The 57,671-nt window shown below is 37.5% G+C and carries 49 protein-coding genes, 1 pseudogene and 1 other annotated feature; of the genes and pseudogenes, 9 read left to right on the forward strand and 41 right to left on the reverse strand.

All coding sequences use genetic code 11. The features are described from left to right. A partial coding sequence (locus FCJ93_RS21245; protein ID WP_170211377.1) for an IS3 family transposase occupies window positions 1–147 on the forward strand: 147 nt, incomplete at its 5' end. A 307-nt stretch (window positions 148–454) separates the two neighbouring features. Here the strand turns inward: FCJ93_RS21245 and FCJ93_RS21250 are convergent. The 6 genes from FCJ93_RS21250 to FCJ93_RS21275 form a co-directional block, all read right to left on the reverse strand. Next, entirely contained in the window at window positions 455–1,012 is a 558-nt protein-coding gene (locus FCJ93_RS21250) for a GNAT family N-acetyltransferase (protein WP_095311545.1), read from the reverse strand. 24 nt (window positions 1,013–1,036) lie between these two features. Next, on the reverse strand, window positions 1,037–2,041 hold the full coding sequence (locus FCJ93_RS21255) for a serine hydrolase domain-containing protein (protein WP_137744658.1): 1,005 nt from the start codon (window positions 2,039–2,041) through the stop codon (window positions 1,037–1,039). A 23-nt stretch (window positions 2,042–2,064) separates the two neighbouring features. Then, on the reverse strand, window positions 2,065–2,625 hold the full coding sequence (locus FCJ93_RS21260; RefSeq protein WP_137744659.1) for a nucleotidyltransferase family protein: 561 nt from the start codon (window positions 2,623–2,625) through the stop codon (window positions 2,065–2,067). A gap of 148 nt (window positions 2,626–2,773) precedes the next feature. Further along, window positions 2,774–4,459: an arginine--tRNA ligase gene (argS, locus tag FCJ93_RS21265; RefSeq protein WP_137744660.1), complete on the reverse strand. Its 1,686-nt coding sequence runs from the start codon at window positions 4,457–4,459 to the stop codon at window positions 2,774–2,776. Window positions 4,460–5,933: 1,474 nt separating this feature from the next. After that, window positions 5,934–6,156: a binding site (T-box leader), on the reverse strand. A gap of 350 nt (window positions 6,157–6,506) precedes the next feature. Next, the gene (locus tag FCJ93_RS21270) at window positions 6,507–7,070 is read right to left on the reverse strand and encodes a flavin reductase family protein (protein WP_095314563.1); all 564 of its coding nucleotides are present in this window, start codon (window positions 7,068–7,070) and stop codon (window positions 6,507–6,509) included. 310 nt (window positions 7,071–7,380) lie between these two features. Beyond that, the gene (locus FCJ93_RS21275) at window positions 7,381–8,232 is read right to left on the reverse strand and encodes a MerR family transcriptional regulator (protein WP_137744661.1); all 852 of its coding nucleotides are present in this window, start codon (window positions 8,230–8,232) and stop codon (window positions 7,381–7,383) included. A 401-nt stretch (window positions 8,233–8,633) separates the two neighbouring features. Here FCJ93_RS21275 and FCJ93_RS21280 point away from each other — a divergent pair, with 401 nt between their 5' ends. Next, entirely contained in the window at window positions 8,634–9,080 is a 447-nt protein-coding gene (locus FCJ93_RS21280; RefSeq protein WP_095314565.1) for an AraC family transcriptional regulator, read from the forward strand. A gap of 98 nt (window positions 9,081–9,178) precedes the next feature. Here FCJ93_RS21280 and FCJ93_RS21285 read toward each other — a convergent pair whose 3' ends face one another. Both FCJ93_RS21285 and norA read right to left on the reverse strand, forming a co-directional pair. Beyond that, window positions 9,179–9,796 (reverse strand): NUDIX hydrolase, encoded by a 618-nt coding sequence (locus FCJ93_RS21285; RefSeq protein WP_095314566.1) that lies wholly within the window; start codon window positions 9,794–9,796, stop codon window positions 9,179–9,181. 670 nt (window positions 9,797–10,466) lie between these two features. Then, complete coding sequence (gene norA / locus FCJ93_RS21290; protein ID WP_137744662.1) at window positions 10,467–11,663, reverse strand: multidrug efflux MFS transporter NorA; 1,197 nt, start codon at window positions 11,661–11,663, stop codon at window positions 10,467–10,469. 92 nt (window positions 11,664–11,755) lie between these two features. On the opposite strand from norA, the gene FCJ93_RS21295 reads away from it, so the two are divergent. Next, complete coding sequence (locus tag FCJ93_RS21295) at window positions 11,756–12,586, forward strand: MerR family transcriptional regulator (RefSeq protein ID WP_137744663.1); 831 nt, start codon at window positions 11,756–11,758, stop codon at window positions 12,584–12,586. A gap of 447 nt (window positions 12,587–13,033) precedes the next feature. On the opposite strand, the gene FCJ93_RS21300 is transcribed toward FCJ93_RS21295, so the two are convergent. From FCJ93_RS21300 to FCJ93_RS21325, 6 genes are all read right to left on the reverse strand, one after another. After that, window positions 13,034–14,281 (reverse strand): MFS transporter, encoded by a 1,248-nt coding sequence (locus tag FCJ93_RS21300; RefSeq protein ID WP_137744664.1) that lies wholly within the window; start codon window positions 14,279–14,281, stop codon window positions 13,034–13,036. A 398-nt stretch (window positions 14,282–14,679) separates the two neighbouring features. Next, window positions 14,680–15,285 (reverse strand): ABC-2 transporter permease, encoded by a 606-nt coding sequence (locus FCJ93_RS21305; RefSeq protein WP_095314570.1) that lies wholly within the window; start codon window positions 15,283–15,285, stop codon window positions 14,680–14,682. Next, on the reverse strand, window positions 15,278–16,144 hold the full coding sequence (locus FCJ93_RS21310; RefSeq protein WP_095314571.1) for an ABC transporter ATP-binding protein: 867 nt from the start codon (window positions 16,142–16,144) through the stop codon (window positions 15,278–15,280). The genes FCJ93_RS21305 and FCJ93_RS21310 overlap by 8 nt, the downstream gene beginning before the upstream one ends. A gap of 4 nt (window positions 16,145–16,148) precedes the next feature. Then, a complete protein-coding gene (locus FCJ93_RS21315) occupies window positions 16,149–16,520 on the reverse strand; it encodes a GntR family transcriptional regulator (RefSeq protein ID WP_095314572.1) in 372 nt (123 codons plus the stop codon). A 631-nt stretch (window positions 16,521–17,151) separates the two neighbouring features. Beyond that, entirely contained in the window at window positions 17,152–19,590 is a 2,439-nt protein-coding gene (locus FCJ93_RS21320; RefSeq protein ID WP_095314573.1) for an FtsX-like permease family protein, read from the reverse strand. Next, window positions 19,583–20,269: an ABC transporter ATP-binding protein gene (locus FCJ93_RS21325; RefSeq protein WP_095314574.1), complete on the reverse strand. Its 687-nt coding sequence runs from the start codon at window positions 20,267–20,269 to the stop codon at window positions 19,583–19,585. Before FCJ93_RS21325 ends, FCJ93_RS21320 begins: the two co-directional genes overlap by 8 nt. 209 nt (window positions 20,270–20,478) lie before the next feature. Here FCJ93_RS21325 and FCJ93_RS25990 point away from each other — a divergent pair. Next, a pseudogene (locus FCJ93_RS25990) lies at window positions 20,479–21,115 on the forward strand (transposase). A 140-nt stretch (window positions 21,116–21,255) separates the two neighbouring features. Here FCJ93_RS25990 and FCJ93_RS21340 read toward each other — a convergent pair. Together FCJ93_RS21340 and FCJ93_RS21345 are read right to left on the reverse strand one after the other, a co-directional pair. Then, the gene (locus FCJ93_RS21340) at window positions 21,256–22,338 is read right to left on the reverse strand and encodes a copper resistance D family protein (RefSeq protein WP_170211378.1); all 1,083 of its coding nucleotides are present in this window, start codon (window positions 22,336–22,338) and stop codon (window positions 21,256–21,258) included. Between the two features lie 12 nt (window positions 22,339–22,350). Next, a complete protein-coding gene (locus FCJ93_RS21345; RefSeq protein WP_137744668.1) occupies window positions 22,351–22,899 on the reverse strand; it encodes a copper resistance CopC family protein in 549 nt (182 codons plus the stop codon). A 325-nt stretch (window positions 22,900–23,224) separates the two neighbouring features. Here FCJ93_RS21345 and FCJ93_RS21350 point away from each other — a divergent pair, with 325 nt between their 5' ends. Beyond that, entirely contained in the window at window positions 23,225–24,052 is an 828-nt protein-coding gene (locus tag FCJ93_RS21350; RefSeq protein WP_137744669.1) for a sensor histidine kinase, read from the forward strand. Beyond that, window positions 24,053–24,694: a response regulator gene (locus tag FCJ93_RS21355; RefSeq protein WP_095314578.1), complete on the forward strand. Its 642-nt coding sequence runs from the start codon at window positions 24,053–24,055 to the stop codon at window positions 24,692–24,694. It abuts the gene before it with no gap. Window positions 24,695–24,873: 179 nt separating this feature from the next. Here FCJ93_RS21355 and FCJ93_RS21360 read toward each other — a convergent pair whose 3' ends face one another. The 7 genes from FCJ93_RS21360 to FCJ93_RS21395 form a co-directional block, all read right to left on the reverse strand. Then, window positions 24,874–25,908: a sensor histidine kinase gene (locus FCJ93_RS21360; RefSeq protein WP_137744670.1), complete on the reverse strand. Its 1,035-nt coding sequence runs from the start codon at window positions 25,906–25,908 to the stop codon at window positions 24,874–24,876. A gap of 8 nt (window positions 25,909–25,916) precedes the next feature. Further along, window positions 25,917–26,582: a response regulator transcription factor gene (locus FCJ93_RS21365; protein WP_095314583.1), complete on the reverse strand. Its 666-nt coding sequence runs from the start codon at window positions 26,580–26,582 to the stop codon at window positions 25,917–25,919. 39 nt (window positions 26,583–26,621) lie between these two features. Then, window positions 26,622–28,787: an ABC transporter permease gene (locus tag FCJ93_RS21370; protein WP_137744671.1), complete on the reverse strand. Its 2,166-nt coding sequence runs from the start codon at window positions 28,785–28,787 to the stop codon at window positions 26,622–26,624. Further along, the gene (locus FCJ93_RS21375; RefSeq protein WP_095314585.1) at window positions 28,777–29,556 is read right to left on the reverse strand and encodes an ABC transporter ATP-binding protein; all 780 of its coding nucleotides are present in this window, start codon (window positions 29,554–29,556) and stop codon (window positions 28,777–28,779) included. The genes FCJ93_RS21370 and FCJ93_RS21375 overlap by 11 nt, the downstream gene beginning before the upstream one ends. A 379-nt stretch (window positions 29,557–29,935) precedes the next feature. Next, on the reverse strand, window positions 29,936–30,796 hold the full coding sequence (locus FCJ93_RS21380) for an AraC family transcriptional regulator (protein ID WP_095314586.1): 861 nt from the start codon (window positions 30,794–30,796) through the stop codon (window positions 29,936–29,938). A gap of 260 nt (window positions 30,797–31,056) precedes the next feature. Further along, window positions 31,057–31,626 (reverse strand): cupin domain-containing protein, encoded by a 570-nt coding sequence (locus tag FCJ93_RS21385; protein ID WP_095314587.1) that lies wholly within the window; start codon window positions 31,624–31,626, stop codon window positions 31,057–31,059. A 111-nt stretch (window positions 31,627–31,737) separates the two neighbouring features. Further along, entirely contained in the window at window positions 31,738–32,223 is a 486-nt protein-coding gene (locus tag FCJ93_RS21395; RefSeq protein WP_340947701.1) for a PCYCGC motif-containing (lipo)protein, read from the reverse strand. A gap of 1,102 nt (window positions 32,224–33,325) precedes the next feature. Between FCJ93_RS21395 and FCJ93_RS21400 the strand changes: the two genes are divergently transcribed. Together FCJ93_RS21400 and FCJ93_RS21405 are read left to right on the forward strand one after the other, a co-directional pair. Next, window positions 33,326–34,000 (forward strand): ABC transporter ATP-binding protein, encoded by a 675-nt coding sequence (locus FCJ93_RS21400; RefSeq protein WP_137744673.1) that lies wholly within the window; start codon window positions 33,326–33,328, stop codon window positions 33,998–34,000. Then, window positions 33,997–36,648, forward strand: coding sequence for an FtsX-like permease family protein (locus FCJ93_RS21405; protein ID WP_137744674.1), 2,652 nt, complete (start codon window positions 33,997–33,999; stop codon window positions 36,646–36,648). Before FCJ93_RS21400 ends, FCJ93_RS21405 begins: the two co-directional genes overlap by 4 nt. 210 nt (window positions 36,649–36,858) lie before the next feature. Here FCJ93_RS21405 and FCJ93_RS21410 read toward each other — a convergent pair whose 3' ends face one another. The 12 genes from FCJ93_RS21410 to FCJ93_RS25295 all read right to left on the reverse strand — a co-directional run bounded on the left by FCJ93_RS21410 (window position 36,859) and on the right by FCJ93_RS25295 (window position 49,372). Continuing rightward, the gene (locus FCJ93_RS21410; RefSeq protein WP_137744675.1) at window positions 36,859–37,692 is read right to left on the reverse strand and encodes an aldo/keto reductase; all 834 of its coding nucleotides are present in this window, start codon (window positions 37,690–37,692) and stop codon (window positions 36,859–36,861) included. A 14-nt stretch (window positions 37,693–37,706) separates the two neighbouring features. Then, complete coding sequence (locus FCJ93_RS21415; RefSeq protein ID WP_137744676.1) at window positions 37,707–38,687, reverse strand: 2-hydroxyacid dehydrogenase; 981 nt, start codon at window positions 38,685–38,687, stop codon at window positions 37,707–37,709. Window positions 38,688–38,729: 42 nt separating this feature from the next. Then, window positions 38,730–39,878: a galactonate dehydratase gene (dgoD, locus tag FCJ93_RS21420; RefSeq protein ID WP_137744677.1), complete on the reverse strand. Its 1,149-nt coding sequence runs from the start codon at window positions 39,876–39,878 to the stop codon at window positions 38,730–38,732. Then, window positions 39,875–41,371, reverse strand: coding sequence for a tripartite tricarboxylate transporter permease (locus tag FCJ93_RS21425; RefSeq protein ID WP_137744689.1), 1,497 nt, complete (start codon window positions 41,369–41,371; stop codon window positions 39,875–39,877). The genes dgoD and FCJ93_RS21425 overlap by 4 nt, the downstream gene beginning before the upstream one ends. 21 nt (window positions 41,372–41,392) lie before the next feature. Continuing rightward, the gene (locus FCJ93_RS21430; RefSeq protein ID WP_137744678.1) at window positions 41,393–41,836 is read right to left on the reverse strand and encodes a tripartite tricarboxylate transporter TctB family protein; all 444 of its coding nucleotides are present in this window, start codon (window positions 41,834–41,836) and stop codon (window positions 41,393–41,395) included. A gap of 117 nt (window positions 41,837–41,953) precedes the next feature. Further along, a complete protein-coding gene (locus FCJ93_RS21435) occupies window positions 41,954–42,952 on the reverse strand; it encodes a tripartite tricarboxylate transporter substrate binding protein (RefSeq protein WP_235879561.1) in 999 nt (332 codons plus the stop codon). A gap of 55 nt (window positions 42,953–43,007) precedes the next feature. Further along, window positions 43,008–44,018 carry a 2-dehydro-3-deoxygalactonokinase gene (locus FCJ93_RS21440; RefSeq protein ID WP_137744679.1) on the reverse strand — a complete coding sequence of 337 codons (1,011 nt, stop codon included), beginning with the start codon at window positions 44,016–44,018 and terminating at the stop codon, window positions 43,008–43,010. A gap of 19 nt (window positions 44,019–44,037) precedes the next feature. After that, the gene (locus FCJ93_RS21445) at window positions 44,038–44,685 is read right to left on the reverse strand and encodes a bifunctional 4-hydroxy-2-oxoglutarate aldolase/2-dehydro-3-deoxy-phosphogluconate aldolase (RefSeq protein WP_137744680.1); all 648 of its coding nucleotides are present in this window, start codon (window positions 44,683–44,685) and stop codon (window positions 44,038–44,040) included. A gap of 162 nt (window positions 44,686–44,847) precedes the next feature. Next, window positions 44,848–45,612 (reverse strand): IclR family transcriptional regulator, encoded by a 765-nt coding sequence (locus tag FCJ93_RS21450; RefSeq protein WP_137744681.1) that lies wholly within the window; start codon window positions 45,610–45,612, stop codon window positions 44,848–44,850. A 641-nt stretch (window positions 45,613–46,253) separates the two neighbouring features. After that, a complete protein-coding gene (locus FCJ93_RS21455; protein WP_137744682.1) occupies window positions 46,254–46,772 on the reverse strand; it encodes a GrpB family protein in 519 nt (172 codons plus the stop codon). 399 nt (window positions 46,773–47,171) lie between these two features. After that, on the reverse strand, window positions 47,172–47,924 hold the full coding sequence (srtB, locus tag FCJ93_RS21460) for a class B sortase (RefSeq protein WP_137744683.1): 753 nt from the start codon (window positions 47,922–47,924) through the stop codon (window positions 47,172–47,174). A 26-nt stretch (window positions 47,925–47,950) separates the two neighbouring features. Further along, window positions 47,951–49,372, reverse strand: coding sequence for a carboxypeptidase-like regulatory domain-containing protein (locus FCJ93_RS25295; protein ID WP_137744684.1), 1,422 nt, complete (start codon window positions 49,370–49,372; stop codon window positions 47,951–47,953). Window positions 49,373–49,386: 14 nt separating this feature from the next. Here FCJ93_RS25295 and FCJ93_RS21470 point away from each other — a divergent pair, with 14 nt between their 5' ends. Further along, complete coding sequence (locus tag FCJ93_RS21470; protein WP_235879562.1) at window positions 49,387–49,776, forward strand: bacterial transcriptional activator domain-containing protein; 390 nt, start codon at window positions 49,387–49,389, stop codon at window positions 49,774–49,776. A 782-nt stretch (window positions 49,777–50,558) separates the two neighbouring features. On the opposite strand, the gene FCJ93_RS21475 is transcribed toward FCJ93_RS21470, so the two are convergent. From FCJ93_RS21475 to FCJ93_RS21500, 6 genes are all read right to left on the reverse strand, one after another. Further along, window positions 50,559–51,491 (reverse strand): iron-hydroxamate ABC transporter substrate-binding protein, encoded by a 933-nt coding sequence (locus FCJ93_RS21475; RefSeq protein WP_137744686.1) that lies wholly within the window; start codon window positions 51,489–51,491, stop codon window positions 50,559–50,561. A gap of 561 nt (window positions 51,492–52,052) precedes the next feature. Further along, window positions 52,053–53,939: a beta-glucoside-specific PTS transporter subunit IIABC gene (locus FCJ93_RS21480; RefSeq protein ID WP_095314589.1), complete on the reverse strand. Its 1,887-nt coding sequence runs from the start codon at window positions 53,937–53,939 to the stop codon at window positions 52,053–52,055. A gap of 92 nt (window positions 53,940–54,031) precedes the next feature. Beyond that, the gene (gene rpiB, locus FCJ93_RS21485) at window positions 54,032–54,481 is read right to left on the reverse strand and encodes a ribose 5-phosphate isomerase B (protein ID WP_095314590.1); all 450 of its coding nucleotides are present in this window, start codon (window positions 54,479–54,481) and stop codon (window positions 54,032–54,034) included. 3 nt (window positions 54,482–54,484) lie between these two features. Then, window positions 54,485–55,144, reverse strand: coding sequence for a ribulose-phosphate 3-epimerase (gene rpe, locus FCJ93_RS21490; RefSeq protein ID WP_095314591.1), 660 nt, complete (start codon window positions 55,142–55,144; stop codon window positions 54,485–54,487). 215 nt (window positions 55,145–55,359) lie between these two features. Then, window positions 55,360–56,376 (reverse strand): LacI family DNA-binding transcriptional regulator, encoded by a 1,017-nt coding sequence (locus FCJ93_RS21495; RefSeq protein ID WP_137744687.1) that lies wholly within the window; start codon window positions 56,374–56,376, stop codon window positions 55,360–55,362. A gap of 438 nt (window positions 56,377–56,814) precedes the next feature. Continuing rightward, the gene (locus FCJ93_RS21500) at window positions 56,815–57,234 is read right to left on the reverse strand and encodes a hypothetical protein (protein ID WP_095314593.1); all 420 of its coding nucleotides are present in this window, start codon (window positions 57,232–57,234) and stop codon (window positions 56,815–56,817) included. Between the last annotated feature and the right edge of the window lie 437 nt (window positions 57,235–57,671).

Here is a 57,671-nt window from a genome sequence, read left to right on the forward strand (position 1 = left end):
TATGGAGAAGAATTAGTATCTTATGAAGAGCTAAAAAAACAAATTGTTGAGTACATAGATTACTACAATAATAAGCGTATAAAAGTAAAATTAGCTGGTTTAAGTCCAATACAATACCGAATTCAAACCAGCCAATCAGCTGCTTAATAAAAACTCTAACTTTGTGGGGTCACCACCTTGATCAGCTTCTTTTTTACTAGGCTTTGTACGATGTCGGTGTTGATTTTTGGCTCATTTCCGCTCTCATTCCATGAAACTTTTAGGAGCAAACGAGATTTCTCCCACCGTTTCATGGAATGAACAAACCTTTCAGCTATACTAAGAAGGCGCCACACGAAATAAGCCTAAAATTGTTTGATTAACCATTCAATTTAACCAAACCTTTACTAAAACATTTTCTTTCATTGCTATCTCTTGTCCATTTCCTTAACACACCTGAGATAACCTAACGATATTAATTTTCTACATCCGTTTTCAGCAGCGAATATATAAACAGATTATCAAATTTACCCTTAGTAAACTCATAATCCCGCAATAACCCTTCTCGAGTAAATCCCAGCTTCTCAACCAGCCTTTGTGACGGAAGATTAGGTGGTTCAATTAAGGCTTCTATTCGATGTAGCGTCATATATTCCATCCCATATTGGATGATGGCTTCAATCGCTTCTCTTGCTAACCCTTGGCCCCAATATATTCTACTAAGTTCAAAGCCAATTTCCGTTCGATAATGCTGTGAAACTTTGTTATGAAATCCACAGCTCCCGATCACTTCTCCTTGTTCTTTCAAAGTAATTCCCCAGCGAATTCCTTTTTTTTGATTGAAAAGTGATTGATACCATGAAATTTCGTCTAATGCTTCATCAATCGTTTTAAACGGCTCTAGTCCATAATACTTCATGACTTCTTCATCCGAAAGATAGTCAAAAATTTGCTGAGCATCTTTATTCGTCACTTCCCTTAAAACTAATCTTTCCGTTTCCAACACTGGAAATAATTCAGTTGCTTTATCCATCCTTTATGCTCCTTGCTTCTCTATTTATGCTTGCAGGCACTTCGTGACAGTATCCCCAAAACCTCTAATATTTGATAAATACGCAAAACCAGGCGTTGAGCCGAAACGATTATACATACGAACTGCTACTGTTTCATTTTTAGGGATAACAAGAGCAGCGACATTTGTATAACCTAAAATTTGATAGGAACCTTTAGGTACACGCTCTCCCATTTCAGTTTTCTCCACATCTCTATCTTTCACAAACCACAAAAAGCCGTTTTGAGGGCAGTCGTCCTTTAAGGCAGGACTTTGAAGTGATGTCGCCAATTGGAATATTTCTTTGGCTATGACCTGCTCTCCGCCTATCACTCCTTGTTTTAAATGAACATATCCCCAATAGGCCAGTTCTCTAGTTGATACGTACATATTCATCAGAGAACCATCTGTTTCTTTTTCAGTTGACCAAAATCGGTCGTCCTCATCTCTTATCACTTCTACTAATTTCTCCGTCTGCTCAGCGTACCAGCCAGTTTCTTTAAAACCTAAGGGCTGAAAAACCTCATCTTCAAGAATTTGAGCCACTGTCCTTCCTGTTGTCTTCTTCACGATCTCAGTTAGTAAATAAATATTTATCCCGCGATAAGCCCAATTCTCACCAGGATTGAATTCCTTAATCACTTTTCCTTCTTTGACATTCAAACCATGAGAATGGGTAAGCAAATGGCGAATCGTCACTACATCATTATGGACGGACAAATATTTGGAGAGTGGGTCATCAATCGAGTCTATATAACGATAGTGGATCGCATAAGCAACGGCGAACCCAATATAGCTTTTTCGAACGGAAGCCACATGAAATTGTGAGTCTTTTTGAACCCTCCTTGCATTGTCTCTATTTGCATGCTTGCCCCAATACGCTTCAGAAACAATTTTATCTTTATGAATAATAAGCATACTCGAGCCTGAGCAATCAAGAGCTTGTGCTGTATCCTTCACATGGGTGACCACCTCAGCAAATTTCCCGTTAAGCCTTTTTTCTATGTTCATTTTCCGCTCCTCTACCTGATTCGTCATAGATAATTTACCTTAACCCTATGCCAAATAGATGGCCAATTTTTCGTTTTAACTCTTTTTTCATAGAGAAAGTATTTTTCTTTCATAAAATCCGGGGTTGGATTAACCTCCAACTCAATAACGTCACGAACTCCATGGGGAGCAATTAATACGACATTGCTTTGTTCATCCAGCCTCACCCCTAAAGCCGTCACTGTTTCAGGAAACCTTGAAATGGCATCAAACGTCGATAAATACGGATGATTACTATTTATCAAATGCATCCTTGCTTGATTTTTTACAGACCAAGGAACATCAGGCTTGATCATTTTCAACCTTTGTTCCAATTCTTTTTCATAAGACTCTTCAATATTAGCTCGATCGTAATAAACTACGTCCACGTCAGAAAGCGGCGTTCTTCGCTTAAATCCATGAAGAACATCCCATATTTTAGCACGGACAAAACCAGCACAGATCCACCAGTCTGGCAAATTCAATCCTTTGGCTATTTGTAAAACCTCGATCATCCATTGGTCCTTTTCAATCATTGCGATTATATCTTTTTCATTTTTTAGCATTCTTGAACCCCTTATCGTCTCTCTAGCTTCCATCGGAATACAGCCTCTCAAAGACTTTATCTTTTATACAAGCAAATTTAATGTCTTCTCCTACAGTACACTTCTTTAGTCAATCGTGAAAATCCTTCCAAACAAAGGGATGAATCAATTACATTTCCTCAGGTGCTGCCATTCCAAGTAATCTTAACCCTTCTTTGAGAACGATCTTGACTGAATATACGAGCGATAGTCTCGCCTGTTTTTGTTCAGAATCATCCAGTATACGAACGGAGGCATAGTATTTATTAAAAGCTTTTGAAAGATCAAGTAAAAATTTAGCTATTTGTGACGGGTCATACTGTTCATAAGAGCGTTTAATGACATCTGGTAATGACATTAATGCAGTTATGATCGGCCAAGCTTCTTTATCTCCGATCATTCGTTCCTTGTCTTCTTGATAATTTCCTTTTCTCAACAATGATGCTGCACGAGCATGCGTGTATTGTACATATGGCCCCGTCTCTCCTTCAAACCGAAGCATATCTTCTAAAGAGAATTCAATATCGTTAAGGCGGAAATTTTTCAGATCGTGAAAAATGATCGCCCCGACTCCAACTTGATGGGCCACTTCCTCTTTAGCCACTAAGTTCGGATTCTTTTTCAAAATATCCTCCCGAGCGAGTTGAATCGCTTCCTCAAGCACCTCTTCTAATAACACAACTTTCCCTTTTCGCGTCGACATTTTCTTACCGTCTTTCAAAATCATGCCAAACGGGACATGCGCCATTCCCTCATGCCACGGAAAGCCCATTTTCTTCAGCACCGCGAATAATTGCTTAAAATGGAGAGACTGCTCATGGCCAACAACATATAAGGACTCGGTGAAATGATAGTTTTCCTTGCGATAGAGAGCTGCTGCTAGGTCGCGGGTCGCATAAAGAGTCGTCCCATCCTTTTTCGTAATTAGACAAGGTGGCAACTCTTCCGCGCTTAGCTGAACAACCATCGCTCCTTGTGATTCTTCTAAAAGCCCCCTGTCCTCAATCATTTGCACGACTCGCTCCATCTTGTCATTGTAAAATGCCTCTCCATGATAGGAATCGAAGTGAATTCCTAGTAAATCATATATTTTTGTGAACTCCTTTAATGATTCATCTCTGAACCATTCCCATAAATGACGTGCTTCTTCATCTCCATTCTCTAACCTTTTGAACCACGCTCTTCCTTCATCATTTAGTTCAGGAGTTTTTTCGGCTTCTTCATGAAATTTTACATATAGCGTCAAAAGCTCTTTAATCGGGGCTTCCTTCAATTTCTTCTCATCGCCCCACATTTTATAGGCGACGATTAACTTGCCAAACTGTGTCCCCCAATCACCCAAATGATTAATTCGAATCGGAGAATAACCATATTTTTCAGCAATTAACGCTAATGAATGGCCAATAACGGTAGAGCGTAAATGCCCCATGGAAAACGGCTTGGCAATATTAGGCGAGGAAAAATCGATTGTAATCACTTCGTTCTTTCCTAAATTGAGATTCCCGTATTGCTCTTTCTGCAATAGAACTTCCTTCACAACTTTACTTGAAACATCCTTTCGATTTAAAAAGACATTTACATATCCGCCAACTGCTTCCACCTTTTCAAAAATAGGTGAATTTATCTTTTCTACGATAGCAAGTGCAATATCGTTCGGAGACTTACGATATATTTTTGCTAATTCAAAACAAGGAAAGGCCATATCGCCCTGCTGTTCAAACTTCGGTTTCTCAATCATTTTCACGATTTGCTTACGTTCCAATTGACCATTCAAAGCTGGATATAAACATTCAACTAAATCATGTTTAAAGTTCATTTTATTCCCTCCATAAAAAACCGTATTGTCAAAACTTTTATAAGAAATAGGTTATAAATGACCTAGTTAGAGGGCTTTGTAAGCAAAAAAATTGCCACCCCCTGAATTTTAAGGTTGGATGAGGTTACCACACGACATCAAAATCCCTAAAATAGGAAGTGACAAGTTGTACCCTCAACTTATAAACTATCTATTAACTTTTATAAACTGTTAAGAACAAATCATTCGAACATTGCTTCCTCTTCTTGTGGGGAAGAGTATGTTCGTAGAAACTCCCGTAAATAAACCTTTTCGAAAGCTTCAGGTGGACGAACCTCCCGTCATTGTCGTCCCTGAAAAACTTGACTTCTCGCGGAGCAAACCATTGAAACCCGTTCGAAGACATAGAAACGCAAAAATAAAAGTCTCAAAATATGAGGACAAGGTTGCTCTATTCTGGCTATTCTTTGTCCCCATGAACTCTTTATGAGGACACGCTTTGCTTTTTTTTGGCCTTCTTTGTCCTCATGAACCTCCTATGAGGACAAGGTTCGCTTTTTTTTCAGCTTTCTTTGTCCTCATGAACTCTCTATGAGGACACGCTTTGCTTTTTTTTTGGCTTTCTTTGTCCTCATGAACTCTCTATGAGGACAAGGTTTGCTTTTTTTCAGCCTTCTTTGTCCTCATGAACCCTCTATGAGGACACGCTTTGTTTATTTTCAGCTTTCTTTGTCTTCTTGAACCCTTTATGAGGACAAGGTTTGCTTTTTTTAACGTTCTTTGTCCTCATGAACCCTCTATGGGGACAAACTTTGCTTTTTTTCAGCCTTCTTTGTCCCCATGAACTCTCTATGAGGACAAACTTTGCTTTTTTTTGGCCTTCTTTGTCCTCATGAACCCTTTATGAGGACACGCTTTGCTTTTTTTTTTGGCTTTCTTTGTCCTCATGAACCCTCTATGAGGACACGCTTTGTTTATTTTCAGCTTTCTTTGTCTTCTTGAACCCTTTATGAGGACAAGGTTTGCTTTTTTTCAGCCTTCTTTGTCCTCATGAACCCCCTATGAGGACAAGGTTTGCTTTTTTCAGCCTTCTTTGTCCTCATGCATCCCTAGAAGGGAAATCATCCAGAATTATCAGCCTTGCCAACGATGCCAGCCCGATCGACTAAACTCATTGGGTTCGCTCAACAATGGATTACCCAACAGAGGCTGCTTCACTAGCAGAGCCCTTGAGTTTTTGAGCTGTTCAGCAATCGGCGTCAGCGAACTCTTGACAGACCGAGCTTGCCAATGGTTTAAAATGGAAATAACCAAGGGCGATTTTGTATGCCTTCTTTTTGCCCCCTTTGCCCTTGTTACCCCACACACAAACCATTGGCGTGTTTGTCAAGAGCGATTGAGTGGCAATTCCACCTAATAAATGGGAGAAAACCTAAACATCTAAGTAATTTTCATAGAACTTTTGACACTACCAAAAAAACTCCCGTCTCTTAAAAAAAGAGACGAGAGTTTTATAATCCCGTGGTACCACTCTAATTGTTTTTAGAAATCTAAAAACCACTTCCGCTTGATAACGGGGCTGTCCCCGTCCTTTCCCTACTTACGTTCAGGAAAGAATCTCCAAAGTGCGCTTCATCATTTGCTCCGCATTAGGCTTCCACCATCCCTAACTCGCTCTTACTTTCACAAATAACTACTCTCTTTGTCATCGATTGTTTTTAAGTATTGTTATTATTATATCCATTCTTTTCGAATTTTCAAGATCATTTTTTTAATCCGGTCTTGAAATAACAACGATTTTACATCCCCGCCCCTGTTCGTCCTTATGATCGAAAAACAACAGGTTTCGTCGATGTATTCCTACACATATCTTCTGTTTTCTATTCATGAAAGCTATTAATAAGAAAACGCAGTGACAATGACTCCTCGTATCAAAACGGATTTTGGACCGAAACCGGTTCTTTTTTGCATGGAGGGCAAAATAATTGATTGGCATATTTATTAAATATAGGTTTTCAAAGTGCAGAAGTCTGAACTTGTGACCATTCCTTTTTTGCTGTATTTCTACTTATTCTAAATAAAATGGGTGGACCATTTCAGGCGCTTTATCATCTAAAACTCGGTACGTAGAGCGTCCAATATGAAGGGGTATGGCAAGTTTAGCAAGGTCAGGCAGTCCATTTTCTAAAAACACCTCTTTATCCTGATAACGTTGCACCACTTCTCCAACTATCCATTCCTGATCGGCTATCGTCGTGATGCTCTTCACTTCACATTCATAGGCAAAATAGGCATCCGTCAAAATAGGGATATCTGCTTTAATGCCGTTCTCATAGGAGATATTAAATGTTTGAAATTTATCAATTTCTGAACCGCTGCACGAACCAACAGCTTGAATAAGATCAGAAAAATTTGCTGGTAAAAAATGAACACCAAACACACCGCTTTTCTCAATCATATGGTACGTGTGTGCTTTCTTTTGCAGTGAAATCCCATACATACCTGGATTTGATCCTATATAGGTATGCCAACCAGAGGCCATGATGTTCTGTTCCCCATTATAACGAGCTGTTACGACAGCAACCATCCCGGGATAAGAATACCAAATTGGTTCTTGTATTGGGGTTCTCATTTTCGAAAATCTCTCCTTTTTCCGTTAAGATCCAGTTAAAAATTTTATTAATTACAACAGATAGTAAGGTTCATTCTGTTTACAGCTGGACTTTGAAAAGTATCATTCAGATTGCCGGTCCTCCTCCCCTCTCATTCTAAGATGTACTTAACTATAAGCGAACATTCCTTTATGTAACGCATTTTAAACCCTATAGTTGCTATAGGGTCAAGTGCTAAACTTGAAAAATTTTATTTTACAATCTCAGCAAAATTAATTTAAAAACCTACATATTCGGGAATGAATCACGATGTAATTTACACCTTAATAATTATGAGCCGTTCGATTTTTTTATCCTGATTTCTGTAATAAAACGGTCTTCTCTTAGGGCACTGTAATTAATTGGGACTGAGACTTCATACACATTCCCTTCTGTTTGGATTTGATTAGAGTTAATATATTGATACAATTTTTGATAATGGTTGATGTATTGTTGAAGAGACCAATTAAAAGCGATGCATACATATTCTCCTGATGAAATGGTACCAAATTCAAACTGTTTTTCTTTTGAGCTTAATTCGATATTTTTGTGAGGGATAGTTGTATAAAAAAAATCGTATTCAATTTGATTCGTATTTTGATAATCTTTCATTTCATATGTATAACCGCATTGGTTATCAATCATTAAACATTTATCCTCAAGTGTGTCGGCTAATTTACGAATGTGGAAGTAAGGTACAGAATTTGGGCTCGAATTGGAAGTGGCAATTTTTAATATAGTTTGCTCGTCTATATAGCGTGTGTAAATTTCCTTCTCATCACTTTTTTTGCATATCTCAAGCTGCTCAGCTAATTGAAGCTTCCTCCTTTCAAGCAACTGTTCTGCTTGAACAAGCCTTGCCTTTTCTTCTTGTATAGCTTTTTCTTGTTTTTTAAGGGAGTGCAGCATATTTTCAGGAGTATCTACTAAAATCTTTTTTATTTCTTCCAATGGTGTTTGGATATATTTTAATGACTTTATAATGTCAAGATAAAAAAATTGTCTAATATGGTAGAATCTATAACCATTTTTCAAGTCAACATGATCTGGTTTGAATATACCTAATTTATCGTAGTAACGAAGAGTCTGAACGGATATATTATTTAATTTGGCTGTTTCACCAATCGAATAATATTCTTTCAAATTGATTTCCTCCCAAATGTAAGAAATTTAATCCCTGCCCAAGAAAGTAATTAGCAACTGAACGGTTCGTCTTCAATCGGTTCAATTATACCTTCTCGAATCGCTGTTACAAGCACCCTTTCGATATGCAAACATTTGAAACAGTTTTTTAACATTATCCTTTTTATTTCTTACCTAAAACTAGATTTGAAAATATTTGCTGAATTGTTTTGATAACGCAGTTCAACTGAAATTTGCATATCCTTGCCCCATTGATTTATAAACGGATTAAAGTCTATATACCGTACCATCCTTAATTGGATAGCTGTCCGTCATATTTTATCAAAATAGTGCATGTATATTTTTTTATAACATGTTACATTCAAAATGGAATATCATTAACGAACAAGGAGGCAAAAATTTTGAATATGAAAGTGGAGATTCTTCCAAATTATCGACTTGCCTATATGCGAAGAGTTGGTCCCTATGGTCCAGGCAATAACGAAGTAATGGCCAGATTAAAAACATGGGCATTAGAGAACAACCTTATGTCATCAGCGATCCTTTTCGGTATCCCACAGGATAATCCACAAGTAACACAACCTGAAAAATGCAGATATGATGTCGGCATTGTCATAACAAAAGCATATCAACTAGATGATTCAATAGCTGAGCAAACATTTTCTGGAGGAAAATACGCTATTTATTTAGTAAAGCATACAGAAGAGTCCCTGCAGCAAGCATGGTCAGAGATATTTCCTCTCTTGCAAAATAGCGGACATCAAATCGACAAGAAACCCATTGTTGAAAGATATTCTGCAGAAATGCTCGCTCATGGATATTGTGAGCTCTGCGTGCCAATCCTTTAACGTAGAAAACTTAGAGGGGAAAGTTACCTCCCTTCATTCATTCGTTTTCTGTTAATTCTTATGTCAGAAACGTTTAGTTTACAAAAGCTTCCTCACCCTTAATCAAAATAAACTGGCTCAGCCAAATTTCGAAGATACTTGAAGACCCATTTCAATTGAGATTCGGTGTTTCTCCCTAGTGACAACAAAGGTAAATCGTCTTCAGGGAAGAAGTTAACTTCACTTGTCTCCATCCCTTTCGTTGCTTCTCCACCAATGATTTCACATTGGATAAATAGCTTGTACACATAATAAGGCGACGGAGGGTGTGGGTGGCATTTTTTATCTTGCACCCCTAATAGTTTGATTGCTTTGACATCAAAACCAGCTTCCTCTTTTACCTCTTTGACGGCTACTTCACTAGGGGTTAGCCCTATATCTCCCCAACCACCTGGCATGGCCCAAGCGCCATCACTTTTTTCTTTTACTAATAAAATTTTGTTGTCTTTAAAGACGACCGCTCTAATATCTACCTTCGGCGTTGCATACCCTGTTTCATTAGCAAAAAGATTTCTTATGACTCTTTGGTCCAGTTCAGTTTGTTGTGACATCATTTCAATGCTTATATTGCGGATCATCTCGAATCTCTCTAAATCATAAATATCTTTTGAGTACGTCAATCCCGCTTGTGCAATCGCTTGAAGCTGCTTCGCCCACTCAAGCCACTTTGTATCCATCCAGATCCTCCTACACTTATATTTTCTAAACTTTGATAAACAGAAGTGTTGATAAAACCATTTTGGCTCATTTCGCATGAATGTCCGCATCTTTTTAGTATACCTGATTCCATGAAACGTAGGAAAAATTTCTATTGCCCCTTTGCTTCATGGAATCAGAAAGAAAGATAAGTCGAAAATAAACATCGACATATAACAAAACCTTATCTAAAGAACATATTCAATAAAAAGTATGGTAATCCTCTGACTTTGTAAAAATTTCAATGTACAGTTAAGCTTTGTCCAATAAGTAATGAGCACCGGACAAGGCGACAACATAGAAAGTGTTCGCTTCCGGGTAAGGAAATTAATCCATGTATTAATTGGTATAAAAACACCCTAATATTCCTAAGCTGCCAAATGATCTGCTCGATATAGCAGCAATGGCAAAATGCTCAAAGCAAACATGTTCACACGAAAAGCAAGCGAACCATCAGTCGACTTGCTCTGCTTTTTTCTTATACCAAATTAAAGCAATGAAATGAAGATGGTTATTAAATTGACCCAATAAACATGAGTCACAGCTGGCACCCCAGAAAACTCGTTTGTAGTTCATACTCCCATAAAAATAATAGCGTTAATCCTTCTTGGATCAACGCTACTCAATCGTTTTGTCTTGATTGCAGGGATATTAACCACTCACTTTACTTACCTTCACCCCTTGGCCTCTCTCTCCAGGTTGCTTCTTCCAGAACCATGTTATCACAATTCCAATTACAAGAATGACTGTCGCAAAGTAATAAGGATAGTTAATATCGATATCGAACAACATACCGCCGATAATCGGGCCACTGATGTTCGCTAAACTGGTAAACATGGAGTTCATTCCTCCAACAAAACCTTGTTCATTTCCAGCAATATTTGTCAAATAGGAAGTAACAGCTGGTCGAAATAAATCGAAACCGACAAAAACAATAAATGTAACGAGTAAGATAGAGAAATAGGAATGAACAACTGTCATGAGATAAACAAGCACGGCAGATAAGATTAAACTGTACCGAATCAGCTTAATTTCACCCCAAATCCGTGTTAGCTTATCAAATAATAATACCTGTGAAATAGCACCAAAAATCGCACCACCTGTAATTACAATCGCGATATCGGCCGGTTTGAATTGAAACTTATGATCAACAAATAAACTAAAAAAAGACTCGAATGCTGCTAAGCCAAAGGATGCAATAAAAATGAGAATAAACGCCAGAAGATATTTTGGTGCCAAAATCCGCCGCAAACCAAATTGACCTTCGGTAGCTTGCTCAGTATACTCTTTTGAGCGAGTTGGTTCCGATAATAACATAATCGATAGAACGGCCGCCGTTGTACCTAAGCCGCCTGCAAAAAAGAACGGTATACGTGTACCAAATTCCGCTAAAAATCCGCCAATCCCAGGACCGATTATAAAACCTGTGCTGATTGCAGCCGACATATAACCAAGAGCTTTTGGTCGCGTATCCATATTCGTAATATCTGCAATAAAGGCGGTGACTGCCGGCATAATAAAGGCCGCACTAACTCCCCCCAAAATCCGAGAAATAAATAGTACTTCAATTTCTTTCCCAAGTCCGAATAACAACTCCGAAATACCAAAAATGAATAAACCAATAACAATCATTATTTTTCGGCCGAATTTATCAGCTGCTTTCCCTGCAAACGGGGAAACAATTAATTGAGCTATCGCAAATGCCGCCGTTAAATAGCCAACGGTTGTACCTGTAATCCCTAATTCATTCATCAAGGTAGGCAAAACTGGAATGACAAGGCCAATCCCTAAAAAAGCAATAAACAAATTCATTAATAGTAATCCTAACGTGACTTTATAACTTCTCATCCTGTATAAGCTCCTTAATAAACGACTTTCCGTATTTACTCTTTCCATCTTAATGTATATAGTAACTATATAGTCAAGGAGGTAAATTTTAAATGAGTAAAAAAAGCGGCAAATATTTAACGACAGGAGAATTTGCGAAACTTTGTAAAATCAATAAACAAACCCTCTTTTATTACGACCAAATTGGACTTTTTTCTCCCGAATTCAAAAATGAAAAAGGCTACCGTTTTTACTCTATTCATCAAATAGAACTCTTCTTTGTTATAGAATTATTAAAGGATCTTGATATGTCATTAAGTGATATTCAACATTACATGCAAAACAAATCACCGGAAACATTTTTAACGATGATGTATCAAAAAAAGGATGAGATCGTGAAAAAACGGCAAGAGATTGAGATAAAGGAAACGATGATCGATGCCAAAATCAGACTCATGCAAGAAGCGGCAAAGCTTGATTTCAATCGAATCATTTTGGAGGAATTACCTAGAACAACCCTTTATTTGAGTCGAAATATTGAAAATATTGCCGATGAAGGTTTTGTTGAAGCAATTTCAAACTTTGTCGATGAATTATATTTATCTCATCTCGATACAGGGTACCCTATCGGGGTCTTAACGAAGCGTGAACAGTTAGTAAAAGGGGAGTTCTCCAATTATAGCTATTTATACATGGAACAACCTAAACCAAAGAAAGGGTATTCCTATTTTGAAACAGTTCCAGGAAACTATCTCACTGGATACCATATCGGCGATGAAAAAGCAATCGATCAAACATACAAGCGTCTTTTTTCTGAAATGGAACGGCTGAACTTAACATTAGGAAACTACGCTCTTGAAGAATATATTTATGATACGGTCGTAAAGAACGAGAAAGAAGAATACATTACCAAAATCATGATCCACGTGAGAGAAAAAGATTAAGTGACTCCACATCACGCACCAATTTGTCGACAAAGGCATCGAGAGTACTACCTCTGTGTCTTTTGGCATTTTTGGCTGGATTTGCATCTGTTGATTTCCGCTTTGGGGGCGGGTGATGATCCTCCTCGGAGCAGTCACTCCTGCGGGATCTCTCCTTGTCCCGCAAATGAGGCCATTGAAAAAGTTTTCAGCGGTCTTTTTTTCGATTTTCTAGAGCTGCTGTCCCTCTGTTCTGTCTCCCGTAGAAAGCAAATAACGTTGTTCCGACAGTTTGTTTTCTATTGGTGCCATTAATCGGATTGAACTCTTGCATTCCTCAATTGTTCTGTCCGAATTCAACTCTTATTCGGACTGGAGTTTTTCTCGTTTCACTCGTTCTGTCTGGATACACCTCTCGCAAAGACTCGTTCAATCAACTCGTTACGGCATGCGTATATTTCTTTAACTTCATTCTAAGACCTTTTGCTCTTTTCTTTGACGCGACCAGATTACAACCGGAATGAGGATTAAAGATAAAGCTCCACCGGCTAATGACAATGTTTCATAATTCGAACCAGCAACGACCATTCCCGAAAAAGCTCCGCCTGAAGCCCCTGCCAAGGCAATTAATACATCGACTTTCCCTTGGGTTTTAGCCCGCGTTGCCGTGTTCGTTGAATCTACAATAAGAGCGGTTCCTGTTATTAATCCAAAGTTCCAGCCTAATCCAAGCAAGGACAGGGAAACGATTAGAAGAATCATTGAATCACCTGGTGCAATCGCGGCAACAATCCCTGACAAAAGCAAAGTAGCTGTCGATGCGATTGCCATCACAGTACGGCCAAACCTATCAACAAGAACGCCTGTCACTAAGGATGGGAGATACATCGCACCAATATGAAAGCCGATAACAAGTCCTACGGCTCCCAAACCATGACCATGATGCCCCATATGGACTGGGGTCATCGTCATAATGGAGACCATGACAATTTGCGTCAGCACCATCATTGTCGTGCCAACAATAATCCCCTTCTTATTTTCCTCTTCGTGCGCATCACCTAAAGCTCCCATAACAGGACGCTCTTGAGTTGATGCTTCAAGCGTTCTGGCAATCATCAACGGATCTGGACGAAGAAAGATGAAAATGACAAGGCCAGCTAGGATAAATGCAGTGGCAGATAAAATAAACGGACCCGCAAGAGATGGAATCCCGATTGATACAGCAAACTCTCCCATTACATTGACTAAATTAGGTCCTGCAACAGCTCCAAATGTAGTTGACACCATCGCAATACTGACTGCTGTGGCCCGCTGCTTTTGCTTTGCTAAATCGGTACCTGCGTAACGTGCTTGCAAATTCGTCGAAGTGCCTGCACCATAAATAAACAGAGATACAAATAAAAGAATAATATGATTCAGTAAAGCGGCTACGACCACTCCGAATGCTCCCAAGCCACCTATTATAAAACCTGCTGTAAGACCTAGGCGACGTCCAAAACGTTGAGAAAGTCTGCCAACCAATAACGCCGATCCTGCCGACCCGAATGTAAACAAAGCAACAGGAAGTCCTGCCACCGCATCTGTTCCAAGCATCTGCTGTGCAAGAAGCGCTCCGACTGTTATACCTGCCGCTAGTCCTGCCCCACCAAATATTTGTGAAATAACAACAATGATCAATGTCCGTTTATACAGTTTTTTCTGTTTCTCTGGCTCCATTTAATCTTCCGCCAAACTTTTTGACACATGAACACCTACTCTTTTTTCTCGATCTCCCATACCATTTCAACATCGTTCTTGAACGCTTCCTATCTTGTTATAACATCATCCTCACTTAGCTCCATTCATTCTGCATAAAAAGATCGCTAATAGATCGTAAATTAGTAAGGTATTTTGAAGAAGTTGACTATTCCTATCCATCACTGTACTTCTTAGAAAAGCAATTTCATTTATCTTATCATCCTGACAATCATTAGGGTAGAGAAAGATTTCTATTTTTAAAGAGAAAAAAGGAAACAGCGGGGTAAGTATCTCCTTTAAGCAAAATTTAAAGGAGATACTTTATAAGCATTTCTTACATTAAAAATGAGGAGATTCACTCAAAATTGAACTGCCATTTAAAATACTTTCCTTTGATAAATGACCGTGCTCATCCCCCAGGAGATACCATAAATTACGATAATCACCAGGGCGGTTCCAGTATATAAAACAAGGTCAGATAAATTCATAATAAAATTGGAAATGGCCGTTAAACGTTCGGCAAAAAATATCACAACAGGTGGCCCTGCAGCCGCTAACAAAAGAAAGCTAATAATGACTACTGTTGAGATGTAACCTGGTTTAAGGATATAGAATAACGGAAAAGTAAATGCCGCAAATGTTAAAAATAAGCCTCCTCCAATTGCCATATCCGTCAGTGTAAACGGTCTATCGAAAAAAAATAATGCCAGACCTGTCAGGCCGCAGGCTAAGCCCATATAAAAAATGGCACCAAGGTAGCGCGATGCAATGATTTCTTTACGTGTATAAGGCAAGGAATTTAATAATATATTCGTCTCTGATTTTTCGTCATAAGCATATGCGTTTAAGGGAATAAAAATACTGGCAACGAGAAAAATTAAAGCGGGATGTTTATCCATGTAGATAAAAAACAGAACAATCGGAATAAAAAGTATAAGTTGTTTCTTCTGCAGTATGATATCGCGTCTGATAAGATTAAACATGATGAACGCCACCTTTCATGTAATACATAATATCTTCAAGAGAAGCCTTTTCAATGACAACCGCATCCCCGAAAGTGTTTTGTACATCCTTTATATTATCTGTTAATGCTTCAAACCCTGTCGGTGCACGATGAACTTGTATAAAAAACTTTTCCGTATCCCTATCCAAAAGATCCGTCCCACCTTTAACAAGGGCATAATTTTCAGCTACATCATGAACAGAGCGATTGAAGATGATTTTCCCGCTCTGTATGAATGTAATATAATCAGCAATTCGATCCAGATCAGTCGTAATATGCGTGGAAAAGAAAATGGTGCGATTCTCATCAACCATTAATTCCTGCAATAGAGCCAGCAGTTCTCGCCTAAAAATCGGATCTAAGCCCGCTGTTGGCTCATCCATAATAATCAACTCTGCATGATGTGACAGTGCAAGTGCTAAGGAGGCTTTCATTTGCATTCCTTTAGAAAATGTTTTGATCGCTTTGTTTAACGGTAACTCGAACTGGTCAATATAATGATCAAATACTTGATTATCCCATCGTTTATAAGCTGGTCCCACAATTCGTTTGATATCTTTTAAATTCAACCCTTCAAAAAAGACATTGCCATCATAAACAAATCCAATTCGCTCCTTAATTTCCTTCTCATGTGTCCTGTAATCCAGTCCAAAAAGCTTAACCTCACCGGCATCCGGCCTTAACAAGTTCATCATCATTTTTATCGTTGTCGATTTCCCTGCTCCATTTGCACCAATAAACCCTGTTACAAAGCCTTGCTTCACATCCAAATTTATATTTTCAACGGAAAAACCTTTAAATTTTTTCGTTACATTTTTTAGTTCAACCACGTTCTCCATCATTTCACTCCTCATATAGTATCTTCAATAATTGTTGTAGTTCATCCAGTGATAAACCAATTTCTTTGCCATTTGTAATCACGGAGCTCATTTGATCCTCAATCGCTTTCAGCTTCTTCTCTCTTATGACCTCTAAATTTTGCTCTGCCACAAATGATCCTTTGCCAACAATCGAATAAATAAAGCCCTCTTTCTCCAATTCCTCATAGGCCCGTTTCGTCGTTATGACACTGATTTGCAAATCCTGTGCAAGTTTTCGCATCGAGGGTATTGCTGTTCCTTCTTGTAATTCACCTGCTAAAATAGACGATTTAATTTGATTCATGATTTGCTCATAAATTGGCTCCTTGGAACTATTAGAGATAATTATTTTCATGCCAATCCCTCTTTTTTGTTTTTAGCTTTGTTAAATAGAATTGTTGATAAAATGATTTTTGGCTCATTGCATGTGAAACTTTGGTTTCACATGCCTTTCAGTATAACTGAAAGGTCTTCTGATTCCATAAAACGATAGGAGAAATCTCGTTTTCTCCTATCGTTTCATGGAATCAGAGAGAAAATGAGTCAAAAATCCACATCGGCTATAACAGAGCCTTGTTTTTTAATATTAACCTTTGAGTGATTCAGTAAAGGGCATATTATTCATTGTTACTAATTGGTTAAGCTTATAAATGATATAATGTATATATACTATATATACATTATATATACTCTGAAAAATTTATGCAACCTTTTTAGGTTAACCATATTGTTAATAAAACGATTCATTGACTCATTTCTTATTGGCACCTCCCTCATGATCGATTTGCTTGTTTTTTCCTTTTAAAATGATATCCAGTGAAGATAGTGCAAAAGATTAGATAATTATGGCCTGTTAAAAAAAGAAAGAGCACGAGACCGAATTTAATCCTTGGTCTTGTGCCCTTTTGAATATATTGAACCCCATCTCTATTTCCTTTACAATCCCACCTGTAAGGATAATGTCACACCACTCCGAATTTACGTACTTATTCCACCTCTCTTAACAAAGATAAAATCGATTGTTTCGCAATCATTTGATAAAGAAGTCTGCTGCCGAACATGAGTAATATAAACAAAAAAAGAATGGATAAGAAAAAGTAATATAAGTAAAATGAAATGGGGAAAAATAAATTGATTGAGAGTAGAACTGTTATAAACACAATAAAGCCTATGATAGTGGCCAGAATATAATATATCACCATTTCGGCTGTTAAAAAATAGTAAACTTTTCTTTTTGACATCCCCATCGACAAGTAAATACCCCAGTCTTTTCTTTGAAGCTGGTACTTACTAAATACAATAATAATGATACTCGTAAGCGTCAAAAGTGAAGCAACTACAAAAGAAAAAATCCCAAGAAAGCGTAAAAGTGAAGTAATGCTCGTTTCTTTTTGGATAAATTCCGGTATATTTTGGAGCAAGCTTCCTGGCACTGTTGCCATTAATTGATTAACATTATCATCAATTTCCTTGAACTCTTCCTCTTTTATATCTTGCTCTAAAAAAATGTCTAACTCATGATAACCGACAAAAAGGTTTAAATCTTCCAGTGTACTCTTAGCAATCACAATCGTAAATTTATCATACCTGATGTCCTTCATCCCATCCAAATGCTTAACAAGCGCTTCGTTTCTTGCATCATATACTTCAAATTGCTGTTCAATTTTGCGTATATTTTCCTCTTCCTTTACTAATTTAACAAAGCTAAGCTCTTCGCCAATCAGCTTATGTAAATCTGAGTCTTTTGTGCCATTTTCGCTTGGGACGAACAACAGGATTTTCCCTTTAAAGTCTTCGTAATCTCCCTCTGGATAGACTTGTTTGAATTCTTTTTCATCAACAACTTCATATTTTACATTCGGAATGATCCATTTATTTTTGTATCTTAACGCTCCTCCGTTTTGATTGATCCACTGATCGATCGCTATTGTTTTTTTATCTGCCCCAATTAGCGGAACAACATCCTCCAGAAAAGGATTTTTTTCCACATGTTTAACTCCGGGAAGACGGGTCAATTTCATCACGTTCTCTTCAGAAAAAGTTAAACGTTGATCAAATAAGACAGGTAAATGATCTACCATATCAAATCGATAGATTTCTTGTGAATTTAAGTAGTAGTATTCATCCACATCCCAAATTCCCTCTGATTCTTTTTGCAAAACAATAGAAAATACGAACACGAGAATGGATAAACAAATAATAGAAACAGTAAAAGTAAATTCCTTAGGGAATAAAAATAATTGTCTTAATAATTGTTTTAATGCAAAAGGCTTTATTTTCTTTTCGATAAAGTGGTGAAGAGAAGAAATATTTCTCTTTCCCGCCATTATACTCCTGATTGAAAGATGTTTAGAACAAAATACAGACCTAAGAGAAATAATTAAGATCCATAAAAATAACAAAACAAAATAGCCGATCATGATCACATATGTATGATGAGGATATGAAGATTCTAGGCTTTCGATAAAACTCATTCTGATCATGTTAGTTTTAAAGACATACTGAAGTGGTATTGCCAAAACAAGGCTTGTCAAGAAAAGAATAAAAACTTGATAACAATAGATTTTATACAAGCTTATATCTTTGACACCGATTGCCTTCAAAATGCCTATTTTTTGCATTTGTTTTCTATTAAAGTATGTAAATATGCTTGTTAAAGCAACCGTTGAAATGAAAAGAAGGATGCTTTGAAAAACGATGGATAAGTTCCGAACGGTGTCATAATGCTTTAATCCCTCATCAAATAACTTAAAATTTTCAAATCCCTTATATTCATTTAACAAATCATCCATTTTTTCCATTGAAGTATTTTTATCACCCTCAAGCTTGACCAAGTAATTACTCTTAAGCTGAGGCTCAGCATACGTACCCATAAAAATATTTGGAAAGGCATGGACTCCTTGCTCTAAATCAATCGGGGCGTACCATCGAGAAGAATAATTATCTAGAATTCCGACTAATTTGATTTTCCATCGCTGATTCTCACCCTGCAGAGTTTTTGTTTCGCCAATTTTCCAATCTTTATCAATTAAATTTAAATAAGCAGATTCTATCGCTACTTCATTTTTTTCTTCCGGAAACCTGCCTTCCTTAATTTTTATATGGCTCAGCTCTAATGCATCATCATCCAGCCAGCCGATAACAGCTTTCTTATCTTTATTTCCAAAATGATAGAAATCAATTAATTGATAAGCGCCTACCTTCTCTATGCCTTTTTCGAGATCACTTTTTTTAGTCACTACATCAACCAAAATCCCACTATGTTCCCCATATTGCGAATAAGCGTTGGTTAACAGACCCGCTCTAATCGTTTCCGAAGCTGAAAATATCGAGAGGATAGAGGAAATGACCAATGTCAAAGTAAATACAAGCAAAACAAGCCAGCTTTTTCTCGAAAATAAAAACTTACATCCCAGCTTAAACATTCGATTTTATCCCCTTTAAAACTCCATCTTTCATGGAGTACAAATAATGCGGTGTTGGAAATAAGTTCGTTTCATGCGTAACAATCACCAAGGACAAATTTTTGTCCTTGTTTAATTTGATTAACAAATTCACAATACTCTTAGTTGTTATTTGATCGAGGTTCCCAGTTGGCTCATCAGCAAAAAGAATATCCGGCTCAGTGATCAATGCCCTCGCAATAGCAGCTCTTTGTTGTTCCCCTCCGGATAAAAAGCTTGGCCGCTTATCTAAGTGATGGACAATACCTAACTCATTGGCAAGTTCTTTGATCTTTGCTTTCAAATCAAATTCTTTCTTTTTTTGAAATTTTAAAGGAAGTTCTATATTTTCATAAACTGTAAGCTCGGGTATTAATTGAAAGGACTGAAAAACAAAGCCAAATTTTTCACCTCTAATGAGTGATTGCTTCGCATCAGACAATTCATAAAGCGATTCATGTTGATAATATACTTTTCCGCTTGTAGGAAACTCCATGCCACCAATAATGCTTAGAAAAGTCGATTTCCCGGAACCACTCTTTCCTTCAATAACATGAATCGTTCCTTTTTCGACCATAAAATTGGTTTTTTCTAAAACTTTTTTCTGCCGATTACTTCCATAATCCTTGGTTATCTCAACTGCTCTTAAAATTGCTGCCATCTGTTTAACCTCCATGGATTTTTTTGATCTTAATTTACCAGAATCAATTTCACCATGTACAACCGCTTAATAAAAATCTATATCCGAACTTTCACCAATTAAAATGCTGTAAAAATCGAATGACGTTCGTTTTTTAATTGAAGTGCACAATGATGGAATGGATTCACCAATATATTTATATAACGTAATATCCTTCGAAATAATTTCTTATGACAAAGAAAAAAGACGAGAATATCCGAATAATAGGGCTATTCGACCTGAACGAGCAATGTGAACGCTGTAACTGTCCGAATAGAGGTACTATCCACTATGTTATTTGCCCAAATGGAAGGAAGGTTCTCTTTAAAAAATACCAACACAAAACGAATCGCTCCGGTTATGAACAAAATTTCAAAATCTATGAATGTGAAGATTGTACAGGTTGTCCCTTGAAAACCCAGTGTACAAAAGCCAAGGGAAATCGACAAGTCCACTGGAATCCGATTTTTGAAGAAATGAAAGCCAAAGCGAAAACAGCCCTTGAGTGTAAAGAGAAGGCAGGCAGCAATCTACGCTCGACGAAACATCGAAATAGAAAGCGTGTTCGGTCACATCAGGGGCAATCGGTCGTTCCGTAGGTTTTCCTTGCGGGGGCTCGATAAGGTCCACGTCGAGTTTGGAATTGTGGTGTTGGACCATAACCTATTGAAAGTAGCAGGCATCCGCCAGCTACTTTCAGATAGAAATCAATCCAACAAAAAAGCAAGAGACGAAAAACGGATCGTTTTTCGCCTCTTGCTTTATTTTAGGGGCTTTTCAGACAACCTCATCTCAGTTTGTCGACAAAAGGCACCGAAAGTTGAATGAACTTCGATACAATTGTTGATTTCCACTCTAGACACTTGCTTTCCGGGGGGCGTTCCGCCAAGCCCCCTCGTCGCTTGACGCTCCTGTGGGGTCTCGGCAATAACGCTAAAAGCACCTTCCGCTCCAATCAACTACTGTTTTTAACGCACGACTACCGACACCATCAACATCATATAGACACTTAATACGCATAAGCTGCTAAAAAAGAAAGAGATGATGATCGGTGTTTTTTTGAAAAACGACCAGCCCATTAATCCCAGCAAGCTGATTGATAAGACGAGAAAGAACACCGTATTTAGATTTCCCGCAAAAGCAATGGTGCTTGATGCATCGATCATTTCATCGTGAAAAAGGCGAAATAATGGTGATACTGCTTCATTCGACATGTAGTTTCCATATGGCGGTGACTTTTGTGAAAAAACAGCTGTTATCGCAAAAATAACCAGCAATATAAGCCCTTCTAAGCGCACCCAAGGGATAGGATTAAAATGAGAATTTTTTAATATTAAACTTTTCACTAGTGCCCCATTCACAAATGCATAAAAAATAAGTGGCAGCAAAAACACATGCTTGATTAATAGCCCCTGACCATATGAGACCCGCCAAGAGTTCGGATAATCATCCACCATAATACTCATCAGCATCAGCCCACTAATAGCTGTTATCACGAGACAACTAATCGCCACCATTGAAAACCAGCGTAAAAACTTAAGCCAGTTATGGTGATTTACTGAATTCCAGCCTACAACAAGAATCACTCCAACCCAAATACTAGAGGCTGTCAGATGGATAAAGTCACTGATTATTCCTCTGACCGGATCTACTGCACCTGCATGGCTGGACCATGCAACCGTAAGGATAAGCCCTAGCGTAAGCCCAATTCCTAGAAAAGCAAACACTCCTTGCTCTGAACGTCTTGCGACGAGCATTAATAGAAGCAAAAGAACGGAAGCAAGGAGGGTAAAATTCCAAGCTGTTCCTACTGTATAGGTCGTTAACACCATTTTCAGCGAATCAACGAAACCGAGTCTTGGAGCGAGCAATCGCGTAATATCTAGAATCGGTATAAATGAAACAATAGGGACGGTGATGACACTAGCGCTCATAAAGCCCTTTGAGATTCTCAGATCAGGTCGATAATTGTTTGGGACAAGCAATAGAAGAAAGCTTCCCGCTAAAAGCGAAAAGCACACATACAATAGTACTTGACTAATAATCGTCATGACTTCCATCTATTATTTCTTTCTTTTTGTAAAATAGATTAATCCGCCTGCCACCAAAACAATGGCAAGAACAACGAAAACAATTGTCAACGACGATGACTCCTTCTCGTCACTAGTCTTTGTAGAATCCAACTCTTCATTATCCACAGATTGTTCAGATGTTTCAGTACCATTATCTTCTTCCTGGTCTTCCTCAACCATTTCGGGAGCATCGACTGTAAAGGAAAATTCACCATCTAAAGAGTGACCGTCTGCGCTAATAACACTCCATGTCACTTGATATTCACCGTTTGCAAGCGTCTCAGCAGCCACTGCAGTCAATTTATCTTCATCAATCAATGTATCCTGCAGTTCAACGGCTTGTCCATCTGTTGTTGTTACTTCAAGAAAGCTTCCCTGCTCAATTCCACCATCGAAATCAAGGACAATTTCATTCAGGGCTTCGGTTACTACCGCGCCGTCCGCAGGATTAGAGCTTTCTAAATGCGAGTGTGCAAAAGCATTGTTTGATATTGATGTTACGAATAAAAACGCGATTAGCGCGATAAAAAAACGTTTCAAAACAATTCCTCCTTGCTGATTTTGCCTATCTTTTTATTTGTATAGCACTAGATGATATTATAAATACAATCGTAATATTAAATAATACCCCGAAAGAGTGATTTTTTTATTATAACCATTAAAAAAGTGTAAATAGGTGTTAAAATATAGACACAATTTTATATAGTATTGTTAAAGATTATGATGCAGCCTGATTTTCGCTATATTTTAATTCAAATGCACAGCTTTCACCTAGCACTTGCTCAAGTCAGAGCAATCAACACGATCGTCTTTAACCCTATTTCCTCCGTAAGAATGAGTAAAAGCTTAGAAAAAAGGTGAGAACTTGAAATATAAACATATTAAATGGCTGATTTTAATTACACCATCGGTGACAATTGCCTTATGGGAATATATACGCCACGAATTTCTCCTTTCCTATATCTCCATGGAATTGGGAAATTATCTCTCACCTCTTTTAGTCTTTATCGTTACACTTTTATTTGTACGTCATCTCTTCTCTATTTTAGAAAGAATGCAGGAAGAGCTTAGATTGGAAAAGACGAAGAAGGCGGCGCTCGTCGAGAGAGAAAAATTAGCACGGGAACTTCACGATGGCATTGCTCAATCTTTATTTCTATTATCAGTAAAAATGAATAAGTTTGGCAGAAAGAATGAATTGGAACAAGACCCTGATTTTCAAAGGATTAAACAAACCTTGCAGCATATTCACGAGGATACCCGCCAAGCAATTACGAACTTAAAATATTTGCCTGACAAAGGACCATTAAATTGGACGGAAGCGTTCTACCAGTATGTTGAGGAAATTAAGAACCATCATTTGATCGATGTCCACTTGCAATGGGAGATTCAGGAGCATACATTAACCTCAAAAGAAAAGATTGAGCTATTTGCCTGTATTAAGGAAGCGGTTATGAACGTCATAAAGCATGCGAGAACCAATGAAATATGGATTGATGCCAAAGAAACGGACAATGGATGGTATTGCGAAATTAAAGATCGCGGAATCGGATTCACGGATGAAATGATCGGGCCTAACCAAGGATACGGACTTCAAATTATCCAAAACAGAGCCTTTGATATGGGCTGGGAGTTTTCCATAGAAAGAATAGAAAACGAAACGATCGTTACCTTAAAAAAGGAGTGTACGTAAATGCAACCGTTTCGCATACTTATCGTCGACGACCACGCACATGCCAGAGAAGGGATTCGAGAAATTTTAGAGGAGTTTGAGGACTTTCTCATTATTGGAGAAGCGAAAAACGGAAAAGAAGCCATTCAACTTACTGAACAATTATTGCCTGACATTATATTAATGGATATACAGATGCCCGAAATGGACGGGCTTGAAGCAACGAAAAGAATTAAGCTTCAATTCCCTGCAGTGAAAATTGTCATGATCACCGTTTCTGATGATATTACTGATCTATTCGATGCTTTAAAGAAAGGGGCGCAAGGATATTTACTAAAAAACATCCAGTCTGATCAATGGGTGGAACATTTAAGAGCTTTCGCCTTAGATGAAGTGCCGATGTCCAAAGAAATCGCCTTCCAAATTTTAAAGGAATTCCCGCAAAAAAAGGCGCTATCAAAGGAAAATATCCCTCTGTCCACAAGGGAATTGGAGCTGCTTCAATTAGTGGCCAAAGGGCTGTCAAATAAGGAAATTTCCAAGGCACTCTTCATTTCCGAAAACACGGTTAAAAGTCACTTAAAAAATATTTTAAGTAAGCTTCATTTGGACAATCGGGTCCAGTTGACGAGTTACGCTTTTCAGCAAGGCTTGGTCGACTAGACTAGCTTAAAAATATTCTAAACAAGAAATGTTTTTAGGGCAGGTTCAAGCAACGGATCTGCCTAACCCTCTTCTTGTCCAAAAATATTAGTTTTTCACCGATATCCTCTTAATTGTTTTTCCTTTCCACTACCACCTTGTCTAAATCAAGACTCTTTCAAAGACGACATAAAGCTCTGTTATTCAACATGTGGAAATATCAGTGATATGGTCAATCCCGAACCTAAATCGGATTTTGCATCTAACTGAATGGCTAAATCATTGGCCATTTTGCTTACTAAAAACAGACCCATTCCTGTTGCTTCTCTTGTATAAGCTCCACTTCTTCCAGTAAAGCCCTTATCAAATATAAAGGGTAAATCTTCAGCGGATACGCCTGGTCCATTATCACTAATATTGAGAATTATCTGCTTACCCGCTTTATCATAAGCCGTTTCAAACCTCAGAGCTGGCTGTGCCTGATGCTGATTAACGTATTTCGTACTATTGGCAATGATTTGTTCTAATATAAAAGCCAGACCTTTACGGTCGGAGATAATTTCTGCTTCTTCACCGGTAAACTGTACTTGAAAGCCGGATTCATCTAATAGTGATTGATGGTTCTCTGCTGCTTGTTTACAAAAACGGAGTACATTTATTGGCTCGAATATATAATCTTTATGAGCTGCTCCAAGTCTTGCAAAATACAAAATTCGCTCAACATCTCCAAGCATTTGATCTCGAATGTGAAGCATGCGTTGTCTAACAAGGGGAGACATTTCATCACCACGATTATCAATGACCAACGTCATTAAGGACAGAGGCTTTTTAATTTCATGAACCCAGCCTTCTATGTAGTTTTCATAATCGGCCAACTCCATCACTTGGTCATTGAGTTTTTCTTGATACTCTCTGATTAATTCTCCCATTCTCCGAATATACAATCGATGTATGTTAGGAATGGTTTGGCAAAATATTTCTTCGTTTGTCTCATTTGGTTCTAACAAAAAGGCTTGAAAGGCGGATTCGATGATTTTTTGCTTTCTAATCATCAGAAAGACTGGTAAACATATTATGATCAGCGTATAGACAATCATTAGTCCAACTAATGCCTTAAAAGTATCCGGGTAAGCCAGCCAAGCAAAAAAAATAAATAAAAGATTTGTAGCAATGATGATGAAAAACCATAACTTATATGCATGAAAGCAGTCATAGATTTGCTTTATCCATCCCACGGTATCATCTACCCCCTAAGTCGATAACCCTGTCCCCTTACAGTTTCAATTTGCTCTTCCAGATTTAGTTGACGCAGCGTTTTTCGCAGGCGTGTAAGGTTGACTTGAAGGGCATTTTCATCGATAAATTGGTCAGTTCCCCATAATAATTCACTCAATGCCTTTTTAGATACTAAATCAGGTCGATTCTGAACTAACGCCAATAAAATTTTTCCCTCATTTGGGGATAATACTAATGAGTGAGTGCCCTTATACAAGGTAAAAGTATTGGGATCGAGTGAAAAACTGCCCCCGTCGATTAAACCTGGCTGGCCTTCAAACCTTCTTAACAGATTCTGAATGCGCGCCAATAATCGATCGCGATTGCATGGTTTTGTGAGATAATCATCTGCACCTAAATGAAGACCATGCAGTTCATCTTGAAGCTTATCTCTAGATGTAAGTATTAAAATAGGACCGAGCCCCTTTGATTTTAAACTTTTGCATATTTCAAATCCGGATTGTTCCGGTAAATTGATATCTAATAAAACTAAATCCGGTGCTAAAGTAGCAATTTGATGAGCAATATCATGGAAGCTGGTAACGGCTGCAACTTCATATCCAACTTTTCGCAATATGTCCATTAACTCCTCTCTCATCCAGACATCATCTTCAACAATGATAATTTTTGCCATCTTTAGCACCTCCTCTTATGAAAAATGTGTAAAAATCTTTTAATCGATATTGGGCTTCCAACGTAATTTGTCGATTTCATGAACTGCTGAACGGGCTACTGCTACTCCATATATTGCCACAATGAAAATCACCATACAGGCAAAGGCAAAAGCAAGCGGATATAGAAATGGAACGTCCTCAAAATGAATAACCACAAATGAAATCATGGCCTTTATTCCAACAGCTCCACTTACGCATGCAAGAAACATCGGTAACAGAAAGGTCCATAACACCTGTTTCTGCATTGATTTTTTCATTTGCTGACGTTTGGCTCCCAACATGGAGAGTGTTACATAACGTCCGCCCGTCTGCTTCATTTGAGTCAAAAATTGTAAAGCCAATACCGTACATGCAATAATTAAAAATAAGAATCCCATATATAAGACTGTATAACTTCCAGCAACAATATAAAACAATTTACGTCCAAAGTTTTGTAAATAACTTTCAAAGGCGAAGCCCGAAGATTTCAATATGTCTCTTGCTTCCATCATCGGTTTCATCAACCCCTGCTGTGCCTGCATCTTTTGCGGGATACGAAAGTTCCAATAGGAAGCATACGTATCAGGATTGACTAATTGTTTGAACATAGGATCGGGAACAACAAAAGCCGAAAAAATTTCTACGGAACGATCAGCTACCAATCCTCTCATAGGAATAGATGGACGAATGATGATGGCCTGATCATCAATGCTTAGCAAACTTCGCCCTTCCTTTACAGCCTTCTCAAGAATACCATTAAGTACCGGCATCTGATCAAGATTTTCCATAGGCATGAAATCCGGATTAAAATATAAGGCAATTTCATCTGAATTTAGGTTCAACGGCTGTTCTCCTACCGCTTTTAAAAGCCCATTATATGAGGATTCGGAAATGAGGTGAGGGGTTGTTGTATCCATTTCCAGAACTCCTAACAGATTAAGAGCTTCAGGGTTTTCCGAACTAATATCATAACTTTGCATTTCTCCGGATAAAACCTGCTCTTTATATGGGGCTGGCAAAGCCATCGTTAACTGTTCTTTTAATTTAGACCAATCTACCAATGACAAAGGCATACCATCCTCCATGCGCTCGCCCTCATCCTTCATTTTTCCCATTTCCAAAAGATTTGCGTCCTCTACATAGGATACCATTTTTCCTGTACTCAAAAACTCTCCAACCTTCTTGCTGTCTCCATTAACAGTAAAATCATAGACCGACGAATTCCTATTATATAAACCGTCCAAACTCAAAATGGTTGAAGCACCGTTGGCAATCAAAATGATCGATAATGTGATAAGAATCGATGTGACCGCGACAGAAGTAGAGCGATTCGCAACGTTCTCTTGAAACTGCCTTAATGTAAAAGTGTGCAACCCTTGCAGCGATTTATGCTTGGACAGGCTTGCCAACAAGCCAAGTAGCTTTCCCAATCCCCTCATAAAAAGGATTGTTCCTATGCTTCCAAGAGCCAGTGCCACAAACAGAAGCAGTCCTGCAAAATCAGAAAAGCGATACAAAACGATCCAATAGGCTGCACCTAATAACGCTGCGCCTAGTAATATATGAAGGATATTGCCTTTAACATGGCCCATATCAGTTGTCTCATCCATTTGCTCATAAAGCAATTGATGGATCTCTTGATAAAATATTCTTCCCCCAAGAATGGCTAATGCTGTAAACTGAATCAATAAAAAACCAATGATCGTAAAAATAATCGCATTGACCGATAAGCTGATTTGATGACCGATAATTCCCTGTCCGACTAATTTAGAAACAGTCAGACTGATCATTTCCGCTAAAATGCCTCCAATTAAAATGCCTCCAGCAAGTGCCAAAATAGAAGTGATAAACCCCTCTGCTAAAAGCTGGCGAACAAGGCGCTCCTTGCGCATTCCTAACATGAGATAGAGCCCAAACTCTTTACTCCTTCGATTTAATTGGTAGCGATTCGCAAATAAGACCAAGAAAAACAGGATAAATAACGCAAATACATAGACAATGTTCATCTCAGTTAACAGCTTATCAATCGCATCGCTTTCAAACTCTCTTAAAAATAAGATCACATCTTGTTTCCCCAGTGAAAGAATCATATAAAACGAGGCTACTGCAACTACAAGGGTTGCAAAGTAGATCAAATTTTCCCTGCGACTTCGTTTTGCATTACGGTAGATCAACTTAGAGAACATTTGCGCTTCCTCCCCCAAGCTGAGCTAACACCTTTAAAATTCTCTCATAAAATCTCTCGCGCCTTTCTTCTTGTTTGCGGCGCAGCTCATGAAAAATGACACCATCTTGAATAAAAAGAATTCTTGAGCAAAAGCTTGCTGCATTCGGGTCGTGGCTTACCATTAAAATCGTTCTGCCACTATCCTTATTAATGCCTTCCAGCTTATTCATCAAAGCTTTCGCTGATCGTGTGTCCAAGGCGCCTGTAGGCTCATCCGCAAGTACAATATCTGGCTCCGAGATTAAACAGCGTGCAGCAGCTACCCTTTGCTTTTGCCCTCCAGACATCTGCGCTGGAAATTTGTTTAAAATCTCTGTTATCTCTAAATAACCTGCTAGTTCTTCTAATTTTCCCCGCGCTTTTGTATAGTTCATCCCATGAATGGCTAAAGGTAATAATATGTTTTCCTGCCCTGTTAAATTATCCAACAATTCAAAGTCCTGAAACAAATAACCAATTCGACTGCCACGATATTCAGATAAATCCCTGCTATCAAAAGCACTAATATTTTTGCCATTTAAAAGGACACGTCCTGAGGTTGGTTTTATAATGGTAGCAATACAGTTTAATAACGTTGTTTTACCTGAACCACTTGGCCCCATGATCCCTAAAAATTCCCCAGGGAGTATATCGAACCGAACACCGTTTAAAGCTTTTGTCAGATTGTTTTTCTTTCCATAATGTTTTTGCAAGTCTTGGACCTCTAACAACTTCCCTTGTCGAACCATGTATAACTCTCCTTTTTAATGCTCATTTTTCCAAAATTCCCATCGATCGATTGAGCTATACACATTATAACCAACGAAAAAGACTAGAAACACTTACAAGTAATGTAAGGAAACCATTCTCCCATTTCACTTGTCATCATAAACGCAATGCACCCATTCATGTCTTTATTTCTGCTCCTAATAAAAGCAGAACAAACGACGAAGGAATGGAATGTTAATAGTGGGAATTTTGATAGCGGGGAGTAAGAGTTTGGAAGCTGACAAAAAAAGAAATGAAGAAAAATGACTCCTGATTTCTTCACTTCTTTTTTTGTATTGAAAATTTTCGGACTACCTTTTTTTTATTTTATATTACTATAAAGCACACTTAGGCAAGCTTTTATTTTTTCACCGGTATCCATATCTCACTATAGTAATCTGCTGAAGATGGATCCGCATCACTTAAATAAACTTCCATTTCTGGCCCTCCAGCATGTTCATACCCAGTTGCCGGGAACCACTCAGAGAAGATCCTTTCCCACACCTTTGGCATGGCATCAGGCATGGCACCGTGCACTGGAAAGACTGCCCAAGTTGCGGATGGAATTCGCCGTTCCTCCCACCCAGCAGGGAGGCTTTCAATATTTTTTTCCGCACCAATGAAATAGGTGAGATTCTCTTGTTGCTTATCAAAATCCATACAAATTCCAATAAGTCCAAGGGAACCACTATTTTTAGCAAGCTCTCTTGAAAACCCGTTTCGATTCGACTCATCCCAAAAAGCCGCTATCTCCCGATGGTTTTCACCTCCGATCGTAGTTGTTTGAATACTCTTACCCACAACAGTGAAACAATTCTTTTCAACAATTTTATAATCCATCTCAACATCACCCTTTAGCTGAATTTGAAAGGAAAGCTTTGGATAGGCCTTCAAAAATTGACTGTTTTTCTTAGCAACCGATGGACTGATGCCATGAATTCTCCGAAATGCTTTCGTAAATGCTTCCGGACTCTCGTACCGATACTTCATCGCAATGTCAATCACCTTACAATTAGAATGAATTAACTCCTGCGTTGCTACTGTAATACGCCGATTTCGAATGTATTCACTTACGGAAAAACCAGTCAGCATACTGAACATCCGCTGAAAATGAAATTTTGACATGCAAGCAACTGCAGCGATATCTTCTATAGAAAGACTCTCTTCTAAATGACTCTCTATATACTTGATACTATCTAACATTCTTTGAAGTCCCTCCATATGAACTCTCCCTTCATACTCAGTCTAACAACAATGCCCTAAACCTTCCTGTTCATCTGTGCTCTTTCATGACAGGTTCATTTTTTTAAAAATTATAGCATTAGTCTAACATTAGAAACACGTCATTTTAGTTATTACAATGACTTTGATAATTCTTCTTTGCTAAAGGGCTATAAATCGATATTTTTAGTAAAAAGATGAAAAAATCCCCGTCCTTTATGGCGGGGATAAATACTTATTTGATTCTCACCGTTAAATGTTCAGTCCTCCATCATCATCGCATCTGCTTTTGTTGCATGAACAGTGCCAAATGGATGGTTAGGAGGAGCATAAATGGAGTAAAGCTTAAGTGGAATATTGCCCGTATTGGTTACATTATGCCATGTTCCAGCTGGGATCATAATTGCAGAGTCATCTTTCACTTTTCTTTTAAAATTTAAGTGTTCTTTACGTTTTCCCATTTGAACAATTCCCTGCCCCTGTTCAATACGTAAAAACTGATCTACATTTGGGTGAATTTCCAATCCAATGTCTTCACCAACATCAATACTCATCAATGTGACTTGCAAGTGATTCCCTGTCCATAGTGCTGTGCGAAACGTTTTATTTTGTTTCGAGGCTTCATTAATATTCACGACAAATGGTTCTTTGCCATAGTCCTTTAGCTTTAATTTATTATTCCAGTTTTGTTGCTGCAGGTGATAAAATCGCTGCGTATCTTCTGTGGCATTAGGCATTGTCCAATATCCAGGATATCTTGGAACGTTGTACAATGGGGTATTATTATAATAAAGATGTTGCGATGGATACACATAAGGAGTGTAGTACATGTTCAACCACCTTTCCTAGGTTTGATAAAATATCATATGCGAATAGCTGAATGATGTACTCTTTTAAAAAACCGTTGCATAAAAAAACAGCAGCAAAATCGCTGCTATCTCTTATCCTTCTGGCATTGGCGTTGGAGTAGAAGGGATATCTAAACTTTCATACTTTTTGTCAATATTTTCACGAATGGTTTGAAGATCGACTCCTTTTTCAAACTCTTGCTTCGCCTCACGGGCGATATCAACGCAAACCCCTCAACCAAAGCCCATCGTATCTAACACTGCTACATCTTCATGAACGGAATCAACGAAACATTGGGTATTATTCGTATGTCCATCTTCCTCATAACAGCCGCAATAGCACGGCATGTAATCAAGTACTTCTGGATGTTCAACTGCAAACTGATAGGCTTCTAAAACTTTCGGGCTATCAGTCAATGCTGTCACGACAGACCAGTCATTACTTCCTATTTTATATTCCAGCTTCGGCTGTTGTGGCTCGGCATGTTCATGTCCATCTTCAGCTTCTTGTGTATGGTTTGACGAGCATCCCGATATAATCAATGAACTGAGAAGCATTGGGAAAATGAATTTCTTCACTCCGCCACCTTCCTTTCTGTTTAATTAATATATGGCTTTGTTAAGCAGAATGATTAAAGAAATCTTTGGCTCATTTCATATGAAACCTTGGTTTCGCCAGCCATTTAAGTGTACTGAAGAGCGCGAAAACGAGCCCAAAACCAACACCGACATATCAATGTCTAAATTATTTAAAAATCACCAAAAAATAGCTAAATCTATGATTCTAGCTATCACATTCACCTGCCTTATTATATCAAAGTAAACAACACGTTCAGAAGTACAGCAAAATTTCTTTTTGACAAATTTGAGAACTTTACAATGGTTACAATCTCTCCAAGAATGCTAGTGTGGCTTTTAGTAATGTGTTCTTGGACTTATTCAGAGCATAATAACGTCCGTCCATCACATTGGGCATTGAAATTAAGAATTAAATGAATTAAAGACCTGTCCAACTGCATAGGATTTTACTGACTCTTCTCCCCTATCCGACTGACAAAACTACCTCTATTTACACAAATCCAAAAAGGATTTTAAACTAACACAAACTAGCTTCCCATCCATAACTCTACCTAATTAGACATATTCTTTGGAATTTTGCAAATATAAGGTTTACAAATACAGGAAACTACTATACGATAAAACTGGGATTTCAATTACCAAATAATTGGAGGCAATGCAATAAAATGGTTATTAGCTTTTACATTGTTGTTTCCACTCTTTGCATTTGGTTTTTTAGAAAAAGGCGAGGCTGCAGCATACATTTCACCACCCTCTCAAACAATATACGGATCTCAGGCTGTTGCAAAATGGAATTTCTCTTGGTCTGGAACATCACCTTTCAAAATTTATTTCAGAACAGACACTACTAATGGCTATACATTGATAAATGCTAGAAGTACAAGTCTCTCCATGTCTTACCAACGTGAGTATAGTTCCAGTGCCTCGTATGTAAGCTACACACCCGGACTCCTGGTGGAAGATAACAATGGCCATCTTCAAGTAGCAAGCGCAAAAGTATATAAGTATCTCACTAGGCCATAAAATACTCCAAGTTTTTATCTAAACTGTCCACCTAAGAATGATTGTAGGTGGACAGGCTTTATAGGGAGGCAACTAATCTATGAATATTGTTCAATTAACAGATGTACAGGTGGAATATACTGGTCTTCATACAGTGCAGGCTCTTAAAGATGTCACTTTATCCGTTGAGGAAGGGGAATGGATCACGATATTGGGTCCGTCAGGTTCAGGGAAAACAACGCTGTTGAATATGATTGGTGGCATGGAACGACCTTCAACCGGAGAAGTTCGTGTTGCAGACATGCAGTTAAATAAGCTTTCAAATGAAGAACTTCAAGATTTTCGCAGAGAAAAAATCGGTTTTATATTTCAGCATTACCAGCTTTTAGAACAATTTACCGTCCTTGAAAATGTAATGCTCCCGCAATGGCCTTATTTGCCGAAAAAAGAAATTGAAAGTCGCGCAACTGAAAGATTGTCACAATTGCTTCTAGCTCACCGATTGCATCACTTGCCTGGGGAATTATCTGGAGGAGAAAAGCAGCGAACCGCGATTGCGAGGGCGATGATCCATTCTCCACAAATATTACTGTGCGATGAACCGACAGGAAATTTAGATCGCGACAATAGAGATAATGTTTTGGCATGCTTGCGAAGCCTCCATCAAAACGGGATGACGATTCTCATCGTTACTCACGATGAGGAAATAGCTACATACGGTGATCGAATTCTCTTTCTCCGAGATGGAATTCTGAAGGAGAGAGTTGAGGCATGAAAGGTTTGATCTTTAGGCAATTTAAACATCGTTTCGGGGCATCTTTATTATTTTTATGTGCTTTTATTCTAATATTTACAATCACACCTTTTGTGATGTTATTTTTAGAAAACTCGCAAAAACAAGTCGAATCCGACATCAGCTTTTATGGTCGCGGCAGCTATGATTTGCTTGTTCGACCCCTTGGGATTGAAAGCGAAATAGAAAAGAAACGTGGAATTGTCCATGAAAATTACATTGGCTTCGGGAAAGGCGGCATTTCCATCGATCAGTGGAAGGAAATTCAAGACCGCTCCGACATTGAAATCGCTGCACCAGTTGCTTCTCTAGGATATTTTACTGGGATTCGGTCAAATATCGGAATTCAAATGCCTGAGTCTTCAACAAGATATGTAGGTCAATTTAAAACGACTGACGGGATTAACCATTACCCCATCAGTGAAAAATATGTCTGCGCCATGCTTGAGACCGCTGGCACACTCCCTCTTGAAGTAAAAAGATTGTATCCAAAGTTTGAAATTATTTACTCTCATAGCTTATTAAATCTTTGTACTGGTGAAGCCGTTCAATTTCCACTGCCCGTTACCTATCATTTACTAGTCGGAATTGACCCAGTCGAAGAAGAAAAGTTAACTGGCATCGCCTTTGAGGGAATTAACGAAGAGAATCCCAAATCAGGATATGCAGCAATGAACCAATCTGCTTTCCCTCATGCTACACTTATTCCTGTCCTAGACAATCAGGATGCGACAGTATCTGTGGAACTTCATGCATTGACTGAGGAGTTGGATATTGGTCCTGAGGATACTAAAAAATATCGGAATGCACTCGAATTATCAGATGAGTATAAACGGGATGATGTGAACTTTGTCAGATTTGAAGACCTATGGAACCGAAGTCCGAAAGCTTATAACGATTTCCTTTCTGAAATCGAACAATTGCCACCAACTAACTCGAAAAAACTGACCATCGATATGAGTCCTATGGTAAACCCCTTTAATCAGGATAAAGCAATTATGTTGAATGCAGACGGTGAAATGAGCGAGCTTATTGCAGGAAACGGCTATGTTCAAGAATTAGACTTTAATTATACATCAGAATATTACCGTGCAAGTCAGCTTATATACGAAGAAAAAAACGGGATGCTGACAATCAAAAAGCTCGGTGAAGAAAATAATGTGCCGCTTTATCGGGAAATAGAAAAAGTCGGGATGACCTTAACAGAATCACTTGAACATAATGAGCCTGTCTGGATCATTGACCCAGTTGGAGAGTTTGCACCAGGCAAAAGACAGGACACTTTAGCATCTAGTCCACTCGGAATTTACCAACAGGCACCTGTAACATTGAAAGACAAAGATGGTAAAGAGAAGACTGTTCAAGCAACCGCCATTCCTGGAAGTTTTGTAACACCGGCTGCTTCAGGCGTAACCAACATTCACTTAGCAGCGTTGATTAAAGGAGAAAAAGCTATTGATGCCATTCGCGTAAAAGTAGCTGGAATCGACAGTTATACGAAAGCTACTGCGAAAAAAATTGAAAAGGTTGCGAGCGAGTTAGAGGCAATGGGGCTTCATGTCTCTATCGTAGCTGGAGCGTCTCCACAAAAGCTAGATGTCAACGTAGAGGGTCTGGGCACTGTCACCGAATCATGGACAACACTTGGTGCAACTGGGACACTGGTGAATCAGTGGGATTTAACGAATATGGTTCTTAGTATCGCTTTCTTCTTTGTGGCGGCCACTTACGTCATTAACCGCATACTATTTTGGCAGGTTACCAAAGAACGTGAACTTAAAATCCTAAATCTTTTGGGTTGGAATCGAAGACATGTTATGAAATTTTTACGAATGGAGGTCTTCTTCTTAACAGGCATTGCCTGGATTATTTCACTAGCTGGGATCACGGTATTTCAAACATTGCGAGATACTTCTGTTTCAATTTATATATGGCATTCAGGCTTAACGCTAGCTACTTTTCTTTTTTTATCATACTTTGCCGGAAAAATTGGAAGAAAGAACACTCCGCAAAGAAAGAACGGAAAAATTGGAAAAGGCTTGTTCTTAAAAAATATAAGTTTTTATCGCAAATATATACGCTCTCCATTTATTCAGCTTATGTTTGTTAGTGGATTGTCCACATACGTTTACTTGTCACTAACTGAAACCGTTCAGCAAACAAGTGTAACAATACTAGGAGAATATGTAAATTTGCAATCGAGCAGCTGGCATATCCTCCTGATTATATGTGCCTATTTACTTGCTATATTAACCTTAGCTGAAGGTTTTACTTCATTATTAACCGCAAGACAGCAGGAAATTGGAATTTTTCGTTCAATAGGTTGGAAGAACCGACACATTATCCGCTTCTACCTGCAAGAAATTGGTTTATGGTCAGCGTGTTCTATTATAATTGGCAATGTTTTATGCATCATCTTGTTTTCTTCACTATTTGGCATCAATCATACAATGTGGATTGTCTGCTGCGTATCTGCCATCGGGTTTTTCTTAGTAGTTATTCTCTTTGCATTGATCAATCTAGTTTTCTTTCTAAAGAAAGATTTAACTTCAACTCTACAATTAAGAAGAAGAAATTCATTTAAAAAGTTGGGCAAGGAACAGATTAACCCTTCTAAATTAAATCAGTAGCTTATTCAGACTTACGAACTATCAAGCAAGCAGGAAAACAAATAAGTTGTTTTCCCGCTTGCTTTTCCATTTTCCATGATTTTTCTCATTAAGATGAATGGTTACTATTTAAATTGTACGGAATCCGCTTTGTTCTTATAAATGTTAGCCCTATTAAAAAAGTAACGTTAGTTTCTAATCCCTTTAGTTGATATCGATTTTACAAATTATTTAAAAATGAAAGTTATCTGGATCGGCACCTGTACGTTCATTAATATTTAAACCACTTATTCGCTGCATATCCTCTTCAGCAAGCGTAAAATCAAAAATATTTGCATTATCAACAATACGACTCTCTGTAATCGACTTGGGTATCGTAACAACATGATTTTGTAAATCCCAGCGTAAGATGACCTGAGCAGAGTTTTTATTATACTTGTTTGCAATTTCAACGATAGTTGGATCATTTAGAAGCTGCCCCTTTTTTAAAGGAGACCATGCTTCAAGTTGGATTTTTTCTCTTTCACAGTATGCGCGAACTTCCTCTTGGGTTAAATGAGGATGATACTCCACTTGGTTCACAGCTGGTTTTACTTCACAAACAGCTAAAATATCCTCTAAATGATGAACATTAAAGTTACTAACTCCAATTGCACGGACCTTTCCTTCTTTATATATTTTTTCCAAGGCTCTCCATGTATCAACATATTTGCCCTTTACAGGCCAATGAATTAAGTATAGATCAAGATAGTCCATATCAAGCTTTTCAAGAGTAGACTCAAATGCTTTTATAGTAGATTCATACCCTTGATCCGAATTCCAAACTTTTGAGGTAATAAACAATTGATCGCGCGGTACACCACACTCTTTAACTGCTCGGCCAACTCCTTCTTCATTATTATAGAAGGAAGCTGTATCAATGCTGCGATACCCATTTTTAATGGCTGTTTTTACTGCATCCACAAGCACTTGACCATCTTCTACTTTAAATACTCCTAAGCCCATCCACGGCATATGAACACCATTATTTAACACTGTTGTATCTTGTAAACTGTTAACCATCATATTTCCCCCTGCTTTTATTTCTCTATCAATATTTTTAACTCCGGCACAATATTTTCTGGTACTTTACCCGTGACACCTGCTACCAAGTTTTCTGCAGCTTTCATTGCCATATCGAACCGAGCTTTTGCAGTTGCCGAGCCAATATGAGGTAGTGTAACTACATTGTCCATTTTCAGTAGTGGATTATCTTTTTCAACAGGCTCCTCTTCAAATACGTCTAAGCCAGCACCACGGATTATTCCATTTTGAAGGGCTTTAATCAGCGCCTTTTCATCAACAACCTTACCGCGTGAGCAATTGATAAAAAAAGCTGTTGATCTCATCAAACTAAACTCTTTTTCTCCAATTAATTGATAGGTGGAATCTGTCAATGGCAGCATCACCAAAACAAAATCCGAATTTTTCAGTAAAAATTCTGTTTCACAATACTTGATTCCATATCTCTCTTCTAAATCGGGCTTCCTCGTTCGGTTCGTATATAAAACGTTCATTTCAAAACCCAAGGCTGCTCTTCTGGCAATCTTTTCGCCTATTCTGCCCATTCCAATGATGCCTAATGTAGCATGATGAACATCCTGACCATAAAAATCGTCTTCTATCCCCCTCCATTTTCCACTTTTTACAAACTGATCAAGCTCTGCTAATCTCCTGGCAGAAGTAAGTATTAACCCAAAAGCTAAATCGGCAACCGTTTCATCTAACACGTAAGGGGTATGGGTTCCAATGACATTTCTTGCCTTCATGGCTTCAATATCAAAAGCATCATATCCAACTGCGACATTGCTAACGACCTTTAATCGCGGTGCATATGCTAAAAACTCTTCAGTGATTATCCCTTTGGGTGTCATCAAGCCTTCAACATCTTCCACTTCCTTTAGTAAAACCTCTTTTGGAATAGGCTCTTCATGGTTCCATATTTTATAATCGCAGTAATTAGCAATTAATTCTTCCACTTCTTTAGGTATTGGTTTCGCAATATATACTTTTGGTTTCACTTTCTTGCTTTTCCCCCTTACACTTTTGAAAAACCCATAAAATTACCACTCGGCAATACTGCCGTCATTATGACGCCACACAGGGTTCCTCCAATTATGACTGGTTACCGCTTGTTTCCTTACTTGCTCTTCATCAACCTCAATTCCTAATCCTGGACCTTGCGGAATCTTCACAAATCCATCCTCATATTCAAAAACAGATTTATCCTTAATATAGTCCAGTAAATCACTGCCTTGATTATAGTGGATACCTAAACTTTGTTCCTGAATAAAGGCATTATGAGCAGTTGCATCTAGCTGTAAACACGAGGCAAGCGCAATTGGTCCTAATGGACAATGTGGAGCAAGAGCAACATCATAAGCCTCAGCCATACTAGCAATTTTTTTACACTCCGTTATCCCGCCTGCATGGGACAAGTCTGGTTGAATAATATCTGCATAGCCATCAGAAAGCAAATCTTTGAAATCCCAACGTGAAAACATCCGTTCACCGGTAGCAATCGGAATAGTTGTGTGATTGGCAATTTCGCGTAATGCTTCATTATTTTCAGCAAGAACAGGCTCTTCAATAAACATCGGACGAAACTGTTCTAATTCTTTCGCTAAAATCTTGGCCATCGGTTTATGAACACGACCATGGAAATCAACTCCAATTCCTATATACTGACCAACCGCTTCACGTACGGCAGCAATTCGTTCCACTGCTTGATCAATTTTCTCATAAGAATCAATATATTGAAGTTCTTCGGTGCCGTTCATTTTAACAGCAGTAAATCCTGCCTCTACAACATCCTTAGCTGCTTGACCGACATCTGAAGGACGATCTCCACCAATCCAAGAATACACTTTAATTGAATCTCGACATGCACCACCTAATAGTTGATAAATAGGCGTGTTGAAATATTTCCCCTTAATGTCCCAAAGTGCTTGATCAATTCCTGAAATCGCACTCATAAGAATCGGACCGCCTCGATAAAATCCTGAACGATACAATGTACTCCAGTGATCCTCAATTCGAAGCGGATCCTTACCAATTAAATACTCCATTAATTCCTCGACACATGCCTTTACTGTATGTGCTCTACCTTCGATCACTGGTTCTCCCCAGCCGGCTATCCCTTCATCCGTTTCTATTTTTAAAAATAACCAACGAGGCGGAACCTGGAAAAGTTCAAAACTACGAATTTTCATAACAACTCTCCTTTGCCATTTCTTTTATTCTGGAGTACTGCTTTAAATATTGGCGTAAATAACGTAATAATGGCAATTGTTAAGAGCACAACTGTAATTGGCCTTGTGAAAAATATGCTTATATCCCCTTCTGACATAACAAGAGAGCGTCTGAAATTACTTTCCATCATTGGTCCTAAAATTAAACCTAAAATAATCGGAGAAGCTGGGAACTCAAATTTTTTCAAGAAGTAGCCAATGACTCCTGCAACAAACATCACAACTACATCGAAATAATTGTTCCCTAATGAGTAGGAACCAACCACACATAGGACGATGATCATCGGTATCAATACCGCTTTAGGGATCAATAAGACTTTAGTAAATAAACGGATACCAGCTAAACCAATGAATAGCATAAAAACATTTGCTAGTAGCATTCCGACAAATAATGTGTAAACAATTGGCCCGTTAGTCTCAAACAACATTGGACCTGGCTGCAATCCTTGCACCATTAAAGCTCCTAAAAGAACTGCTGTAACCGCATCTCCAGGTATCCCTAACGTTAATAAAGGGATCATTGCTCCACCCGTTACACTATTATTAGCCGCTTCCGGTGCCGCAACACCCTTTAAGGCCCCTTTGCCAAATTCCTCTTTATTTTTCGAAAACCGCTTGGCTTCGTTATAGGCAACAAATGCCGAAATATCAGCTCCTGCTCCAGGAATCATCCCAATAAAGGTTCCTATTCCTGATGAACGAAGCATCGTGCCAATTAACATTTTAAATTCTTGCCATTTTAACTTTATTTTTTCAACCTTCATAGCTACTTGTCGAGAGGAAAACAAATTTTCCATTGAATGAAATGCTTCTGATGCAGCAAATAACCCAATCATCACAGGAATAAAGTTTACTCCTGTCATTAAATCCATCGAATCAAAGGTGAATCGAGGGAATCCTCCAATCGGATCTAAGCCAATTGTCGCAATTAACAATCCGATTAGACCAGCAATCAAACCTTTAGACATTGATTTCCCAGAAATACTCGAAACAATGGAAAGACCAAATAAGGCAAGAGCAAATGATTCAGGTGCACTAAATTTCAAAGCAAAGTTGGCTAGTTGAGGGGCAACTAAAATTAGAACAATAACACTCAATAACCCACCTATCGTTGAGGCAATCGTAGAAACGGTTAATGCTTTATTTGCTAATCCTCTTTTTGCTAAAGCAAAACCATCCAATGCTGTAGCGGCTGATGCAGGTGTCCCTGGGGTGTTGATTAAAATTGCCGTAAGGGAACCACCATAGACAGAACCAAAATAGACACCAACTAAAAGCAGTATCCCTGATACGGCTTCCATTCCAAACGTCACAGGTAAGATTAAAGCAACTCCCATCGTAGATGTTAATCCAGGCAAAGAGCCGATAGAGATTCCAATTAATAAACCGATAATTATTACAAGTAGAACTTGCCATTGCAAAGCGTTGGCTAAACCTTCTGTTAGTAAACTCATCAAAGCTGAATCACCTCCTGGTTACGAAAATAACGATCCTAATGGAATTGCTACTTTCAATAGTTTCTCGAAAACAACAAAGATAAACAAAGGGGTTCCTAACGATACGCTAATAAGCGCCATTTTATTTCGGACTTTTGAAAATACTAATAAAGCAAAAACAAATAGCGCTGTAGATAGGTAGAACCCGAGATAAGGGATCAGAATAAGATAGAGCAAAACAAATCCCATTGTGGCCAGTGCATAACCGATCGTGCGCTCTGTCCCTTCTTTTTTACTCTGATCACGAAATCCTTGAATTATTAGTAACCCACCAAGTAAGACAATAAGTCCACAATACACCCTCGGCATAAACGCTGGCCCAACATCCTGTGTCGCTGTTTCTGGAAACTGAAACGTTAACGAATAAAAGAAGCCTGCGATCATAATTACAACGACCCCACTAATTATGTTTGGAATTTTCATCTGCACCCAACCCCCAAATAAGTAAAGCTTTAAAGGGTTAAGTCCACCCAGAGAACCTCTAAATCTCTAAGTGGACCCACCCCATTTGTTTTAATAGAAATGCTTGGGATTTTCCCTTTAATGTAAGTCTAAATCCTTGATCATCTTTCCAAATAATTCGTAATTCTCATCCATAAATTGCTGAAACTCGTTTGAACTTTTCAATTGAATACCAAGACCGCTATTTTCCATGAAGCTCGTGAACTCTTCTTGTTCAGCCGCTTTCATAAATGCAGCTTCAAGCGTTGCTACAATATCATCTGGGGTATCCTTTGGAACGGTTAACCCTCTCCAAGTACCAATATTGCTGACTTCTAAACCAGCTTCACTAAAGGTGGGTACATCTGGAATAATATTTGATCTTTCATCAGACATAACAGCCAATGTTTTAAGGTTGCCAGCATCAAGCTGTGTCTTTACTTCTGCAGGACTAACTGTTACGGCATCAACATGACCGCCTACTAATGCTGTTACTGCAGGTGCAGCGCCCTCAAAAGGGACGTGATTTAATTCGATTCCAGCTTCTGCCCCAACGATTTCAGCAGCAATATGCCAGATTGAGCCTGTACCAGCGTTACCGATTTTCAGACCTGGATTTTCCTTTGCATAGGCAATAAATTCCTCTACCGTGTCATACGGTGCATCTGCAGGTACGGTCAGTGCAGCAGGATCTAGATTAATTAGGGCAATTGGCTTAAAATCATTATGAGTTAATGGGGAAAGCCCTAAATGTTCAAACATCGTTAATTCTACAAATACCATTGATACGGTATATCCATCCGGCTTAGCGTTCGCTCCTTCTGTCATCCCAACTGAACCGCTTCCACCTGTTTTATTAACGACCCCAATTGATTTCCCTAAAAACTTTTCTGCTGAAGCAACTAATGCTCTAGCCGTTGTATCTGTTCCACCACCCGCAGCTGCAGGAACGATCAAGGTGACTGGTTTACTCGGATAATCTTTATCTCCTGAATTATCTGTATTACCTGAACTTTCTTTAGTACTACAAGCAGCTAAAACAAAGATTAAAGTTGAAACAATAAATAAACCCAGAAATTTCTTCATTGAGTTTTTCATATATAAACCCCCAATTTTTTATGTTATTTTTTATAATTAAACGCTTCCATTACGATTAAGTGAAGGTTCTTATGCTTCTTGAACCAATTTCTTGAGCCCCATAAACTAAGGAATACTCAACTTGTTCATTCGTTGCCTCGATTATTTTCCAATCATAATCCAAACATTTTAAAAGATGCGTAAATACTTTTCTTAATGGATTAGTTCCACCAACAATAATCCATTCCATTTTTTCAAATCTATCAATTGATTTTAACAGCGCTTGAATATCCTCATAAATCACAGATCCTACGAAGTAGTTTGCTCGTTGATTCGCATCTAAACTAGAAAACAACTGCAACAGCCGAATATGGTAGAAGCTTCTTGTTAAACCAAATTGTTTCGAAGCAGTAAACCCTTGCTCTAACATCTTTTCATCAATACAATTGATGAGGTCTTGACTAAGTGCATCTGAGAGGATGGTTTCTTTTTGCATTGCAAGCAGGATCTCACCACCCAATGTTGATAGACATGAAGTCAATGTCTTATTTTCATCAACTACAACAAATTTTGTATGAGAACCAGGAAGAAGCATAATTCCTTTTCCCTGTACATCTATTTGTTTTAACAGGCCAAAGGTTTCTACTTCTTCACCACGCATAATATCAAACTGATTAATCGAATCGAAAGCATTTCCAACTTCTGTACTAATCTTATTTTTCATTCCTGGCACAAACACACATGGAATATTAAAAAACTCTTTCAGATGACTCACTTTAGAATGATTAACGAAATCTTCTAAACTAGCTGGACATGTGATGTGAGGTATCTCGTAAACCCCTAAATTTGAGGTGATCATTCCTGATGCAATGATATAGTTTATGTCAGAAGGCACTAGTTGGTTGTTCTCAAGAATTCTTTGAATTCCTGCCTTTAATTGATTAATCAAATTTCCATTGTGCCCTTCTATCGCTGTATTTCTGACACCTATTCGAATTTTCTCAATATCGATCACTTTGTTTTCATTCTTATTGAATAATCTAATACGAGAGTTTGTTGTTCCTGAATCAATTAATAATACATTCATTTTCTTTACCAACTCTTTTTTATAGTCTATTGGAAGGTTGAACTTTGTTAACAATATTCACAAATTTACTTGCTCGTTTTTCTATCTCTTCATAATTACCTTGATGGACAAGTGTATCTTCAACTAGAGAACTTCCTATCCCTAAGGCACTAACTCCCGCACTAAGATACTCCTTCACATTCTCTATTGAAATTCCACCGACTGCCATTATGGCTATATGTTGTAATGGACCTTTGATATCAGAGATAAACTTCGGTCCAAGTGTTCGAATTGGAAAAATCTTCACCATCTTCGCACCATATTCATAGGCAGTGAGGATTTCTGTCGGGGTAAACACACCCGGAACTATTGGGACGTCATATCGGTTTGCCATTTCGATTGTGCTTTGCTTAAGTGTAGGTGTTAGGATAAAACTAGCACCTGATAAAATGGCCGCTCTCGCAGTCTCAGAATCCAGCACCGTTCCAGCACCAACATGTAAATCGGGATATAATTCTTTGATCTTTTCAATTCCCTTCAAAGCACCCGGAGTATTCATTGTAACCTCAACAATTCGAATACCACCTCTATAAAGGCTATGGACTACTTCCACAATTTCATTAGAACGATCAGACCTTATAATAGAAACTAACTTATTTTGCTCAATATCATTCAATATGGAATTCAATTTCTCTCACCACCTTATTACGTTCCTTAATAAGGAACATCATTCCAAAACAAGTGTAAATTTTTACCGTTCCTTATTAAGGAACGGCGTTTCTTATATTTGATTCCCTCTTATTATAGAGATAAAAAGAAACCGCTGTCAACGAAAATTCAGAAAAAAAAATCATCTCCCTAATAATCTCGAAATTTCTTGAGACACACGAAGGACCTCCTTGGCGATTCTGCTTAACTTTTCTTTACTTATTCTCATTAGCGGGCCTGCTACACTGATTCCTGCGACCACTTCACCTTTATGATTTAAAATTGGTGCTGCTGCACAATTAATTCCTAATTCATGTTCCTCATCATCAATTGAGTAACCTCTCCTCTTAATCTCACTTAGATGAGCTAACATTTCTTCTTTATCGGTAATCGTTTTATCTGTAAATTTTTTCAACCCATTTTCATCAATAATCTGTTTGATCTTTTCCTCTGGAAGAAAGGCTAATACAGCCTTGCCTATCCCCGTACAATGAAGCGGTGCCCTCTTTCCTATTTTGGAATACATCCGAATCGTTGCAGAACTTTCGATTTTATCAATATAGACGATCTCATTATTGTCTAAAATTGCTAAATGAGCAGTCTCTCCGGAAATTTCCACAAGTTCATGAAGATAGCCAGATGCCAACTTTCTAATATCCAAATTCTCTGAGACATTTTGACCGAACTCGATTAATTTTAATCCCAATAAATACTTATCCGTCTCCATATCCTTTTGAACGAATCCTTTTTTTAACAGCGACATCAACAAGCGATGTGCAGTACTTTTTGATACATGTAATTGTTTGGCTAGGTCCGTTACACCTAATCCTTTTGAATTTTCTTGTAGAATTTCTAAAATCGTTAAAGCACGGTCTACTGATTGTACAGAACCTACGTCCTTATCCATTTTCCTGCCCCACCTTATAGTTCTATTATACGGAACATAGTTCCGTTATAATTTTACCATAAAAAAAGAATTCTGATAGCTATTTTATAAAATGATGCGGATTAATTCTTTAAATGTAGCGATTTAAAAATCTATAAATGATAAACATCCACTCCTGCCAATCTAGAAAAAGAGCAAATTTGGACAAAAATCTCCATATTCAATAAAATGAAGATTATTTCAATTCTTTATTTCTCCACACTCAAGAGCACAAAATGACTGCCGAGCAACTCCTCCAGCATATCCCTTACTTTCCAAATTACCATTAAATGTGTGTCATAACTGAATACAACAACATTGCCCCAATACCGAGGCATCAAAGCGTGCGATTCACCTCTCGAATAAAAGTGAAAATGGTTTTTAATGCTTGTTTAAAACGACCTTTTCCTCCTACAAAATAAAAAACGTCCTAATCGCATAGTCGATTAGGACAAGTATTAACGTGATACCACCCATTTTTCCAAATAGCTCACACTATTTGCCTCTGTCAGTACATGTTCATACTGCCACTGTTGTAACGAGTACACATCTCGTCGTAGCCTACTTTCAGTTCAGAGCAAAACTCAAAGACCATTATCAATAAATATAAATTATTTAATGATTTATTGGTTTTTTTCATACCATTTCAGTGCTTTTAGTTCTATGTCTTTGACAAGATAATCCTTGCCATTTATGTACGATTCAATATCATATGGAAATTGCTGTGCTAATTCTTCTTTTGTATTACCATAATATTCCATTTCATCCGGATGTGATTTTAAATAATCGCGAAAAGCAAGGTGACGTTTTATTTCATAGCTTCCCTTCTGATAGATATGAACGTGATGAGAGCGATTGTCTCCACCCTTTTGAAAGTATCTCCGTCCAACTATTCCGTTTTCACCTTTAGGATCATATCCGATTTCTTTCATCTTCATATTATATCGATCGATATGGTTAATATTTTTTACAACAATCATTATGTCTATTATCGGTTTTGCTTTTAACCCTGGAACCGCGGTGCTGCCAATGTGATGAATATCTATAATATCCTTCCTAAAAATATGATTTAGGCTTTCTGCCTCTTCTATAAACATCTGAGCCCATTTCTCATTGTATGGACATACTTCCACCTTTCGCAAGTTGTCTCTCTCCTCATCATTTTATTTTTTCGGTTTTATCATAAATGAATTCCACTGAATCTCAATATGAATGATTATTCTCGTTTTTATGAGGGATAATGGATTGATTTCTTCATGATACTGTAAGACAAAATTATTTTATAATAAACATCCAATAATATACAGAGGGCAATCATGAGCTCCTTTATTTTCATACTAGATAAAGATTTAAGCAAACTTAAAACATAATCATCCTCGTTTAGAAGAACTCCCAATGAGATACCTTGGTCCATATACAAAAAAATGCCAAGCATTTTTCCAATGCTCGGCCTTTAGTTAAGAGGGGAGTAAAACACACTCACCTATTCTTCCTATTTATTATGTTTGCTATTAATATGGATCATCCATATTTCAGCATGATCATGAAAGCTTTCGGGCCACAACCACCAATCGACCGTTTTCGGTTGAGTAATCGCATGTGGACAGGACAACAAGCTTGTCACCATACTCAGGAGTCACACTCGTATCATAAAGAGCACGCTTTTTAATATTTTGAACATATGAGTCGAACTCAGCAGCTGTTTCAACATGTTCAATCTCATAGTATTTAAATACGTTGTCCGATTTACGATAAACCTCTGAAAGGAAAACTGCAACTACCTCATACTCTGACTTTTCATAAAGTGTACTGAACTGAAACGTAGTATGCTCCTTATAAAAACTTTCATCTTTGTACTTCATTAAGTCTGCAAACATCAAACCACTTTTTATGTGATGTCCATGGATTAGCAAAATGCTTGAATCCTTTATATGACTGTGTTCGTCCAAAAAGAGGAGTCCGTTTTTATTTTTCTTTTTATCAAAGTCATGACCAAGATAGAAATCCGGATCTCGTGGGTTCTGCATGACTGGATAGTCAATTCTTGTACCAGCAATTTTCAGCCATCCAATGATATCAGAGTTTCGTCTATAAAGCTCCTGAAATTCCGGAAGTATAGCAGAAGGCAGGGATGTTACCACATCCCCGCCTGCGCCTGATTCCTTCAGCCTAGCCAATTCTTCGAGTTGTCTCTTAGCTTGATAATCACTTTGAATACTACTTGCAATCCCTGCAAGAGAAAAAACGAGCAGAAGAGTAGAAAGGACGATAAGAATTTTTTTTATTTTTCCCATGTTTCCTTACCACCTTTCCTTTGATACTACATAGATTTTTTCTTCCTGCTATTTGGTAGACAGAGACAAAGTGTTATCAAGGAAATAAGAGCCAAAATCATATAGAAGGTTAGGGATGGGCGATCATCTCCTGTTTTCGGAACATCATCCAATTTATTGTTGTCAGTTCCTTTTTTACTTCCCATTCCTTTATTAACTCCAGTTCCGTTGTTTCCTTCGGTTCCGTCATTTCCTCCTGGACCGTCGTTTCCTCCGGTTCCGTCATTTCCTCCTGGACCGTCGTTTCCTCCGGTTCCGTCATTTCCTCCTGGACCATCGTTTCCTCCGGTTCCGTCATTTCCTCCTGGACCATCGTTTCCTCCGGTTCCGTCATTTCCTCCTGGACCATCGTTTCCTCCGGTTCCGCCACTTCCGCCACTAGAGCTTTCTTTCACCAATTGGATATCATAGCGTACGATATCCTCCTCAACCGAGATGGTATCACTGGTATATCTCTTATACCCTGCTTTAGTTACAATTAAATAGTAATCCGTATGCGGGAACACCATGTAGGCATAGAAACCAGTTTTATCACTTTTCTGGGTTGGACTGGCGTTGTCATTAGGAGCAAAACCAGGAATTTCAGGCAAGGTTACTTTTGTATCCGGAACGATGCCATTGTCTCTGTTTCTTTGTGTATCTGCATAATACAGTGTTACTTCTGCACCTTCAATTACCACACCAGTAGCTTGATCGGTAATCGTACCATAAGGATCAACCAATACTTCTGAAATATTCAGTTCACCATTCGCCTTAATATTCAGTTCCGCTTTGCTGATGACCAGTTCCTTACCTGCTTCAAATTCATAACGAACTTCCATGTTATAGGTTTGTTCGCTTAACCCCTCTGCAGAGAAAGTACCATACGTAGTATTTAAAGGAAATGCCTTAGGATTTCCGGATGCATCCGTAATATAATTTCCTGACTCATCCTTTAGGTAAATTTTCAGAGTTTCAGCAAACTGATTTTGTATCATAGAAGATTTTCCATCAGGTTGCTTAAAGAGTACAATTCCTACTCCCGCAATGTCTGCCGGAATCTCCTTACCCTCTGCGATAATACTGTCCTCCGTATCAGCCTTTTGCGTGAATGGAACTGGTGTTTCAACACCACCGATGTTTACCATTTTATTGTAAGTAATGGTATATTCTTCATCTCTGTTTACAGGATAGCGATATCCACCATTTTCATCGGTTTTTATAATCACTTCTTCTTCGGTTTTTACATTTTTCACTATAATTTCTGCGTTTGGAATCACCTCACCGGTGTTGTTGTTTCGCAGAATACCAACCAGTACCGCCGGAGTTGCAATTACGGTCACTTCGTTAGATTCCTCATAAGGAATCCCTGAAGGACATAAAGCTGGACGTAGATCAATTTGAACGACTGATTCAATCGGATTTACCATTAAATGAAGAAACGATCCGTGATTACGAAGAAGCGGCTGACTTAGTGAATGATGATTACTTACAGGGGTATGATTATATTTGGACAGAAAATGAACGACAAAGACTGCAAGTACAGTGGCTTCAATTATCTTACAAAATCATCGCCTGGCACTATTCTCAACAGGAATGGGAAAAAGCGACTGCCCGCTCTCTGGATGTTTGTTCCCGTTACCCTCTGGAAGAAGAAGCCTCTTTATGGCTGATGAAAATTTTTGCAGCCAAAGGCAAGAGAGCTTCTGTTCATCAGCAATACGTGCGCCTAAAAGAATTAATGCAATCAGAACTACTTGAACAGCCTAGCCTTTTTATTACAGAATGGTATGAACAATGGAAACAGGATAATAAAGAGGGAACCTACATATGAAGTAACTTAATTAGTAAGCGTTTTATTAAACTTTTCATTGGCTGGTATGATTTCGGTTTCAACCGGACTCATAGCGGCCTATTTTTTTATTATCATCGATTTTTATTGATGTGTTGTCCTCAAAATAACAGGAATGATCCTCTAAAAAAAATTTCTTTTTTTTAGTTTTAAACTTATACAACGATTTAGCGGAGGAAGGTATCAAAGCATAAATAATTGAATTATATAATTAAGAGGTACCTTCTGGAAGAGATGCTACTTCTTCAAGTAGATGGACCGTTGAACAAAAAACGAGGGGGTGATATTAATGTGGGAAATTCCAATGTACTTAATCTTAGCACCCATTTTAACCATCTTTATTTCCTTACTTTGCACAATTAAATTTAAAAGGTATTTGATGGCACCTGTAATCATATTTTTTATGCTTAACATCCCAACAGTAGTAATTCCATTCATTTATAATGTGGGCTGGCTAAGTATTTTTGGGTGGGCAGTTTTTTATGCGATTGTATCACTTATTATTTCCTTCATTTTGTGGTGCTTTAAGAAAAGGAAAAAACTTGTTTTTTAAACTAACTTGTTCTCCGATGTCGTCAAGTCTTTACATGTAAAAAACGAAGGAGAAAGCTGATTTTTAGTCCATTATATTGATACTTTTCAAGGATTTGAACTCGTTTTTGACAATTTATTGATGGCTATAAAGGTACGATAACAAAAGAGCAATCTTCAAGAATCGTTAACATGCAAGAACGGCAGCCGTTTGGCTGCCGTTTTATTGATGATTATTTTTTCGTTAAAGAATCCACTACAAACTCTAGTTGATGTTCCAGTGTAATTGCGTCGTTAAACCAAAAAGATTCTGAATCAAATTTGAAGACATTCCCGTTCTTAACAGCAGGTAGTTCCTTCCACACACTTGTTTGAGTAAAGGACGGGTCTGCAGCATCCTCGCCTACGCCAACAAATATATAATCTGCTGCATAATCAGAAATAACCTCTGGTGAAATCGCTTTATATCCAGGTCCGAACACGTCAGTTTTTACTTTTTCAGGCGCTTTGATTCCTAAAGCTTGGTACATTACCTCTGTGCCACGGCCCCAGTTCTGTCCATAAATGTAAGTTACCTTTTCAACCTGCTCAATAACCAAAACGGTTGCATCTTCGCCAATCGCAGCTTTGACCTTTTCCTTTGCTTCTGCTGCCTTTGTATTCCATTCATCAACCCACTCTTGTGCTTCTTTTTCTTTTCCTAAAATTTTCCCAATTTCAAGATGCTGCTCAAGATAATCATAGTTCGTATTTGTTAATGCAACTACAGGGGCAATCTCAGAATATTTCTTTATATTTTGGTCATTTGTAAACGTAATAATTAAATCTGGTTCCAACTCGATTAATTTCTCAATCGCCCCATCCGGCACTACCTCAACCTCTTCCAGTTGATCACCGAAAAATTTATTTCCCTTTACCCACTCATTCACCGCCACAGGGGTAACACCAAGCTTTAATACATTCCCAACATAAATATGTGCTAAAACGGCAACTTTTTTAGGCTCAACAGGAATTTCCACATCTCCATTTTCAGCTTGATATACTCTTGTTTTAGCTTCAGATTCAGAAGCAGCCTCATCTGTTTTTTCTGTATCATTGCCACAAGCACTTAATAACCCAATAATCAAAAGTGCCATTATGCTTATAAAAAGAATTTTTTTGTCCATTGACTTTATCTCCTTGTATTTTTCAGTTGGCTCTTTACCCACTTCATTTCAGACATTCATTCACGAAAACAGATACTTCAAAGTTGCGCATCGCACCTGTTTGGTAATTGTAATTGATTATCATTATCAATAAGAATGATAAAGCATATTGTCCTTTTTGACAATATTTTTTTACAACCTTCTCTAAATTGTTCTATTAAAAATCTTTCAGGGTTTGTATTAAATACTGCAATGAGTTTTACTATGGTATTAGCCCTAAAGGGAATACATGAGCTTAGGGATTAGGAATGCTTTGGGGAATACGCCAATTGTTAAAACGCACATTAGTATGACTTTCGGAATTATGGATTGGGAAAACGATAGAGCAAAAGAGAAAAACTGGACCCGTATAGGATCCAGCTTGGATTTGTATTGATTTTTAGTTTGAACTAAATAATTGTCTGCCTACCCTTTTCTCACTTATGCTCTTCCCTCTCTCTTTCCTTTGGAATAGATAAGGTTAAACTAACTGCACTGTGTACAGATTGCCAGATTTTTTTCTTCTTTCTCCTAAACTAATAACTAATTTAACTGTAACACTCTGCTTCCATGCGTTACATCACCAAACCTAAGCGGCTCAATGTTTTCAAATGAGGTTGAATTTGTAATAATGACAGGTGTATAAATAGGATATCCTTTTGCTTTAATTTGTTCTAAATTAAATTCGGCAATTAAATCCCCTGCTTTTACATGCTGTTCTGGATGTACATGTGATGTAAATAACTCACCATTCAGTTCAACTGTATTTATACCAATATGAATCAATATTTCTGCACCGTCTGTCGTTGTAATTCCATAGGCATGTTTAGTTGGGAAAACTGTAGTCATCACTCCGTCTGCTGGTGCATATACTTTTCCCTCCGATGGAATAATGGCAATTCCTTTTCCTAATAGACCTTCTGAGAATACTCCATCTTCAACATCTTTTAAATCGATTACTTTTCCATTGATAGGACTGTTAATTCCTTTTTCTGAAAGGACTGGTTTTGATGCTACTGTGTTATTACTTGGTTTATCTTTCTTGATTGTACCTTCTTTTACTTCTTGGTCATCTTTAAATCCTAACACAAACGCAACTACTGCTGACACGACAAAACAAATTAATAAACCAATTAAATAATGAATTAAAGTATTGCCAGCAAATGCAGGTATGGTTGTTAATCCACCAAATACAAAAGCATTTGAGATAACTCCATTACCTCCCATATAAGCCCCACCTGCTGCACCACCAATAATAGCAGCTATAAACGGACGTTTTAATTTAATCATAACACCATAAATGGCCGGCTCAGTTATACCTGCAAAGAAGATGGATAATAGTGCAGAAGTTGAAAATGATCTCATTTTTTTATTCTTTGTTTTTAATAGAACACCAAATGTTGCACCTGCAGTACCGAAGTTAGCTGCAGCTGTCCATGGAACAATGCGATCATAACCAACTGTACTGATATTACTGATCATAATCGGATTCACAGCCCATTGTAATCCGAATACAACAAATACATTCCAAATACCACCCACAATGAGACCTGTTAACCAACCATTTGCTTCACTAAAATAGTTAATACCACCAGCAATCCACTCACCCACATACACTCCGAACGGACCAAATACAATAACTGTTAACGGAACAATGATTGCAAAAGAAATTAATGGAACAAATAAAATTTGAATACTTTTTGGTATTACTCTTTCTAAATATCTTTCTAAATAGGAATAAATCCAAATAGCTAACAGAATAGGAATAACCGTTGATGAGTAATTCATCAATATAACGGGCATGCCTAAGAAAGACGACATTGCACCATTACCTTGTTCACCCATCAACGCTGTAAAATCCGGATGCATAATAGCCCCACCAATAACAGCCGCAATATATGGATTTACGCCAAATCTTTTAGCCGATGTAAAAGCTAATAATATTGGTAAGAAGTAAAATACACTAAGTGATGCAGCAGATAAAATCCCATACGTTCCAGAATCTTCACTTATCCACCCTAATTGATTGCAAATCATTAATATTCCACGTAATACCCCTGCACCAGCTAATGCAGGTAATAATGGTGTAAATATCCCAGATATTACGTTGAAAAACCGACCAATGAGATTTCCCGAGGACTTTTCATTTTCTTCCGGCTTTTCTGGATTTGATGTATTTAATTGAATATTTGTCATTTTTAATAACTGCTCGTATACTTTAGAGACATGTGTACCTATAATAATTTGGAATTGACCGCCTTTATTCACAACTGATAAAACATCTGGAGATTGTTCTATTACACTTTTATTTACTTTAGAATCATCTTTTAATTTGAATCGAAGTCTAGTCGCACAATGAGTTACAGAGGATATATTGCTCTCACCGCCAACATTTTCAACGATCATTTGAACTAGATTTTCGTAGGCCATTGCTTTTTTCCCCCATCTTTTGTTAAATTTAAACGCTTTCTTTTCTTGTAAAAATGAATAATAGAAACACTATTATTCATTTTTACAAGAGATTAACATAGGTATGCTCGTTCAGTATCAGCTATCATCTTAACTCGATTCGCATGCCTTCCACCTTTAAACTCAGCATCTAACCAAGCCTTTACAATCATTTTCGCTAACTCACTACCAATAACTCTTGAACCAAAAGCCAATATATTCGTATTGTTATGTTCTTTCGACAATTGCGCTGTATATGGTTCACTGCATACAACTGCTCTAACCCCTTTCACTTTATTAGCAGCAATTGAAATACCTACTCCAGTACCACAGATCAAAATCCCACAATCTACATTTCCCGCTGCTACTTCCTCACCAACTTTTTTCCCATAAATAGGGTAATCTGTTCGTTCATTTGTTTGAGCTCCATAATCCACTACTTCATGACCTAAACTTTCCAAAAACTCTATAATAACTGGTTTTAATTCAATTCCAACATGATCATTTCCAACGGCAATTTTCATTTTTTAAACCTCCGGTAATTGTCTAATTTCGTTGACAATAGTCTTATAATCTTGTTCTTTTCCAAACAATGCAGAGGTTCCTAAAATAAATCCCTCTACTCCTAAAATGCTTAATTCTTTAATTTTTTCACGAGAAATTGCTCCATCAACCATAATTGTAAAATTTCTTTCCTTACGTAATTTAGCTAATTCCACAATTTTTTCATTAACAAAATCTAAATATTTTTGTCCTGCAAATCCTGGATTTACAGTCATGATTAATACATAATCAACTAAACCTAATAAAGGTTCAACAGTTGCAACAGATGTACCAGGATTAATAGCAATACCTGGCTTTACCCCGTTGGCACGAATTCGATCGATTGTTCTAGTGGGATGCATATCTGTTTCTGGGTGAAAATAAATAATGTCAGCACCTTTTTCTGAAAACAAATCGATATATTCCGAAGGATTTTGAATCATTAAATGCACATCAACTAATTTATTCGTTTTTTCTCGGATATACTCAAAATCTTGCAATCCCATCCCAAAATTTGGAACGAAATGGCCATCCATAATGTCAATATGATATATATCAACATTTGCTTCATCGAGAGCTAAAACTTCTTTTTCTAAGGATCTAAAATCAGCACACATCATCGATGGACATATTATCTTATTCATATTCACACCCCTTAAGAGTAATCGTTTACCCTTAGAAGATAATTATTCATTATAATCAAATAATTATCAATAAAAAAATTACTCTTTCATTTTTATTTGTCAGTTTTGGGTAATCGTTTACTCATTATGCAAAAAAATAGTAATAATAGTGATTATTATTAGTTGTTTAGGGTAATCGTTTACTCATTATAAAAAGGAAAACCATTTTGTTCCCTTTATGTCGTTTTACGTACGATTAATTCAACTGGAATCTTAATATGTTTCTTATTAATTACTGCGTTTTCTTCTGTCAGTAAATTGTAAAATAGCTCAGATGTTACCTCCGCTATTTTGTGCACATCTTGTCTAATTGTAGTGAGTGGAATCTCTGAATAATTGGCAATAGTATCATCATCAAATCCCACTACTTTTACATCTTCAGGAACCTTCAAATTAGAATCTAATAGCTCCCTTACAACACCAAGTGCCAGCCAATCATTTGTTGCAAAAACACCGTCGAACGTTCTTCCATTCTTCAATTCTTCATGAATTGCGTTCCTTGCCTTTTCAATATTGTGTTTTCGATCATCAGCAGTTTCTACAATTGAATGAGAGGTAAAAGGATACGAATGCTCTGCTAATGCCTTTTTAAATCCCTCTACACGATCATTAACAGATGATAGATTACTTTTTTTTGTTAATACAATAATACTTTTACATCCTCTATCAATCAAATGTTTGGTTGCTAAGTAGCCACCATTGAAATGATCCGATTCAATCATAGCTAAGTTATTTGTCATTCTAGGACGTCTATCAATAGTAACAATAGGAATATCTCTGCTTAATAGTGATGCTTCTATCTCCTCTTGACCTGAAATACAAATAAGACCATCTACCATTTTAGAATCTAAAGATGTGATATAAGCCATTTCTTTTTCTTTGCTTTTATCTGTGTTACAAATAAAAGTAGAGAATCCTCTGTCAAAGAAATAACTTTCAATTTCATGCACAATTGTAGAAAAAAATTCATTACTAATATCAGGAACAATAATCCCAATAGTCTTAGACTTATTCATTCTTAATGTTTTTGCAACCGTATTCGTGCTGTACTGGTATTTTTCAATTACATCAAGAACCTTTTTCCTTGTTTCTTCTGAAAATCGTCCGTTATTATTGATAACTCTGGAGACAGTAGCAACAGATACATCACACAGCTTTGCAATTTCTTTTATTGAGATTTGATTTGATTTCATAACTCATTTCTTCCTCTGCGTAAACGTTTACCCTAATACGATTTTATTTTAACAGTTTCTTCTTTGTTTTGCAAACGTTAATTTATTCGATTCATCGTATACTAGTTTTTGTGTTTAAAATCATCATCTATATAAGGAGCCATAATTATAATGTCACCAACAATGACATTCTTATATATTATTTCGTATTGATTAACCAAAATCATCCAGTATTTATTTCGTCAATGAAACGGCGAGTATTTTCTTTGAGACCAATACGCCATTTGATTGACAGGAGAGCACAAAGAAGCTGGCTTGTAAAACCAGCGAAAGATAAGTGTTTACAGTTCTTTAACAGTAAAAATGAAACTTTTCAAAATCAACTATCAAGGAGATTCCTAAAATTAATTCCTTTCTTTTTATCATTTTGAGGAGGGGAGATAATAAAAAACACAAAATTTAATCCATATTCATTTTTTTAATTACGCCTTCTATCTCTTGTTCTAATTCTTGACTTAACTCATCTTCATATATATATATTAATAGCAAATTTTTTACATTATATACTTTAAATGAGACTGTATTTGCTGACTCTGTTTCTTTTTGAAATTCCTCCAAAGCTTTTTTTCTTTTTTCTATTGAATTAAACTCATATATTAATAGTAATTTCTCATTCAACATAAATGTTAAGGGTTTTTCGTTTTCTAGTCTCGAACCAAAAATTCCAGTCAGGGTTTCAGATGTTTCTTTAAGGGCTATGTTTTCAATTTCAAAAGCTTGCTTTATTTGATTCACCGTTATAAGCTCTTCCGAATTCACAGATTGGCATGCTGTTAATAATAAAACTAATAACAACCCAATACATAATAGCTTTCTCATAATTTTTCCTCCAATATACGTCTTTTTATAGTTAAAAGAAGATGCCCGTAAGAAAATAAAGGACATCTTCTATTTTACTTATCACTCTTCCTTTAAATTAAACCTTTTCATCAACTCTTTTTTAAATTTTACTTTCTTATCACTGGTTGTTCGGTGTTCAGTGTCAGTACTAACTTTATTTATATCTTTTGAATCTTTGGAAGTAGATCAGAAACATGCCTAGGGGTTTTAATAAAGGTCAAAGCGTCGAAAATTAGTGTCTCAAGTAAGACCTCATATGTTGCACATAAAAAGAGAGAGGTAGTTTCAAATTCTTCAAAATCATAGATACTATTTAATAATACAAATTCATCCAAATCATGTATGTTGGCATATACAGCATTTAAAAAACTTGAGGCGGCTTTAATTGGATATATAACCAATGTATCCTCATCTGT

Source organism: Robertmurraya siralis (assembly GCF_005502275.1).
Lineage (GTDB): Bacteria > Bacillota > Bacilli > Bacillales > Cytobacillaceae > Robertmurraya > Robertmurraya siralis.

Bases quoted from the DNA above. Each gene is read 5' to 3' on its own strand.
- FCJ93_RS21250 (WP_095311545.1), bottom strand. From the start codon at position 1,012: ATGGATAAAGCAACTGAATTATTTCCAGTGTTGGAAACGGAAAGATTA.
- FCJ93_RS21255 (WP_137744658.1), bottom strand. From the start codon at position 2,041: ATGAACATAGAAAAAAGGCTTAACGGGAAATTTGCTGAGGTGGTCACC.
- FCJ93_RS21260 (WP_137744659.1), bottom strand. From the start codon at position 2,625: ATGCTAAAAAATGAAAAAGATATAATCGCAATGATTGAAAAGGACCAA.
- argS (WP_137744660.1), bottom strand. From the start codon at position 4,459: ATGAACTTTAAACATGATTTAGTTGAATGTTTATATCCAGCTTTGAAT.
- FCJ93_RS21270 (WP_095314563.1), bottom strand. From the start codon at position 7,070: ATGAGAACCCCAATACAAGAACCAATTTGGTATTCTTATCCCGGGATG.
- FCJ93_RS21285 (WP_095314566.1), bottom strand. From the start codon at position 9,796: ATGGATACAAAGTGGCTTGAGTGGGCGAAGCAGCTTCAAGCGATTGCA.
- norA (WP_137744662.1), bottom strand. From the start codon at position 11,663: ATGAGAAGTTATAAAGTCACGTTAGGATTACTATTAATGAATTTGTTT.
- FCJ93_RS21295 (WP_137744663.1), top strand. From the start codon at position 11,756: ATGAGTAAAAAAAGCGGCAAATATTTAACGACAGGAGAATTTGCGAAA.
- FCJ93_RS21300 (WP_137744664.1), bottom strand. From the start codon at position 14,281: ATGGAGCCAGAGAAACAGAAAAAACTGTATAAACGGACATTGATCATT.
- FCJ93_RS21305 (WP_095314570.1), bottom strand. From the start codon at position 15,285: ATGTTTAATCTTATCAGACGCGATATCATACTGCAGAAGAAACAACTT.
- FCJ93_RS21310 (WP_095314571.1), bottom strand. From the start codon at position 16,144: ATGGAGAACGTGGTTGAACTAAAAAATGTAACGAAAAAATTTAAAGGT.
- FCJ93_RS21315 (WP_095314572.1), bottom strand. From the start codon at position 16,520: ATGAAAATAATTATCTCTAATAGTTCCAAGGAGCCAATTTATGAGCAA.
- FCJ93_RS21320 (WP_095314573.1), bottom strand. From the start codon at position 19,590: ATGTTTAAGCTGGGATGTAAGTTTTTATTTTCGAGAAAAAGCTGGCTT.
- FCJ93_RS21325 (WP_095314574.1), bottom strand. From the start codon at position 20,269: ATGGCAGCAATTTTAAGAGCAGTTGAGATAACCAAGGATTATGGAAGT.
- FCJ93_RS21340 (WP_170211378.1), bottom strand. From the start codon at position 22,338: ATGACGATTATTAGTCAAGTACTATTGTATGTGTGCTTTTCGCTTTTA.
- FCJ93_RS21355 (WP_095314578.1), top strand. From the start codon at position 24,053: ATGCAACCGTTTCGCATACTTATCGTCGACGACCACGCACATGCCAGA.
- FCJ93_RS21365 (WP_095314583.1), bottom strand. From the start codon at position 26,582: ATGGCAAAAATTATCATTGTTGAAGATGATGTCTGGATGAGAGAGGAG.
- FCJ93_RS21370 (WP_137744671.1), bottom strand. From the start codon at position 28,787: ATGTTCTCTAAGTTGATCTACCGTAATGCAAAACGAAGTCGCAGGGAA.
- FCJ93_RS21375 (WP_095314585.1), bottom strand. From the start codon at position 29,556: ATGGTTCGACAAGGGAAGTTGTTAGAGGTCCAAGACTTGCAAAAACAT.
- FCJ93_RS21380 (WP_095314586.1), bottom strand. From the start codon at position 30,796: ATGGAGGGACTTCAAAGAATGTTAGATAGTATCAAGTATATAGAGAGT.
- FCJ93_RS21385 (WP_095314587.1), bottom strand. From the start codon at position 31,626: ATGTACTACACTCCTTATGTGTATCCATCGCAACATCTTTATTATAAT.
- FCJ93_RS21400 (WP_137744673.1), top strand. From the start codon at position 33,326: ATGAATATTGTTCAATTAACAGATGTACAGGTGGAATATACTGGTCTT.
- FCJ93_RS21405 (WP_137744674.1), top strand. From the start codon at position 33,997: ATGAAAGGTTTGATCTTTAGGCAATTTAAACATCGTTTCGGGGCATCT.
- FCJ93_RS21410 (WP_137744675.1), bottom strand. From the start codon at position 37,692: ATGATGGTTAACAGTTTACAAGATACAACAGTGTTAAATAATGGTGTT.
- dgoD (WP_137744677.1), bottom strand. From the start codon at position 39,878: ATGAAAATTCGTAGTTTTGAACTTTTCCAGGTTCCGCCTCGTTGGTTA.
- FCJ93_RS21425 (WP_137744689.1), bottom strand. From the start codon at position 41,371: ATGAGTTTACTAACAGAAGGTTTAGCCAACGCTTTGCAATGGCAAGTT.
- FCJ93_RS21430 (WP_137744678.1), bottom strand. From the start codon at position 41,836: ATGAAAATTCCAAACATAATTAGTGGGGTCGTTGTAATTATGATCGCA.
- FCJ93_RS21435 (WP_235879561.1), bottom strand. From the start codon at position 42,952: ATGAAAAACTCAATGAAGAAATTTCTGGGTTTATTTATTGTTTCAACT.
- FCJ93_RS21440 (WP_137744679.1), bottom strand. From the start codon at position 44,018: ATGAATGTATTATTAATTGATTCAGGAACAACAAACTCTCGTATTAGA.
- FCJ93_RS21450 (WP_137744681.1), bottom strand. From the start codon at position 45,612: ATGGATAAGGACGTAGGTTCTGTACAATCAGTAGACCGTGCTTTAACG.
- srtB (WP_137744683.1), bottom strand. From the start codon at position 47,924: ATGGGAAAAATAAAAAAAATTCTTATCGTCCTTTCTACTCTTCTGCTC.
- FCJ93_RS25295 (WP_137744684.1), bottom strand. From the start codon at position 49,372: ATGGTAAATCCGATTGAATCAGTCGTTCAAATTGATCTACGTCCAGCT.
- FCJ93_RS21475 (WP_137744686.1), bottom strand. From the start codon at position 51,491: ATGGACAAAAAAATTCTTTTTATAAGCATAATGGCACTTTTGATTATT.
- FCJ93_RS21480 (WP_095314589.1), bottom strand. From the start codon at position 53,939: ATGGCCTACGAAAATCTAGTTCAAATGATCGTTGAAAATGTTGGCGGT.
- rpiB (WP_095314590.1), bottom strand. From the start codon at position 54,481: ATGAAAATTGCCGTTGGAAATGATCATGTTGGAATTGAATTAAAACCA.
- rpe (WP_095314591.1), bottom strand. From the start codon at position 55,144: ATGAATAAGATAATATGTCCATCGATGATGTGTGCTGATTTTAGATCC.
- FCJ93_RS21495 (WP_137744687.1), bottom strand. From the start codon at position 56,376: ATGAAATCAAATCAAATCTCAATAAAAGAAATTGCAAAGCTGTGTGAT.
- FCJ93_RS21500 (WP_095314593.1), bottom strand. From the start codon at position 57,234: ATGAGAAAGCTATTATGTATTGGGTTGTTATTAGTTTTATTATTAACA.